Here is a 55444-nt window from a genome sequence, read left to right on the forward strand (position 1 = left end):
TCTTCGGGTTGGGGGGGGTGGTCACCCCCTCCCTACTGGCGCTGGGGGGGGGGGGGGGCCCCGCCCCCCCCGGCCCTCTCGACGCCACAGAACCGTGCGGCTCGGCAGAGTTACAGGTAGAGCCCGGTGGAGTCCTCGGAGCCCTGGAAGCGGTCGGCCGCCACCGCGTGCAGATCCCGCTCGCGCATCAGTACGTACGCCACACCCCGCACCTCGACCTCGGCACGGTCCTCGGGGTCGTACAGCACCCGGTCGCCCGGCTCCACGGTCCGTACGTTCTGCCCGACCGTCACCACCTCGGCCCACGCGAGGCGCCGGCCGACCGCCGCGGTCGCCGGGATGACGATGCCACCGCTGGAACGCCGCTCGCCCTCCGGGATGTCGGTCCGCACCAGTACGCGGTCGTGCAGCATCCGGATGGGCAGCTTGTCGTGCTGCTGGCTGGGCTCATGGCTGTTGGCGCTCACACCTCGAACCTACCTGTCCGGGGCCGATTCGTACGCCCGAGGGTCACCCGCGGCGCCTGCGCGCGGACAGGGTGAGCAGTCCCACCAGGCCCACGACCACCACGGCCACCGGAACGAGCCGCTCCAGGCGGGGTGCGCCGTCCTCGCGGACGAACTGCGCCCGCACGTCGAACACCGTACGGTTCACCGCCACGAAGGCGCGTCCGGCAGTCCGGTCCACCGTGGAGGCAACCTTCGCCTTCGCGTCGCCGATGACCGTCTTCGGGTGCACTCGCACACCGATCTCGTCCAGCGTCTCGGCAAGCTGGTCGCGCCGGCGGACGATGTCCGCCTCGATCTGCGCAGGGGTCCTCGCGTCCGACACCGCGCTGCCTCCGTCGTCGTGTCCGGTAGTCCTTCCTCGACAGTCTGTCAGCTCGGCGGCCCCCGCACCCCACGGCACCCCCATTACGCTCGACGGCGTACATCCGCACGCCTTCCGAGGAGAACCATGAGCGAGCGACTCCAGCCCGGCGACCCCGCACCCGACTTCACCCTGCCCGACGCCGACGGCAACGAGGTCTCGCTGGCGGCGCACAAGGGCCGGAAAGTGATCGTCTACTTCTACCCGGCGGCGCTCACCCCCGGCTGCACCAAGCAGGCCTGCGACTTCACCGACAACCTGGAGCTGCTGACGGGCGCGGGATACGACGTCATCGGCGTGTCGCCGGACAAGCCGGAGAAGCTCGCGAAGTTCCGCGAGAAGGAGAGCCTGAAGGTCACGCTGGTGGGCGATCCGTCGAAGGAGACTCTGGAGGCGTACGGCGCCTTCGGCGAGAAGAAGCTGTACGGCAAGACCGTGACCGGGGTCATCCGCTCGACGATCGTCGTCGACGAGGAGGGCAAGGTCGAGCGCGCGCTCTACAACGTCAAGGCCACCGGCCATGTCGCAAAGATCATCAAGGATCTCGGCATCTGAGATCCCCGCTCCGGCCGGCACCTGTGTGACCGAGGTCCCCGTCACAGGGGGCCTCGGTTTCAGGCCGCCCCGGTTTGCAGGCGCCACGATCGAGAAGGTGTTCTTCTGGACTTCAGCACCCAGGAGAGGAACCCGTTCATGGCGGCCACCGGCCCGGAGACACCGGTCGATCCCCAGGCGGTCAGACGCCACCGGATACTTTTCCGCACCATCGCCAAGCGGAAGAACCCCAAGCTCAGGCGTACGGACATCACCGTCACCGACGAGGCGGCGGTCAAGCGGGCCACGAAGGCGGCGTCGCTCGGCAACGCCATGGAGTGGTTCGACTTCGGGATCTACAGCTATCTGGCAGTGACCCTGGGGCATGTCTTCTTCCCCTCCGAGAACGACACCGCGCAGCTGCTGTCCTCCTTCGCGACCTTCGCCGTCGCCTTCCTCGTGCGACCGCTGGGCGGCATGTTCTTCGGCCCGATGGGCGACCGGATCGGGCGCAAGAAGGTCCTCGCACTGACGATGATCCTCATGGCGATCGGCACGCTCGCGATCGGCCTGATCCCCTCGTACGCCTCCATCGGCTTCTGGGCCCCGGTCCTGCTGATCTTCTTCCGGCTGGTGCAGGGCTTCTCCACCGGCGGTGAGTACGGCGGCGCCTCCACGTTCATCGCGGAGTACGCGCCCGACAAGCGCCGGGGGTACTTCGGCAGCTTCCTGGAGTTCGGCACGCTCGCGGGCTACGTGGGCGCGGCGGGCCTGGTGACGCTTCTGACGGCCTGGCTCGGCTCGGACACCATGGAGGCATGGGGCTGGCGCCTGCCGTTCCTGGTGGCGGGCCCGCTCGGCCTGGTCGGTCTGTATCTGCGGCTGAGGCTGGACGAGACACCGGCGTTCAAGAAGCTGGAGGACGAGAGCGCGCACGCGTCGGAGGCCGCGGACACGATCGAGACCTCGACGAAGGACGACCTCGCCAAGATCTTCAGGGACTACTGGCCGACGCTGATCCTGTGCATCGCGCTGGTCGGCGCGTACAACGTCACGGACTACATGCTGCTGTCGTACATGCCGACGTACCTGTCGGACGAACTCGGCTACAGCGAGACCCACGGACTGCTGATCCTGCTGGGCGTCATGGTCCTGCTGATGCTGATGATCAACCACGTGGGCAAGCTGAGCGACCGCTTCGGCCGCAAGCCGCTGCTGATGGCGGGCATGCTCGGCTTCCTCGTGCTCTCGCTCCCCGCGTTCCTGCTGATCGGCCAGGGCAGCATCCCGGCGATCATCGCGGGCATGCTGATGCTGGGCCTGTCGCTGCTCTGCCTGCTCGGCACGATGTCCGCGGCGCTCCCGGCGCTGTTCCCCACCCCGGTCCGCTACGGCTCCCTGTCGGTCGGCTACAACCTGTCGGCGTCCCTCTTCGGCGGGACGACCCCGCTGGTGATCACGGCGCTGATCAGTGTCACGGGCAGCAATCTGATGCCGGCGTACTACTCGATGGCCGCGGCGCTGGTGGGTGTGATCGCGGTGGCGTGCATGAAGGAGACGGCCCAGAAGCCCCTGGACGGCTCGCCTCCGGCGGTGGGCACGAAGGAGGAGGCGGCGGAACTGGTCCACGCGCAGGTGGCGGAGCCGAAGTTCTGACCTGCTGACGGGGACCACGTGGCTGAGGAAGGGCCCGCACCGGGACGACGGGGTGCGGGCCCTTCTGTGTGCGCGTCTGTCTTCCGCTCTGCGTGCCCGTGGCTCTTCCGCGACCGGGTGTGACTCTCCGACCGGCGGTTCGTTGATCAGTGCGAGGGGCGAACGGACAGCCGGATCGGGGAGGGGCGATGGCAGTGAGGTACACACGGGAACTACTCGCGGAGGCGGTCGCCGCGACATACGGTTGGGCGTCACTGATGCGGCACCTGGGGCTCAAGGAGAGCGGCGGTCAGCGGCGGGTCCTTCAGGAGAAGGTCGCTGAACTGGGCCTGGACACCAGCCACTTCAGCAGGCGCAGCGTCTGGCGCAAGTACCCGGACGAAGCCATAGCCGCGGCAGTGGCGTCGTCGGGCACGCTGCGTGAGGTGGTGTGCAAGCTCGGCATCACCCCCGCCCCCGGTGCGATGACGCACATCGGACGGCGCATCGACTCCGCCGGGATCGACATCAGCCACTTCAAGGGCGTGGGCCGCCGGCCGGTGGACCTGTCCTGCACGTTCGATGAACTGACCGACGCCGCCCGCAGCAGCGGGAGCATCCGCGACCTGACCCGGAAACTCGGCGTACCGGACGACCGCCGGACCCGCGCGGCCCTGGGCCGCCGGCTCAAGGAACAGGGCATCGACACCGATCACTTCCGCCATGCGCGCGTCGTCGTCCCGGACGAGGCGGTGCGGGCGGCTGTGCCGAAGGCGACCGGCTACGCCGAGGTGATGCGCCTTCTGGGCCTGACCGTGAACGCCACGAACCACCGGCGGCTACGGCGTACGGTCGCCCGGATCGGGCTCGACACATCCCACTTCGCACGGCGCCCCTGGGCCTCGGGGCGTCCGGCGGCGCCTCGCCGTGTCGCACCGGAGGTGCTGCGCGTCGGCGCTGCCGGTTCCGCGCGGGTGACCAGGGAGCGGCTGCACCGGGCGCTTCAGGAGATCGGCGTCCCCTACCGGTGTGTGTCGTGCGGCAACCCGGGCGAGTGGCTCGGGCGGCCGGTCACCCTCCAGATCGATCACATCAGCGGGGACTGGCTCGACAACCGCGCCGCGAACCTCCGTTACCTCTGCCCGAACTGCCACGCACTGACCGACACATGGTGCCGCGGCCGCGGGAGGAAACGCCCGGTTCGCGCCTGAATCTCGGTGTCCTGTGAAGCCGCGGGCCGGTTACCATGGCAGGCGGCTCGCGGCGGTGGCGCAGGTGGTTGACGCAGCAGACTTAGGATCTGTGGCCCGTGAAACGGCTTGAGGGTTCGAATCCCTTCCGCCGCACCCTGAACGGCCTGTGAATCACGCTGATTCACAGGCCGTTTCTCTGTCCGGCCTGTCCGGTCTGTCCGGGCGGCCGGGAGGTCAGCCCAGCAGCTCCCGCACCACCGGCACCAGTGCCCGGAACGCCTTGCCCCGGTGGCTGATCGCGTTCTTCTCGGCCGGGGTCAGTTCCGCGCACGTACGCGTCTCGCCCTCCGGCTGGAGGATCGGGTCGTAGCCGAAGCCGCCCGTGCCCTGCGGGGTGTCGCGCAGCGTGCCGCGCAGTTGGCCCTCGACCACCCGTTCCGTGCCGTCGGGCAGCGCGAGCGCCGCCGCGCAGGCGAAGTGGGCGCCCCGGTGTGCGGGGGCGATGTCGGAGAGCTGGGCCAGCAGCAGGCGGAGGTTGGCGGCGTCGTCGCCGTGGGTGCCCGCCCAGCGGGCGGAGAAGATGCCGGGGGCGCCGCCGAGGACGTCGACGCAGAGTCCCGAGTCGTCGGCGACGGCCGGCAGGCCGGTGGCCCGCGCCAGTGCGTGGGCCTTGAGCAGGGCGTTCTCGGCGAAGGTGACGCCGGTTTCCCTGACGTCCGGGATGTCGGGGTACGCATCCGCGCCGACGAGGTCGTGTGGCAGACCCGCGTCGGCGAGGATGGCCCTGAGTTCGGTGATCTTCCCGGCGTTGCGGGTGGCGAGGATGAGACGCGTCATGCCCCCGATTATCCGGGCGTGCAGACCTTGCCGATCTCGGCGGCCGCGTCGGTGACCGGTGTGATGTCCGGAGTGGCGTCGCCGCCCTCGATCGCCTTGCGGACGTTGCCGACCCCGGTGCCGAGGTCGTCGACGGCCTTGCTCAGGTCGGCGTTGTCCGTCTTGTCGCCGAGGCTGTCGAGTTCCCTGTCGATGTCGTCGAGTGCCTCGCGCGCCTGGGTGGGGTCGTTGGCGGCGGTGGAGACGGCCTTCTGGAGCTTGTCCACGCTGGTGGCGATGGCGTCGGCCGTCTCGACGCAGTCGAGAGCCTTGTCGAGTGCGCTGCAGCCGACGGTGATCGGTATGACCAGTGCGGCGGTGGCGAGTGTGAGTGCGATGCGGCGGCGCGCAAGCATGGAACGGTCCCTCCCCGGATACGGCCGGGCGCACGGTTCGGCCCGTGCGCCCGTGACTTCAACGACGCCCAGGAGGGCGTTCTTGGTTGCTTCTTTACTCTGCTTTACTCAGCGGTCCGATCGAGCGCCGTGCGCTGGAGCGCCGCGAGGTCGGCGCAGCCGCCGGTGGCGAGGTCGAGCAGGGCGTTGAGCTCCTTGCGGTCGAACGGCTCGGCCTCGGCGGTGCCCTGCACCTCGACGAAGCGGCCGTCGCCGGTGCAGACGACGTTCATGTCGGTCTCGGCGCGCACATCCTCCTCGTAGCAGAGGTCGAGGAGCGGGGTGCCGTCCACGATGCCGACGCTGACGGCGGCGACGGTGCCGGTGAGCGGCTGCCGGCCGGCTTTCACCAGCTTCTTGCCCTGGGCCCAGGTGACGGCGTCGGCGAGGGCGACGTATGCCCCGGTGATCGCCGCGGTGCGGGTACCGCCGTCGGCCTGGAGGACGTCGCAGTCGAGGACGATGGTGTTCTCGCCGAGGGCCTTGTAGTCGATGACGGCGCGCAGCGAGCGGCCGATGAGCCGGCTGATCTCGTGGGTGCGGCCGCCGATCTTGCCGCGTACGGATTCGCGGTCGCCACGGGTGTTGGTGGAGCGCGGGAGCATCGAGTACTCGGCGGTGACCCAGCCTTCGCCGCTGCCCTTGCGCCAGCGGGGCACGCCTTCGGTGACCGAGGCGGTGCAGAAGACCTTGGTGTCGCCGAAGGAGACGAGGACGGAGCCCTCGGCGTGCTTGCTCCATCCGCGCTCGATGGTGACCGGGCGGAGCTGTTCGGGGGTGCGGCCGTCGATTCGAGACATGCCGCTGAGCCTATCGGTCGCGCGGGAGGGCCCCGTTCCGGGCGGAACGGGGCCCTCTGCGTGCGGTGCCGACCGGGGTCAGCGGGTCACATCATGTCTTCGATGTCGGCGGCGATGGGGTCGGCGTCGGTGCCGATGACGACCTGGATCGCGGTGCCCATCTTGACGACACCGTGTGCGCCGGCGGCCTTGAGCGCGACCTCGTCGACCTTGGCCGGGTCGATGACCTCGGTGCGGAGACGGGTGATGCAGCCCTCGATCTCCTCGATGTTCTCGATCCCGCCGAGCCCGGCGACGATCTTCTCAGCCTTGCTGGCCATGTCTTCTCCCTGCGTTCGAAGAGCGCCCGCACAGGCACTCAGCGCTGCCCCGGCCCGCCATCGGTCCGTTTTGTCACGGTAACGCACGGTTGGCCCATCTTCACGGGCGAGTAACCGGGACGTACCGAAAGATGACGATCACCGGCGCCCTGTCCCGAGACCGGGCGCCGGGGTCGTACGCGACTGGTCTACACCAGTCTGCAACACCTGCCAAATACAGCATGTTCCAGGAGGACGCCGATGAGCACCGGGAGTGCGGCAGCACCTCAGCGCAACTGGTGGAACGGACTGTTCCAGGGCCTCCAGAAGGTCGGCCGGAGTCTTCAGCTCCCGGTGGCCGTCCTGCCCGCTGCCGGTCTGCTCGTCAGCCTCGGCAATCTCTTCGGCGCCTATCTGCACGGCGACTTCTGGGTGAAGACGGCCAAGGTCCTCACTCTCGGCGGCACCGCGATCCTGGACGGCGCCTTCGGTCTGCCGCTGCTGTTCTGCATCGGTGTGGCCATCGGTTTCGCGAAGAAGGCCGACGGCTCGACGGCACTGGCCGCGGTCGCCGGGTTTCTCGTCTACTTCGGCGTCCTGAAGGCGTTCCCCGTCGACGGCTCGGTCACCGAGCTGCTCCCGGACGGCAAGCCGCAGAATCCCGGCGTCCTCGGCGGCATCCTGATCGGCCTGCTGACCGCGGTCGTCTGGCAGCGCTACCACCGCAAGAAGCTCGTCGACTGGCTCGGCTTCTTCAACGGCCGCCGGCTCGTGCCGATCATCATGGCCTTCATCTGCTGCATCCTGGGCGTGGTGTTCGGTCTGCTGTGGGAGCCCGTCGGTGACGCGCTGACCGCGTTCGCGAAACAGCTGATCGACCTCGGCGCCTGGGGCGCCGGCATCTTCGGCGTCGCCAACCGGCTGCTCATCCCGATCGGCATGCACCAGTTCCTGAACACGTTCTTCTGGTTCCAGGCCGGTGAGTTCACCAAGCCGGACGGCACGGTGGTGCAGGGCGACCTGACGCGGTTCTTCGCCGAGGACCCGTCGGCGGGCCAGTTCATGTCGGGCTTCTTCCCGATCATGATGTTCGGCCTGCCGGCCGCGGCGCTCGCGATGACCCACTGCGCCAAGCCGGAGCACCGCAAGCGGGTGGCGGGCCTGATGTTCTCGGTCGGACTCACCTCGTTCGTCACGGGCGTGACCGAGCCGATCGAGTTCTCCTTCATGTTCGCGGCACCGCTGCTCTACGGCCTGCACGCGCTGCTGACCGGTGCGTCCATGGCGATCACCTGGGCGCTCGGGGTGCATGCGGGCTTCAGCTTCTCGGCGGGTCTGATCGACTACATCGTCAACTGGCATCTGGATACGAAGCCCTGGCTCATCCTGCCGATCGGCGCCTGCTTCGCGGTGGTCTACTACGTCGTCTTCCGGGTGGTGATCACGGTCTTCGACATCCCCACTCCGGGGCGTGAGCCGGAGGAGCTCCAGGAGGAGATGGATCAGGAGACGACCAAGTAGCTGCGCCGGGCGGCCCGGCACAGCTCCGCCGGGGCGGCCCGGCCCCTGGCAGGAATTGACACAGAAGACCCCTGGACCACCCGGTCCGGGGGTCTTCGGCATGACTTCTCACGGTATGAACCTGGCCACAGAATTCGCAGGTTCCTTATCTATCCTTCACGTGCTACAACAGGTCTACACCACTCAGTGGTGTAGACCACGCGGCGGTCGCCGCGGCCCCCTCGAGACGCCGTCCATCCCCGTTTTCCCTGCCCGGCGGCGCCTTGCTCTCCTGGAGGAAGTTGATGTCCACGGCTAGCGCCGCCCCCGAGGCGGACAAGAAGAAACTGGGCGCCGGCGCGATGGCTGTCATGCAGCGCATCGGCCGCAGCCTGATGCTGCCGGTCGCGGTGCTGCCCGCAGCGGCGCTCCTGGTCCGGTTCGGCCAGCCCGACATGCTGGGCAAGGAGTCCTTCCCGACCTTCATCACCAAGATCGCCGGTTATATGTCGGCCGGTGGCGGCGCCCTGCTCGACAACATGCCGCTGCTCTTCGCCGTCGGCATCGCGATCGGTTTCGCCAAGAAGTCGGACGGCTCCACTGCGCTCGCCGCTGTCGCCGGTTACCTCGTCTTCAAGAACGTGCTGGCCACGTTCACCGACCCGAACCTCGACAAGGTCGCCAAGGTCGTCGACGGCAAGATAGTCATGACCGAGGCCCCGGTGGACGCCAAGGTTCTCGGCGGCGTGGTCATGGGCATCGTTGTCGCGCTGCTCTACCAGCGCTTCTACCGCACCAAGCTGCCCGACTGGGCGGGCTTCTTCGGCGGCCGCCGCCTCGTACCGATCCTGTCCGCCTTCGCGGGTCTCGTCGTCGGCATCCTCTTCGGTCTCATCTGGCCGGTCCTCGGCACCGGTCTGCACAACTTCGGTGAGTGGCTGGTCGGTTCGGGCGCGGTCGGGGCGGGCATCTTCGGTGTCGCCAACCGTGCGCTGATCCCGATCGGCATGCACCACCTGCTCAACTCCTTCCCGTGGTTCCAGGCCGGTACGTACGAGGGCAAGAGCGGTGACATCGCGCGCTTCCTCGCCGGCGACCCGAGCGCCGGACAGTTCATGACCGGCTTCTTCCCGATCATGATGTTCGCCCTCCCGGCGGCCTGCCTCGCGATCGTGCACTGTGCCCGCCCGGAGCGGCGCAAGGTCGTCGGCGGCATGATGTTCTCGCTCGCGCTCACCTCGTTCGTCACCGGCGTCACCGAGCCGATCGAGTTCACCTTCATGTTCATCGCCCCGGTGCTGTACGCCCTGCACGCGGTGCTGACCGGTGTCTCCATGGCGCTGACCTGGGCGCTCGGCATGAAGGACGGCTTCGGCTTCTCGGCCGGCGCGGTCGACTTCTTCCTGAACCTCGGCATCGCGTCCAACCCGTGGGGTCTGGCCCTGGTGGGCCTCGCCTTCGCGGCGGTCTACTACGTGGTCTTCCGCTTCGCGATCACCAAGTTCAACCTGCCGACGCCGGGCCGTGAGTCCGACGAGGAGCTGGCGGAACTCCAGAAGGCCGAGGCGAAGTAGCCCTCACGCGCGAACGCCGCGTCCGAAACGGCGGAGCCCGTGCCCTCCAGGAGAGGGCACGGGCTCCGTCGCGTTCCGCTCAGCCCGCCGCCGGCGCCGGTACGCACAGCACCGGGATCGACGACAGGTGCAGCAGCTTGTGCGGCGTCGAGCCGAGCAGCGCGCCGCGCATGGGGCTCTCGGCGTAGGTGCCGACCACGATCACCCGCGCCTCGTGCTTCGCCGCCGCCTCCAGCAGGGCCTCGGAGGGTTTGGCGTCGATGATCTCGACGGTGGTGGGCACTCCGGCCTCGTCCGCCGCGTCCACCGCGTGCTCGAGCGCCGTGCGGCCCAGTTCCCGCAGCGCGTCCCGATGGGCCCGGTACTCGTCCCCCATGTGGCCCGGCACCGCGGCGCCGTAGACCAGGACGAGGGATTCGCCGAACGCCGCCGACACCTCGATCGCCACGTTCAGCGCGCGGACCGCGCCCGGCGACTCGTCGTATCCGAGGACGACAGACATGTCAGGACTCCTTGCCCGCGCGAACCACGGCCGGGTCGCACACACCGGGCCGCTCGCGCCAGAACTCGGCGGACGTCAGGCGCCGGGCGACCATGATGAGCACGCCGACGAGGAGGATGCCGATGCCGATGACGAGGGGCGGTCCGAGCCCGAACCAGGAGACTCCGCTGTAGGAGTTCGCCGGGTCGGCCATGTCACCGATCGACTCCACGAGCAGCCAGGCCAGCAGGGCGGCACCGACGAGCGGGCCCACGCCGATGAGGAAGAAGTTGCGGACGCTCTCGGTGAGGTGGCGGCGGTAGTAGACGGCGCAGGCCAGCCCGGTCAGCGCGTAGTAGAACGCGATGAGCAGCGACAGCGCGGTGAGCGAGTCGAAGAGCGCGTTCTCGCTGATCAGGTTGACGACGACGTACCAGAGTCCGGCCACGACTGCGACGGCCCAGGTGGCCACGTGCGGGGTGTGGAAGCGCGGGTGGATGCGCGCGAACACGGACGGCAGCGCGTGCCTGCGGGCCATCGACAGGGCCGTGCGCGACGAGGGGATGATCGTCGTCTGCGTACTGGCGAGGGCGGAGGTGGCGACCGCCAGGAGCACGATCCAGTCCCAGCCGCCCATGACCTCGCCGGCGAGCAGACCGAAGATGAACTCCTCCTCGCCGGCGTTCTCGGCCAGGAAGGCCGGGCCCGCGTAGGCCACGACCGCGATGCCGACGGACAGGTACGACACCAGCAGCACGATCGTCGACCAGATGCCCGCCCGGCCCGGGGCGCTGGCGGAGTCCTCGACCTCTTCGGTGAGGTTGACCGCCGACTCCCAGCCCCAGTACATGAAGACGCCCAGCAGCAGACCGCCGGTCAGCGCGGCGCCGCCCGCGCCGAAGGGGTCGAGCCAGGAGAGTTTCGGCTCGATGGAGGGCAGGGAGGCGGTGCCGGCGTAGACGCGGTAGAGCGCGACGATCGCGAAGGCGAGCAGACAGGCGATCTGGGCGAGGATCAGCACGTTCTGCACGCGGGCCGATGCCTCGGTGCCGATGACGCATACGGCCGTCATCACGACGATCAGCAGCACGGTGAGCAGTTGGCGTACGACTTCGTTGTCCGCCCAGCTGTCGAGTCCGACGGCGAGCAGCCCGAAGCCGATGGCGACGTCGGCGAGCGATCCGACGACCAGCACACCGGTCATCATGATCGCCCAGCCGCCGATCCAGCCGGCCCACGGGCCCATGGCACGGGTGACCCAGGAGAACGTGGTGCCGCAGTCCTGGTCGACCTTGTTGAGATAGAAGAAGGCCGATGCGATCAGCAGCATCGGCACGAAGGAGGCGAGGATCACGCCGGGGGCGTAGATGCCCACGAGGGCCACGACGGGGCCGATGACGGCCGCGAGCGAGTAGGCCGGTGAGGTGGAGTTGATTCCGATGACGAGCGCGTCGACGAAGCCGATCGCGTTGTGCTTCAGGTCAGCTTCCGGGCTGGGCTGCGGGCGTCTGTCCGCGACGTCATCGGCCATGTTTCCTCACAGATCAGGCGATGTGTCCGATCATATGTGATTTTAGAGCGTAGGCCCGGGATCGACCTGTCGGCCAGATGTCGTGCACGCCGGAACGTCCACGACACGGCCTCCCGCCGGCTCCTACAGGTGGTAGACGGCCCCGGGCACCGCGATCTCGCTCGGGCCGCTGAAGACCGCGCGGGCGTCGGCCAGATTCCGCTCGCCGTCCGTCCACGGGGGAATGTGCGTCAGCACCAGCCGGCCCGCGTTCGCCCGCTGCGCGTGCGCGCCCGCCTCACGCCCGTTGAGGTGGAGGTCGGGAACGTCCTCCTTGCCGTGCGTGAAGGAGGCCTCGCACAGGAACAGGTCGGCGCCGTCGGCGAGTTGGTGCAGCGGCTCGCAGACTCCGGTGTCGCCGGAGTACGTCAGCGTCTTGCCGTCGTGCTCCAGCCGGATGCCGTACGCCTCGACCGGGTGGGCCACACGTTCCGTACGGACCGAGAACGGTCCCAGCTCGAAGGTGCCCGCCTTGAGCGTGTGGAAGTCGAAGACCTCGCTCATGGAGGACTTCGACGGGGTGTCGGCGTAGGCGGTGGTCAGCCGCTGCTCGGTGCCTTCGGGTCCGTAGACGGGGATGGCCTCGCAGCGACCGCCCTCATGCCGGTAGTACCGGGCCACGAAGTACCCGCACATGTCGATGCAGTGGTCGGCGTGGAGATGGCTGAGGAAGATGGCGTCGAGGTCGTACAGACCGATGTGGCGCTGCAGCTCGCCGAGGGCGCCGTTGCCCATGTCGAGGAGCAGCCGGAAGCCGTCGGCCTCTACGAGGTAGCTCGAGCAGGCCGATTCCGCGGACGGGAACGACCCCGAGCAGCCGACGACGGTGAGCTTCATGGAGCTTGAACCTCCGTTGACGAGGAGGGCTGGGGGCGGGTCGTGCGGTCTGTCGAGCGTAAGGCGCGAAAGGGCGGGTCGCTCCTCCAGAGAGGGGGGTTGTGGGGGAACTCACCTGCGCTGTCACCGGTTCGGGGGTGCGGGCGGCTGTGGCGAGGTGGGCCGGGGGCGTTGGTGGTACCGCCCGGTGGTCACCGGGCATGGGCCGACAGCGGGTGCGGGCAGCTGTGGCCGAGCCGGGCCGGGGGCGTCGGTGGTACCGGCCGGTGGTCACCGGGCATGGGCCGACAGCGGGTGCGGGCGGCTGTGGCCGAGGTGAGCCGGGGGCGTCGGTGGTAACCGCCGGTGGTCACCGAGCATGGGCCGACAGCGGGTGCGGGCAGCTGCGGCCGGGTCGGGCCGGGGGCGTCGGTGGTAACCGCCGGTGGTCACCGGGCATGGGCCGACAGCGGGTGCGGGCGGCTGTGGCCGAGGCGGGCCGGGGGCGTCGGTGGTACCGGCCGGTGGTCACCGGGCATGGGCCGACAGCGGGTGCGGGCGGCTGTGGCGGGGCGGGGCCCGTGGTCGCAGCGCCTGCGCTGAAGGCGGGTGCGGGCCCGGGTGCGGGACCTCGGGGCAGCAGGCCGGTAGCCTTCCGGGGCATGGATACGTCTTGGTGGCTCGCAGTCGCCGCCGTCGTCGTGATCGCGCTGGTCGCCGCGGTGGCCGACGGGTACGGGCGCGGCCCGCGGCGGCCCGCCGGGCGCACCCGGCCGCCCGGGCGGCCCACCGGCCCCCGGCGCGGGACGAAGCACAAGCCGCAGCCCGGTGAGATCTGGTGGGCGGACGTTCCCTACGAGGACGGGCCCGGCTCCAAGGACCGGCCGTGCCTCGTGCTGTCGGTGCGCGGCGGCACCGCCCAGGTCGCCAAGATCACCAGCAAGTACCACGACGAGCGCCCGGGCGTGATCTCCCTGCCGCCCGGCACGGTGGGCGACGCGCAGGGCCGCCCCAGCTTCCTGGAGACGGACGAGCTGCGGGCGGTCGAGGTGTGGGAGTTCCGCCGGAGGGTCGGGGTGGTGGACCCGACCGTGTGGGACCAGGTCCGTCACCTGTCGGCATGACCCGCGGGCCCGCGGGTCCGTACCGGCGTCAGGCCCAGAGCTGGCCCTGGAGCGTCTCGATCGCTTCCTCCGTCGTGGCAGCCGTGTAGACACCCGTCGACAGGTACTTCCAGCCGCCGTCCGCGACGACGAAGACGATGTCCGCCTGCTCGCCCGCCTTCACCGCCTTCTTGCCGACGCCGATCGCCGCGTGCAGCGCCGCTCCGGTGGAGACTCCCGCGAAAATGCCTTCCTGCTGGAGGAGTTCACGGGTGCGGGTGACCGCGTCCGCCGAGCCGACCGAGAAACGGGTCGTCAGGACGGACGCGTCGTAGAGCTCGGGGACGAAGCCCTCGTCGAGGTTCCGCAGCCCGTAGACCAGGTCGTCGTAGCGCGGCTCCGCGGCGACGATGCGGATGCCCGGCACCTGCTCGCGCAGATAGCGGCCGACGCCCATCAGCGTGCCGGTCGTGCCGAGGCCGGCGACGAAGTGGGTGATGGACGGCAGGTCCGCGAGGATCTCGGGACCGGTCGTCGCGTAGTGGGCGCCGGCGTTGTCGGGGTTGCCGTACTGGTAGAGCATCACCCAGGTCGGGTTCTCCTCGGCGATCCCCTTGGCCACGCGGACCGCCGTGTTGGAGCCGCCCGCCGCGGGGGACGAGATGATCTCCGCACCCCACATGGCGAGCAGCTGCCGCCGCTCCTCGCTCGTGTTCTCGGGCATCACGCAGACGATGCGGTAGCCCTTGAGCCGCGCCGCCATCGCCAGGGAGATGCCCGTGTTCCCGGACGTCGGCTCCAGGATGGTGCACCCCGGGGTGAGCCGGCCGTCCTTCTCCGCCTGCTCGATCATGTGGAGCGCGGGGCGGTCCTTGATCGAGCCGGTCGGATTGCGGTCCTCCAGCTTGGCCCAGATCCGCACGTCGTCCGAGGGCGACAGTCGCGGGAGGCGGACCAGCGGGGTGTTGCCGACCGCGGCGAGCGGGGAGTCGTAACGCATCAGCGCATGCCCGCCTGGCGCGAGGCCATCACCTCGGCGGGACGCTGCTGCGCGGCGGCGGAGCCTCCGGCCACGGCGGGCAGGATCGTGACGCTGTCGCCGTCCGCGAGCTTGGTGGAGATGCCGTCGAGGAAGCGCACGTCCTCGTCGTTCAGGTACACGTTCACGAAGCGGCGGAGCTGGTCGCCGTCGACGATGCGCTCCCTGATGCCGTTGTGCCGGGACTCGAGGTCGGCGAAGAGATCGGCGAGCGTGTCTCCGCTGCCCTCGACGGCCTTGGCGCCGTCGGTGTAGGTGCGGAGGATGGTCGGGATGCGGACCTCGATGGCCATGGCGTGGGCTCCTGTCGGGAGTGAGGCTTGGGGGCGCGCGGCTCTGCCCCCGCGCGAGGGGTTCGGTGCTGGGGTGCGCTCGGGCCGTGGGGCCGGTGGGCCGTCGGTCAGGACGCGGCGCAGGCCGTACACATCGCGCTGGCGAGGCGGCACAGGTCGACGTGCAGCCGCGCCACGAGCAGCAGGGTGCTCGGCGTCTTGTCGCTCACGTCTGAGGGAACCATGCGGTCATCGTATCGATTCCCCCTCCGTGCCCCGGAGGGGGATCTCGTATCCTGGACGCATCCGGCTCACGATGTGGTCAGACGGAGGAACCGGTGGCCGCTGCCGCGCCGGTCGCGGGCTCAGTAGGCCTCGACGACCTTGACGTCCTCCTCGGTCACTTCGCCGTCCACGATGCGGAACGAGCGGAACTGGAAGGGCCCCGCGGCCTCCGCGTCGGCGGTGGAGACCAGGACATAGTGGGCGCCGGGCTCGTTCGCGTAGCTGATGTCCGTACGCGACGGATAGGCCTCGGTCGCGGTGTGCGAGTGGTAGATGATCACCGGCTCTTCGTCCCGGTCGTCCAGGTCGCGGTAGAGCTTCAGCAGGTCCGTGGAGTCGAACTCGTAGAAGGTGGGCGAGCGGGCCGCGTTCAGCATCGGGATGAAGCGCTCGGGGCGGCCGCTGCCCTCGGGCCCGGCGACGACCCCGCACGCCTCGTCGGGGTGGTCGGCGCGTGCGTGCTCGACGATCCGGTCGAACAGGGCCTGGGTGATGGTCAGCATGAGCGACAGGATAAGCAGACGGGCCGACCCGTACCGAGGAGTGGTACGGGTCGGCCCGGATGCTGGACCTACGAGGGGCGGACCGGCAGGAGGACCTGGCGCCGTTCCCTGCGGAGCCTCTAGCGCTCCACGTCCTTCTTCGTCGTGTCGCGCTTCGTGAACGCCGCCCCCTCGGGGTTGCGTCCCTTCAGCACCAGGTAGGAGACGCCCAGGATCAGCGCCCACAGCGGCGCGCAGTACAGCGAGATCCGCGCGTCCTTGTCGACACCCATCATCACGATGACCATGCCGATGAAGGCGAGGGCGAACCAGCTGGTCCAGGGGGCGCCGGGCGCCTTGAAGGTGGACTGCGGCAGCTCACCGCGGTCGGCCTTGGCGCGGTAGCGGATCTGGCTGACCAGGATCATGATCCAGGCCCACATGCCGGAGATGGTGGCGAAGGAGACGACGTAGTTGAACGCGTCGCCGGGCCACTGGTAGTTGATCCAGACGCCGACCAGCATCAGCGCGGCGGAGAAGGTGGTTCCGGCCAGCGGGATGCCGCTCTTGGTCAGCCGCGTGAAGAACGCCGGGCCCTGGCCGTTGAGCGCGAGGTCGCGCAGCATCCGGCCGGTGGAGTACATGCCCGAGTTGCAGGAGGACAGGGCCGCGGTCAGGACCACGAAGTTGACGATCGCGGCGCCGACGCCGAGGCCCATCCGCTCGAACGCGGCGACGAAGGGCGAGACGCCCGGCTCGAACGCGGTCCACGGCACGACCGAGAGGATCATGATCAGCGCGCCGACGTAGAAGACGCCGATACGCCACGGGACGGTGTTGATCGCCTTGGGGAGGGTCTTCTCCGGGTCCTTGGACTCGCCGGCGGTGACGCCGACCAGCTCGACCGCGAGGAAGGCGAACATCACGATCTGCAGCGTCATCAGCGTGCCGCCGATGCCCTTGGGGAAGAACCCGCCCTCGGACCACAGGTGCGTCATGGAGGCGGTGTCGCCGGCGTCGGAGAAGCCGATCGTCAGCACGCCGGCGCAGATCAGGATCATGCCGATGATGGCCGTCACCTTGACCATGGAGAACCAGAACTCCAGCTCACCGAAGAGCTTCACCGAGATCAGGTTCGCGCCGTACAGGATGATCGTGAAGACCAGTGCGGAGAGCCATTGCGGGATGTCCCACCAGTACGTCATGTACGTGGCTGCCGCGGTGACTTCCGTGATGCCGGTGACGACCCAGAAGAGCCAGTACGTCCAGCCGGTCACGAAGCCCGCGAAGGGACCCACGAATTCGCGGGCGTACTCGGCGAACGAGCCCGAGACGGGGCGGTACATGAGCAGTTCGCCCAGCGCCCGCATGATGAAGAAGATGACCAGGCCGGCGATCGCGTAGGCCAGGATGAGGCTCGGTCCGGCCTTGGAAATGGCCTTGCCGGCGCCCAGGAAGAGGCCGGTGCCGATGGCTCCGCCGATCGCGATCATCTGGATCTGCCGAGCACCCAGTCCTCGCTGGTAGCCCTGGTCGGCGGCGTCTTCGCCGCCGTGCTTCTTGTCGACCTGCACCGAGGTCATGGTGATGCGCCCTTTCTCCATGCTGACCGCGCCCGCTGCGTCGCGCGGCTGCGGATCAGGTCCTGATCCCCCCGGATGTGGATGGAGTGCTACCGGCGATCTGCCGGCCCCAGCGCCCCCGGGAACATGGGTGGCGCCCCCGGCGGTCCGGAAGATTTATCACGACCGCAACGTTGATCGACCGCAGCGAGTGTGGCGCAGAGCACAGGTAGAAGGGGACAAAACTCCCCCGAAATCGCAAAGCACGAAGGCTTGGTGACACGATCGTTATCCGGATTTGAGTGTCCGTTGAGCGAACGGAATCCGACGGGAGCATGACAGAAAGCAGGCCCGGAAACGCGGGCCGGGACGGGCCCGGTCCAGGCGCCGGAAACCTGGCTCCGGCGCGCGGACCTCAGCGCATCAGCGTCTCGACGAGCGTCTCCTGGAGCACCCCGAGCCAGAGGTACGCCATGACCATCGGCTTGCGCGGATCGTCGGCCGGCAGCCGGTAGAGCTCGTTGTTCTCGTCCTCGTCGCCGACCTCGAGCCGGGTGCCGATGGTCAGACGCAGGTCGTTCAGCGCCCCGAGCCAGCGCGCACAGTCGTCCGGGCCGAGCTTCAGCACGGCTCCGCCTTCGCCGCCGGCGCTGAGCGCGTCGAGGCAGCGGACGACACAGAGCGCGTCGTCCCGCTTGCGGGAGCGCAGGTCGTTCTCCGTGAAGCGCCTGAACTCGGCGGAGGCGGCGCGCAGTTCCTCGTCCTGCTCGTCCGCGTCCGGCCCGGTGTAGCCGTCGGGGAACAGTCGCGCCAGCGCGGGGTCGGCGGGCGGTTCGCTCGGCCCTTCGGCGAACATCGCGGCGAGCGGGTCCTCGCCCTCGACCGGTTCGTCGCCGGGGCCGATCAGCTCCAGCATCTGGACGGCGAGGGAGCGCAGGATGGAGATCTCGACCTCGTCGAGCGGGACGGCCGCGCCGCCGCCGGGGATCGACTCGAAGTGGCCCGCCATCAGTTGCGGTCCTGGGAGAGCGTCGCCCACAGCCCGTATCCGTGCATGGCCTGCACGTCGCGTTCCATCTCCTCGCGGCTGCCGCTGGAGACCACGGCCCGTCCCTTGTGGTGCACGTCGAGCATCAGCTTGTGCGCCTTGTCCTTGGAATAGCCGAAATAGGCCTGGAAGACATAGGTGACGTAGCTCATCAGATTGACCGGGTCGTTGTGGACCAGCGTCACCCAGGGCACATCCGGCTCGGGAACGGCGAAGGTCTCCTCCGCCGATTCGGGGCGTTCGATCTCTGTAGGAGCAACACTCACCCGGTCCATGCTGCCACCCGCAGGGGCCCATCGCACAAACGGGCCTCACATCTCGTCACTCTGACGAGATGTGCGCTACGCTCACGTCATGGCTGCGTCACCCGGGGGGCGACCCCCGGCACCCGGTCGGTCCGACCGGCAGCCCGGACAAGAAGTGTGAGGTTGACCGTCGTGAACACTGCGGACCTTGGCCTGCCGGTGGATGTGCCCTCGACAGCGCTCTTCACGGACCAGTACGAGCTCACGATGCTGCAGGCCGCGCTCCGGTCCGGCACGGCCGGGCGCCGCTCGGTCTTCGAGGCCTTCACCCGCAGACTGCCCGAGGGGCGGCGCTACGGCGTGGTCGCCGGTACCGGCCGGGTGCTCGACGCCGTGGAGAACTTCCGCTTCGACCCGGGTGTGCTCGGCTTTCTGCGGGAGCAGCGGATCGTCGACGAGCCGACGCTCGAATGGCTCGCCTCGTACCGCTTCACCGGCGACATCTGGGGCTACCCCGAGGGCGAGGTGTACTTCCCGGGCTCGCCGATCCTGCGGGTGGAGGGCTCCTTCGCCGAGTGCGTCGTGCTGGAGACCGTGATCCTGTCGATCCTCAACCACGACTCGGCGATCGCCGCCGCTGCCTCCCGGATGTCGTCGGCGGCGGGCGGGCGGGGGCTCATCGAGATGGGCGCGCGGCGTACGCACGAGCTGGCCGCGGTGGCCTCGGCGCGCGCCGCGTACGTGGGCGGCTTCGACTCCACGTCCGACCTGGCCGCCGGGTTCCGCTACGCGATCCCGACGGTGGGCACCAGCGCGCACGCCTTCACCCTGCTCCACGACAACGAGCGCGACGCCTTCCAGGCCCAGGTCGACTCACTCGGACGAGGGACGACGCTGCTCGTCGACACCTACGACGTGGCGGAGGCCGTGCGGACCGCCGTGGAGATCGCCGGGCCGGAACTGGGCGCCGTCCGTATCGACTCCGGCGATCTGCTGCTGGTCGCGCACCGGGTGCGGCAGCAGCTCGACGACCTGGGCGCACGCGAGACCAGAATCGTGGTCACCTCCGATCTCGACGAGTACGCGATCGCCTCGCTGGCGGCGGCGCCGGTGGACGCCTACGGGGTGGGCACGCAGCTGGTCACCGGCAGCGGGCACCCCACCTGCTCGATGGTCTACAAGATCGTCGCCCGCGCGCAGTCGTCCGATCCGCAGGCCCCGCTCCAGTCCGTGGCGAAGAAGTCGATGGGCGCGAAGTCCTCGCGGGGCGGGCGCAAATGGGCCGCGCGCCGGCTGGACGCCGAGGGTGTGGCGGAGGCGGAGGTCATCGGCGTCGGTCCGGTCCCGGCCGAACTCGCCGACCACCAGCTCCAGATCGAGCTGGTCAAGGGCGGCACGGTGGTGGCACGCGAGCCGCTCGACGCGGCACGGGACCGGCACCGGGCCGCGCGGTCCGGGCTGCCGATGTCGGCGATCCAGCTGTCCAAGGGAGAGCCCGTCCTGCCGACGGAGTACGTATGAACGCAGCGTGAAGCCCTCTCCCGCTGAGCGGCCCGAGTCTCTAGGCTCGATGTCGCCGCTCGCATGCCCCCGCCGCTCTCTCCCCGCACCCCTAAGGACCCCCGCCATGCACCGCGCCCTGATCGTCGTGGACGTCCAGAACGACTTCTGCGAAGGCGGCAGCCTCGCGGTGACGGGGGGCGCCGAGGTCGCCGCCGCCATCACGGACCTGATCGGCCAGGCCGCCCCCGCCGGCTATCGGCACGTGGTCGCCACCCGCGACCACCACATCGAGCCGGGTGATCACTTCTCCGAGCACCCCGACTTCTCGCACAGCTGGCCGCCCCACTGCGTGGCGGGCACCGAGGGCGTGGGCTTCCACCCGAACTTCGCTCCGGCCGTGGCGTCGGGCGCGGTCGACACCGTCTTCGACAAGGGCGCGTACGCGGCCGCGTACAGCGGCTTCGAGGGCACGGACGAGAACGGCACGACGCTGGCGCAGTGGCTGCGGGCGCGTGAGGTGACGGAGGTCGACGTGGTCGGCATCGCGACCGACCACTGCGTCCGGGCGACGGCGCTGGACGCGGCCCGTGAGGGCTTCACCACGCAGGTGCTGCTGGAACTGACGGCGGGCGTGGCGAAGGAGTCGACGGAGCGGGCGCTGGAGGAGCTGCGGGGCGCGGGCGTCGAGCTGTCCGGCAAGCCGGTCGTCTGACGGCCTCGCCGGTCCCCGGCCGGCCCTCCGCAGCCGCACACGGGCCCTGGGCGGGCCCGGGCGGCCCGGTGGGGCGCCGCTATCCCTCCCGCACCCGTGCGTCCTGGAGCAGCGCCCGTATCGGGTGCCAGAGCTCCTGGGTCGCCCCCGGCTGGCCGCGCCACAGCAGGCCGTCCGGATGGTGCAGTACGGCGGTGATCTCGTCCGGTGTCGGCGGCTCGACGTTGCCCCGCAGATAGACGGCCCGCAGCCCCAGGTTCCGCAGTCGCGTCAGCGCCCGCGCCCGGTTCCTCGCGAGCACCAGGAAGCGGGCCGTGCTCCCGTCGCCGAGCGGGCTCGGCAGGCTGAGCGCGACGACCACGCTGCCGTTGGGCAACTTGCTGAAACCTCCGCCAGGCATGCGGAACCACTCCCCCGTGAGATGGCGTGTCAATAAGGATCCGGTAGGACGCACCTAAACACGATCGGCCGCCGCCCGCTAGAGGGCGACGGCCGATCATGGTTTGACCTGCGGTTATACCTTTTACTTGGTCGACGGACCAACCTTCACGGTGATCGACTCACCGCTCTTGGGCTCACTCACGATGGAGATCTTGGTGTTGGTGTCAGTTACCTTGACACCCGCCGTCGGGTTCTCGGCGTACCAGTAGACGCCCTTGCGGTCGTCGAAGACCGAGGTGCCCTTCTGCGCCTTGATCCGCTGGGCGACGTCCGCGTTGTGCAGCGTGAACGCGTCGGTCGGCCGCAGGCTGAACGTCGAGTCGAACGTCTGGATCTTGTTCCGCATCAGCGTGCCGTTGGCCCACTTCAGCGGCTTGGCGTGCGCGTCGATCGGCAGGACGAGACCCTGGCCCGGGTGGGCGCTGGTGTTGTTGTCCTTCTGGGAGGTGTCCCAGAGCCAGATCAGCAGGCCGTTCTGGTACGGGTAGTGCTCGACCCATCCGTCCTTCGGAGCCTTGAAGCCGAAGTTGTACGGGCCGACCTTGAGGGTCTTGTCGTACGACACGTACTGGCGGTTCTCGGCCAGGTAGTACTGCTCGTACTGCTTGGTGAAGGACTCGGCGATGCGGGAGAAGCCCTTCGAGGTCCAGCCCGCGTCGTCGCCCTCGGCGTTGTCCGTGAACAGCGCCGTGCCGTCCGCCTTGACCGTGATGGCGTCGGCCGCGAAGCCCTTGCCGCCCGCGCCGCCGTCCGTCTGGTAGCGGAAGCGGACGTCGATCTTCTTGCCGGCGTACGCGTCCAGCGGGTAGACGAGCTTCTTGTACGCGCCCGACGTCCCGGTCAGCGCCGGCTTGTCGCCCGCGTCGCGCGGAACGGCCTTGCCGTCGGCGGTGCCGTCCACCGGCGTCCAGTTGGCGCCGCCGTCCGTCGACACCTCGGCGTAGAGGTAGTCGTAGCCGGTCTCGATGTCCCACCAGCCCGAAAGCTCCAGGGACGCCTTGGACTTGCCGGTCAGGTCCACCGGACGGGACAGGGTGTTCTTGAGGTCGTCACCCATGTCGCTCCACCACTGCTTGGAGCCCTCGGCGGGCTTCACGACGGTGGTGGTGACGGCCTTCTTCGGCAGCTCGACGACGAGCGCCTGCGGCCGCTTGGTGTTGTACTCCGAGACACCCAGCTTGTGGGTGGACGCCTTCGCGGCCTTGCCCTTGGTGTAGTTGAGCCAGCCGAGCTGGAGCTTGTCCCAGGCGGTCATGTCGCCGGGCAGGTCGCCGATGGAGTCCTTGCCGGTGCCGAGCCAGGAGCCCGCCGACATCAGGGTCCAGTAGCCGGTCGAGTTCTCGCCCTTGCCCGAGGTGTCGTAGTGGTCGGGCAGACCGAGGTCGTGACCGTACTCGTGGGCGAAGACACCGAGACCGCCGTTCTCGGGCTGCATGGTGTAGTCGCCGACCCAGATACCGGTGTTGCCCACCTGGGTGCCGCCGGACCGGTTGTTCGCCGGGCCGGTCTTGCCCGCGTCGGTGCCGTACGCGTACCAGCGGTGCGCCCACAGGGCGTCGGGGCCCTGGGCGCCGCCGCCCGCGGACTCGTCCTCACCGGCGTGGACGATCTGGAAGTGGTCGATGTAGCCGTCGGCCTCGTTGAAGTTGCCGTCGTTGTCGAAGTCGTACCGGTCCCACTGGTCGTAGCCGGACAGGTCCGCCTTGATCTGCGCGTCGGTACGGCCCTTGGCCTTCTGGTCGGCGACCCAGGCGGTGACGCCGTCGCGGACCGTGTCCCAGACGTTGGCGCAGTTGGAGTCGCCGCAGTAGTTGGAGCCGTAGCGGGCCTCGTTGTAGTCGACCTTGACCCAGTCGGAGACGCCGCCCTCGACCGAGTACCGGCCCGAGGAGGTCTTCTCGTAGTAGGTCTTCAGGGACTCCTTCTGCTGACCGGTCTTCTTGTCCTTGCCGGTGCCGAAGTAGAGGTCCTGGAAGTGCTTCTGGTTGTAGTCCGCCTGCCAGGCCGTGGAGTTGTCCAGCTTGGGGTCGGGCTTGGCTATCTTGTTGTGCAGGGGGCCGGGCTGGCCGCCGTACTTCTTCACCGGCGCCTCGGGTCCGTCCGGACCGTCGGGGTCGAACATCGTGGTGTCGTCGACCTTGTCGCCGAACTCCACCAGGATCGTGAAGATCTTGTCCGTCTTCTCCCGGCCGAGCTCGACGTACTTCTTGTCGCCGAGCTTCACGACCTGGGAGCCGCCGCGCTTCTGCACGGTCGCGTCGCCGGATATGACCTGCTCCAGAGCGGCTTCGCGCTGCTGCTCCTGCTGCTTGCTGAAGGGTCCGTCGAGGTCGTGCTCGACGTGGTCCTTCTGCGGCGCCGGGTCACGGCGCTCGATGCTCGCGGGCGCTGTGGAGCCCTGGTCCTCGGCCTGTGCGCTGGTGAACGCCGAGGCCGAGGCGGCCGTGGCCGCCAGAGCCACGAGCACCGCGGACGTTCTGATCGTCCGTCGCTTGATGGTCACTTGAATTGGTCCTCCCCCGCGCTACCGTTCGCAGCCGGACTCATGTGGGGTCGTCCGGGCGCGGTACACGCGTCACAAGTGACGACATTCGACCGGAGTTGCCGGAGAAAAGACAGACCTTGACTTGAACAGACCAACTGCACTATGCAGGAGCACAGTTCCGGTATCCGGACGAGCCTGAGATCGGCCAACGGGCGCACGCATCAAGCCACTTGATGCATCGAATGACTCCGTGCGCCCCCGATGCACCAGCACCGTGGGTTAGGTCACGCTTACCACCCGTTCCGGCCGGGCATCCATCGCCGTACAGTCACCTGTCAGTGCGACCGCGTTGAGAGCCAGCCCCCGACGTCCCGAGGACGGATACCGTCATGCCGCGTCCGACTGCCGCACAGCTCGCCTACGGTTCGGCCACCGTCGTCTTCTCGACCCTCGCGCTGCTGTTGCTGACGCGTACCGCCCACCCCGTCGGCGTCGCCGCCATCGGCGTCGCGTCCATGGCGCTCGGCCTGCTGGTCGCGGTGGCCCTGCCGATGGGCCGGGCGGCTCAGGCGGCGAGGGCCGCTCAGGCCGCGCGCACCGCCCGCGTGAAACATGCCGCCGCTTCCGCCGACGGTCTCACCAACCGGGTGCCCGGGCCCCGCGCCCGCGTGGGCGCCGAGGCCAGGGTCGGCCAGCACTCGCTACGCCGCTGACACCACCACGGTCTTGCCGGCCTTGTCGTGCAGGCCCTGTTTGTAGGGCTTGTCGGTCAGGATCGTGATGATGATGACGAGCCACCAGATACAGAAGCAGCAGACCAGCGCCGGCACCCACAGCACCACGGCCCGCAGCAGCGAGGAGCTGGTGTCCGGCACGCTCCCGTCGTTGAGCATCGCGACCCGCAGCTTCATCAGCCGCTTGCCGACGGTCTGGCCGTTCCTCTTGACCATGAGGGTGTCGTAGCCGACATAGGCGACCAGGGAGATCAGCGACCACAGCCACTGCCTGCCCGTGTTCAGGTCGCCCGCGATGTCGTCCCAGGTGTCGCCGTTCGCGTCGACGCCCCAGCCGCCGAAGATCAACGACAGCAGGAACAGCGGGATGAACACGATCAGCGCGTCGATGACCCGGGCGAGGAACCGCCGGCCGAACTCCGCGAGCGGCGGCATCCCGGCGAGGGGATCGACCCCGCCGTAGGGCCCGCCCGGACCACCGCCGTAGGGACCGCCCGGACCACCGCCGTAGGGCCCGCCGGGTCCGCCGCCATAGGGATCACCCGCGCCGGGGCGCCCGCTCCCGTACGGGTCGCCGCCCTGCCCGCCGTACGGCGAACCCGGCGGCGGCCCCTGTCCGGAGCCGGGCGGCGGCCCCGGAGGAGGCTCCTGCGAACCGCCCGACGGCGGCGGCGTGGGGTCCTGCGGCTTCTTGAGGAAAGGGTCGTCCTCGGGCGGCTGGCCCGGCGTCGGCGCGTCGTTGCTCATGGGGGCAGTGCACCGCGCCGGGCGGGTGCCCGCAACGGCTCGCATGCCGTTCGGGGGACCCCCCGCGCGCGCCGGTCCGGACGGGTCAGCCGGTCACGAAGGTGTGCGCCGCCTTGTCGTGCCAGCACTGCCGCCACGGCCGGTCGAACACACACCACAGGACGTTGAGGATGCCGACGGCGATCACACCGAGCACGCCGTAGACGAGCCAACGGCGCAGCGCGGCACCGAACGACGGCGGCTCGTGGGACTCGATGTCCATGACCGACAGACCACAGAGCTTCTTGCCCAGCGTGCGGCCCCACCTCGCTGTCGGCAGCGCCTCGTACAGCGTGCCGAACACCAGCAGGGCGGCCAGGATGATCGCGAGATGGACGGAAGTGGTGCCGTCGACGAGCCAGACGGTGACCGTCTCGCCGGACTGCTTCGCCGCGTCGATCTTGTCGTTGATGTGCGCGAGCGCCTGCGAGCCGACCGGTACGGCCACGGCTCCGACGACCGCGCCGAGCAGCACGGTGTCGATCAGCCGGGCGGCGAAGCGCTTGCCCAGCGAGGCCGGGCGGGCCGACGCCTGAGCCTGGGCGGCCGCGAGGAAGGGGTCGTTGACCGGCGGCTTCCAGGGAGTGACGGGCGGGTCGTTGTCGGTCTCCCGGGCGAGTCGGTGGACCTGCTGCGCCCAGGAGGCCGAGCCGCCGCCGGGGCCGTCGGTCATGGGCGCGTGGCCGGCCCGCTCGGGCCCCTGCTGCTGCGGCACGTCCGGCGTCTGCGGCGTCTGCGGCTGCGCCGGGGCCTGCGGCTGAGCGGGTGCGGACGCGCCGGGGGTCATGGACCGGACGCTGAGACCTTCGTCGGTCCGTCCCGCGGCCGCGGCGGCGGCCCGCAGGGCGCGGATCGTCACGGTGTGGTCGACCGGGGGCTGCGTCTGCGGGCCTTGCGACGCCGAGGGGTCGGCGGTGCCGGCGTCGGCGGCGGCTCCCTGACGGGACCGCATGGCACGGATGGCGGCGGTGTTGTCCGGCCGGGGCTCAGCTGCGTCGTCCCCGCCGAGGGACCGTACGCCGGGGAGCGCGCCGCCGGTCGGGTCGCCGGCCTGGGACGGAAGCCGCGGGTCGGCGGGGGCAGCCGCCGCCGGTCCGCCGTGGGCGCCCGGGGTGCGCGGGTCCTGGGGCTCGCCCCAGGAGACCCGGTTGTCCCGGTCGCCGCCGAATCCGGTCTGCCGGGAGGTGTCCGCGGCCCAGGCGGTCGCGGGTTCCGGGCGGGAGGGCTGGTCGGACGGCTCCTCGTCGAAGAAGTGCGGTCCGGTCTCCTCGACCCGGGCCGCCAGGGCCGCGTCGGGGGCTGCCTGGCCGGGCCCGGGGTCCATCGCCTCGCGGGCGTTCGGAGCGGGCCGGCTCGTGCCGGGCACCCAGGCAGCGCCGTTCCAGTACCGGACGTATCCGGGGATGGACGGATCCGGGTAGTAGCCGGGCGTCGGACTTCCGTCGCCGGTGGCCGGGGTGGGGGCGCTCATCACCGTGGTCCCGTATCTCCTCGAGAGCCTCACTACAAGGCTCCACATCTATCAGACCCTTGAGTGTCCCCGGGCCGGTCCCGGCGTAACGACCACTTTCCGGTCACCGTCCGATCACAGAAAGTTGTTCCCCGAACCCGCGTCATAGCCGGCGGGGACGGCGCTCTCTCCTTGCAGGGCCCGCCCACGGGCCTCGTACCCGAAGGGGAGAACACCGTCATGCACTCAGTGGTGGAACGCGAACTGGAGCTGAAACTCGTACTGTCGCCCGAGCGGAGCGTCCCCGTTCCGGCCCGGCTGACCTATCGCACGGACGATCCGTACGCCGTGCATGTCACCTTCCACGTCGGCTCCGACAGTCCGGTCAAGTGGACCTTCGGACGGGAGCTGCTGGTGGAGGGGGTGTTCCGGCCGTGCGGCCACGGCGATGTGCGGGTGTGGCCGACCAAGGTCGACGGCAGAAACGTCGTCCTGATGGCGCTCAGCTCGCCGGACGGCGACGCGCTGCTGGAGGCGGTGGCGACGGTGGTGTCGGCGTGGCTGGAGCGGACCCTGCGGGTGGTTCCGCCGGGCTCGGAGTCCGAGCGGCTGGGCATCGACGACGGTCTCGCCGACCTGCTGGCGCCCACCCCGGCCGACGATCTGTGGCTGGGCAGCCCCTGGCCGTCGGACGAGTCGCAGGAGGGCGACGCCCATGCGTGAGGGGGATCAGACGTAGGTATGGGTGATGAACTCGATGGAGTGGCCGTCGGGGTCGTCGATGTACACCCCGCGGCCACCGAACAGGTGGTTGATCCGCTGCGGCTCGGCATGCGCCGGGTCGGCCCAGTACGGCAGTTCCCGCTCCGTGATCCGCGCGAGGATCGCGTCGAACTCCTCCTCCGAGACCAGGAACGCCAGATGCTGGGAGACGATCTCGCCGTCCCCGCGGTGGTCGTGGTAGTCGAGCGTGACCCCGCCGCTCAGGGGGACGCTCGCGAAGGGGCCGAAGGCCGTCGGCTCGGGCTCGTCGATGAGTTCGGTGAGAAAGCGGGCGGCGGCGAAGCGGTCGCGGGCATGGACGATGGTGTGGTCGAGGCGTGCGGGCACGGCTGCCTCCTCCTGGGCGTTGTCCCGGCGGCCGGACCGCCGGGCCGATGTCTCCACGCTAGGAGGACGGGGACGGCCGGGCATCGGCCATCGGTCCGAGGCCCGGCAGACCTTGGTCCGAGGACCCGGGTCTCAGAAGAGCTTGCCGGGGTTGAGGATGCCGAGCGGGTCGAAGGTGGTCTTGATCCCGCGCTGCAACTCCACTCCGACCGGCCCGAGTTCGCGTGCGAGCCATTCCTTCTTCAGGACGCCGACGCCGTGCTCGCCGGTGATCGTGCCGCCGAGTTCGAGGCCGAGCGCCATGATCTCGTCGAACGACTCGCGGGCCCTTCGGGACTCGTCCGCGTCGGTGTGGTCGAAGCAGACGACGGGGTGCGTGTTGCCGTCTCCCGCGTGGGCGCAGACGCCGATGGTGAGGTCGTACTTCTCGGCGATGGCGGCCGTGCCCTCCAGCATCGCGCCGAGCTTGGAGCGCGGTACGCAGACGTCGTCGATCATGGTCGCCGTCTTCACGGTCTCCAGCGCGGTGAGCGACATCCTGCGGGCCTGGAGGAGCAGTTCCGACTCGGCGACCGTGTCGGCCGGGACGACCTCGGTCGCGCCCGCGGCCTCGCACAGCGCCCCGACGGCGGCGAGGTCGGCGGCCGGCTCCGGGGTGTCGAAGGCGGCCAGCAGCAGGGCCTCGGTCGCCTCGGGCAGCCCCATGTTCGCCATGGCGTTGACGGCTCGCAGCGTCGTGCGGTCCATGAGTTCCAGCAACGACGGGGTGTGGCCGCGCTCCATGATCGCGCAGACCGCGTCGCAGGCGGCCGCCGCCGAGTCGAACTCCGCCGCCAGCACCAGCTGGGCGGGCGGCTGCGGCCTGAGGGCCAGCACCGCTTTGACAACGATGCCGAGACTGCCCTCGGAGCCGACGAAGAGCCGCGTGAGGTCGTAGCCCGCGACGCCCTTGGCGGTGCGGCGGCCGGTGGTCAGCAGGCGGCCGTCGGCGAGGACGACGTCCAGGCCGAGCACGTACTCCGCGGTCACGCCGTACTTGACGCAGCACAGTCCGCCGGACGCGGTGCCGATGTTCCCGCCGATCGTGCACATCTCCCAGCTGGAGGGGTCCGGCGGGTAGTAGAGCCCGTGTTCGTTGACCGCGCGGGAGAGCACGGCGTTGACGACTCCGGGTTCGACGACGGCGATCCGGTCGACCGGACTGATCTCCAGGATCTTGTCCATTTTCGTGAGCGAGAGCACGATGCACCCGTCCGAGGCATTCGCGGCGCCGGACAGGCCGGTGCGGGCGCCCTGCGGAACGACCGGGACGCGCAGTTCGGTCGCGGTGCGCATGACGTGCTGCACGTGTTCCACCGTGCGCGGGAGGACCACGACCGCGGGGGTGCCCGCCTCGCAGAAGCTCGCCATGTCGTGTCCGTACGAGGCCGTCACATCCGGATCGGTGATGAGGGCGTCGGAGGGCAGGCCGGAACGCAGCCGTTCGAGAAGATCGTCCATGGACCCAGCGTCGCACCAGGGGCCATCGGTGTGAACCCGTCTGCGTTCCGGTTCACAGGGCCGAGTGTGTTCTTCGTATTTACTGCTCGCTGACGCACAGTGAGCGCCATGAGGAGCGAACATCTGAAGACCGCCGCGATCAGCACCCTGGTCGCCGCCACGCTGGTCACCGGGGTGGTCGTGCTGGTTCCCGGCCGCGACGAGCTGAGCCCCCGTCCGGCGCCCGGCAGCCCCGGCAGCCGGGCGCCGGCCGCCACGGCGACGGGCATTCCGGCCGCCCTCGACGACCTGACCGCTCTGATCGCCGAGCGGGAGCGCCGGCTCGAGGAGCACCCCCGGGACAGTGAGTCGTGGGCGCTGCTCGGATCGGCGTATGTGCAGCGGGGCACGCGCCTCGCCGACTGGGGCGCTTTTCCGAAGGCCGAGAGCGCCCTGCGCAGGTCGCTGGAGGTGATGCCGGCGGAGGAGGGCAACACCGAGGCCCTCGTCGGCCTCGCCACACTGGCCAACGCGCGGCAGGACTTCGTCACCGCCCGCGCCGTGGCCGAGCGCGCGGTCAAGCAGCGGCCGAAGCTGTGGACGGCGTACCCGGCGCTGATCGAGGCCTGCAACGGGCTCGGCGACTACAAGGCCGTCATCAAGGCGATGGACACCCTGACCTCACTGCACACGGGGTCGCAGGCGCTGGGGCTGGCCGCGCGGGTCTACCGCGACCGCGGCTGGCGCGAGGACGCGGCGGCCACCGCGTACGACGCCGTGGGCAGCGCCTCGAACCGCACGGAGAAGGCGATCGCCCTCCAGCAGCTGGGCGATCTGGCCTGGGAGCGCGGGGAGCCGGAGGAGGCCGTCGATGCCTACGACCGCGCCCTGAAACTCGCGCCGGACCACCACCCGGCCCTGGCGTCACGGGCCCGCGCGCTGGCGGCGCTCGGCCGTACCGACGAGGCGTTCCGCGACTACCAGGCGGCTCTCGAGGAACTTCCGCTGCCGCAGTACGCGCTGGAGGCGGGCGAGTTGTACGAGTCCCTCGGGCTGAACGGGGATGCCCAGTCCCAGTACGAGCTGGTGCGCACCTCGGCCGCGAAGGCCGGCCAGAACGGGGTGAACGAGGAACTGGTGCTCGGGCTGTACGAGGCGGACCACGGCGACCCCGAGGCCGCCGTGCGCCGGCTCCAGGGCGAGTGGAACCGCAAGCACCGCAGCATCCAGGTCGCCGACGCGCTGGGCTGGGCGCTGTTCAAGGCGGGCCGGGCGAAGGAGGCACTGCCGTACGCGAGGCGAGCGACGGACGAGGGCCTGCGCAGCCCGCAGTTCTCCTATCACCGCGGGGAGATCGAGCGGGAGCTCGGTCTGTGGGGTCCGGCCCGCCGGCACCTCGCGGAGGCGCTGCGGATCAATCCGCACTTCTCGCCGCTGCTGGCGCCGCTGGCCACGGACGCCCTCGCGGCCCTCGGGGAACTGCCGGACGGCGGCCCCAGGAAGGTGACCGGGGAAGAGGGGGACGCGGAACCGGTGCAGGGCGACGGTGTCGCGGGCGGCGGCCCGGTGAGGCCGAAGCAGGAGCCGTCCGAGCAGCCCCGGCCGGGCACCGCGGGCCCGACCGCCGACGGAGCGGGGACCGGGAACGGACCGGGCACGGGGTCGTCCTCCGCGGATGGCTCCGGTGCCGGTTCCTCCACGACCGGCTCCTCGGGTACGTCCTCCGGCGGCACGGGCCGGGGGACGAACGCGGGCGACGCCGGTACCGGGCAGCAGGCGGCGCCGTCGCGGCAGTCCACCGGGCAGTCCACCGGCACTGCGCCACGGCAGAACTCCGGTGAGCCGCCCGCGTCCGGCGGTTCCGGCAGCGCGCGGCCGGGGCGCGACTGAACGTCCCAGAAGCCCCCGGCGGAGAACCGGGGTCAGCGGAGGGTGGCGTAGACGATGAGGTTGTCGACCGGGTGGCCCTGCGCGTCGAAGGCCCCGTCGCAGGTGATCAGCCGCAGCTCGCGGCCGGCCGTGCGGCCGTAGACCCGTTGGGTGGGAAAGGCCCGCTTGCCGACCGTCTCCGTGGCGGTGACGGTGAAGTGGGCGGTCTTCCCCTCGGCGTCGCGCACCGCGATGTCCGCGCCCCGGGCGATCTTCCGCAGATCGTGGAAGACGGCGCGGCCGTGGCGGGTGTCGTTGTGGCCGATGATCACGGCGGCCCCGCTGTCGCCCGGGACGGCCGCGCCGGTGTACCAGCCCGCGGTCATGCCCCGGTCCGCGGGCGGGACTTCGACGGTGCCGTCCCGGTTGAGGCCGAGTCGCATCAGCGGGCCGGTCACGCCGATCGAGGGGATGCTCACCTCCACGGGATCGGCTTTCCGCTTCGGTGCGGGGTCGGCCGTCCGCCGGCCGGCGGAGTCGGCGGAGTCGGCGGAGTCGGCGGAGTCGGCGGAGTCGGCGGAGTCGGCGGAGTCGGCGGATGCTGTGGCGGAGACGCGCGGCGCGCCCGTCGCCGGGGCCTCGTCGGCCGCCGCCGAGCACCCGGTGACGGCGGCGAGGAGTGCGAGGGCGGCAAGGAGGGGACGGGAGCGCGCGGCGGACACGCCGGTCCGCTCGTGTCCGTAGGCGTGCTGACCGGGACGGTGCGGCGGGGTCATCGGAACTCCTGAGGCGGCAGAGGTCCGCGGGGGCGGTGCCGTGACCGGCGGCCGCCCCCGCGGCGGGGCGGGTCAGCCGTGGTGACGGCCCGCCGTGCGACGGCGGATCACGACGGCACCGGCGCCCGCGAGCAGCGCCACTGAGGCCGCCGATCCGGCGAGAGCGGTGCTGCTCCCGCTTCCGGCGCCGGCGGGCTGCTCCCCGGCGTCGACACCACCGCGCGGCAGACGGCCGGACCGCTCCTGCGCCGGGGCGGGCTTGTCACCCGCGTCGACACCACCGCGCGGCAGACGGCCGGTCCCCTCCTGCGCAGGGACGGGGGTGGGGGCGGCTTCGCGCGCCGGCTGGGAGGCGCGGTCCGCGGTCGGCCGGGCGGGGGCGGGGGTCGAGTCGGCGAAGGCGCTGCCGGCCGGGACGATCACTGCCGCGGTCGCGGCGGTGGCGACGGCGAGGGCGCGCAGGGACAGACGGTGGGACATGAAAGTGGCTCCATTCCAGCTCGGACCAGGGATGCCGGGACGGCGTCGCAACGCGTCGTCCGGGCATGGGCGTCAGGCTGTCCTGAAGTTGTGAGGAAGCTGTCAGACCGCTGTGAGGGGCGTATCAGGGCTGCCGGAGCCCTCCCGCCGGCCCGGAACGCGCGGGCTCACGGGGAGCCGGAGCGTGAACACCGATCCCTGCCCCTCGGTGCTGGTCACCTCCGCCGAACCGCCGTGCCCTTCCGCCAGCTTGCGCACGATCGCCAGTCCGAGGCCGCTGCCGCCGGTGCGCCGGCTGCGCGACTTCTCCGCGCGCCAGAAGCGGTCGAAGACATGGGGCAGGTCGTCCGCCGGGATACCGCTGCCGGTGTCGGCGACCTCCACGGCCACCTCGTCCCCGCCGTCCGTGCCCCGGGCGCGCAGGGTGACGGTGCCGCCGGGCTCGGTGTGGCGCAGGGCGTTGGAGACGAGGTTGCCGACGGCCTGCCGCAGCCGCACGGGGTCCGCGGTCAGCGCCGGTGTGGGGCCGGGCACCGAGACCGTCAGCGTGACACCGGCCGTCTCCGCACGTGCCTGGTGCGCGGCCGCGACCTGGCCGAGCAGTTCGTCGATCCGTACCGGCTCGGGGTGCAGGCGCAAGGCGCCCGCGTCGGCCTCGGCCAGGTCCTGGAGGTCGTCGATGATGTGCTGGAGCTGCACCGCCTCCTCCAGCAGCGAGGACACGAACGCCGGGTCGGGGTCGGCGAGTCCGTCCTCGGCCGCTTCCAGCCAGCCGCGGATGTTGCTGAGCGGGGTGCGCAGCTCGTGCGCGACGTCGCTGACCATGGCCCGGCGCTGGGCCTCCAGCCGGGCGCGGTGGGCGGACATGTCGTTGAACGCCGCGGCCAGCCGCCCGATCTCGTTGTCCGCGGTGACCGCCACCGGCGCCGTCGTCTCGCCGTCCTTCATCCGCTGCGCGGCGCCGGTCAGCGCGTGCAGCGGCCGCACGAGGCGGGTGGCGGCGAGCAGGGAGGCGCCGACGGTGAGGGCGAGGACGAGGGCGGCGGCCCCCGCGATGCGTGCGGTGTTCGCCGGGGAGAGGTCGAAGCCGGGGACGGTGGTGCTGTCGGGGTCGCCGATGAACAGCAGCGCGGGCGAGGAGACGTAGGAGCTGAGCTGTTCGCGTCGGGCGGTGCCCACGCAGGAGGCGATGGCCCGGTCCTCCAGGCTGCCCGCCGGGCCGCGTACCACCGGCGCGGGCTCGGCCGGCGCGGGCTCGCCCGGGGTGGGCAGTACGCCGGATTCCGCGGCCGGGCGCGGGACCGGGCGGGCCTCGGTGTCGCGCTTCCAGGACAGGTCCAGGCCGAGCCGGACGCCCGCGCGGCCCTGCCGGTCCAGGCAGGCGTCGGCCAGTTCGTTGAGGGTGGCGAGCGCGGCGCGTTCGCTGCGGGTGGGCTCGTCCAGGACGTCGAGCGGGCAGCGGGTGCCCTCGATCCGGTCGACGTCGTTGCCGACGACCTGGATACGGGGGCGGCCGCTGGGAGTTCGCAGGATGTCCGAGGCCAGTCCGTACTCGCGCAGACAGCTCACGACCCGGTCGGCGGTCTTCTGCAGCTGTGCCCCTTCGGCGGCGGGCAGCCGGAACGGTCCCACGGCACGCGGGTCGATTCGGTCCGCCGGGTCGCCGCCGCTCTGCTCGGTCGCGGGGGTGAGCGCGCTGTCGGCGGAGAGCGGGTCGACGACGGCCGAGGGCTGGGGCGGCAGCGCGGGCGGTGTCTTCTCGGTCGCGGAGTCGGCGATGGGGGCGCGGTTCTGCGTGGTCAGCGCGATGCGGCGGCCGTACTTCCGGGCCAGCGCCCGCACGGCCGGCTCGACACCGTCCCACTGGGGGTGCGTCGCCGCGCGGCCGAGGAGCGCGTGGTAGATCCGGGCGTCGTCGGTGAGGTTCTGGCCCTGCTCCTGCTTGATGGCACCGGAGGTGGTCTGCACGGCCAGCCAGGCGGTCGCCGCCACCGAACAGGCGGCCACCAGCGCGGAGACGGCGAGCAGACGGCCCAGCAGACTCTTGCGCAGCGGCAGCCGCCGCCCACTGCGGCCGGGCTGCCGCTCCCGGTTACGAAACCGCACGGCCGGCGCCCTTCGCCGGGTCCGCGAGCTTGTAGCCGACACCGAAGACGGTCAGGAGGCGGGCTGGCCGCCGCGGGGCGGGCTCGATCTTCTTGCGCAGATTCATGATGTGCACGTCGACGGTCCGGTCGCCGATGTAGCGGGCGTAGCCGTGCAGTTCCTCCAGGAGCCGCTGCCGGGTGAAGACGCGTCCGGGCTCGGCGGCCATCGCGGCGAGGATGCGGAACTCCCCGGGGGTGCACTCGACGCGTGCGCCGTCGACGCTCACCTCGTGGCGGTGCGGGTCGACGACGAGGGTGCCCACCGCGAGGACGGGCTCGGCCGCCGGCCGGGGGCCGGGCGGACGGGTCCGGCGCAGCAGCGTACGGACCCGGGCCATCAGTTCGCGCGGGCTGTAGGGCTTGGTCATGTAGTCGTCGGCCCCGAGGTCGAGGCCGAGCAGCAGATCGTCCTCGGTGGAGCGGGCGGTGAGCATCAGCACGGGCAGTTCGTACGTCTCCGCCCGCAGGATGCGCAGCACGTCCAGGCCGTCGGTCTTCGGCATCATCACGTCGAGGATGAGCAGGTCGGGCGCTCTGTGGCGGATCTCCTCGACGGCGGCGCGGCCGTCGCGTACGAGCGTGACCGTGTGGCCCTCGCGTTCCAGATAGCGGCGGACCAGTTCGGCCTGCTTCTCGTCGTCCTCGGCGACCATGACATGTGCGCTCACGCCGCGATCGTAAGCAGTCGGAAGCGGTCGGCAGGCACGAAGTGCCGGACTGGCCTGCTGTGCAGGCCAGTCCGGCACCGGGACCGTGGTCCGGGATCCCTACCGGGACCGCCGTCGGCTCAGAGGTTGCCGCGCTTCTCCTGCTCGCGCTCGATCGCCTCGAAGAGCGCCTTGAAGTTGCCCTTGCCGAAGCCCATCGAGCCGTGCCGCTCGATCATTTCGAAGAAGACGGTCGGCCGGTCCTGGACCGGCTTGGTGAAGATCTGCAGCAGGTAGCCGTCCTCGTCGCGGTCGACGAGGATCTTCAGCTCGCGCAGGGTCTCGACCGGCACCCGGGTCTCGCCGGCCCACTCGCCGAGGGTGTCGTAGTACGAGTCGGGGGTGTCGAGGAACTGGACTCCGGCCGCCCGCATGGCCCGTACCGAGGAGACGATGTCGTTGGTGGCGAGCGCGATGTGCTGGACGCCGGCGCCGCCGTAGAACTCGAGGTACTCGTCGATCTGCGACTTCTTCTTCGCGATCGCGGGCTCGTTGATCGGGAACTTCACCTTCAGGGTGCCGTCGGCGACGACCTTCGACATGAGCGCGGAGTACTCGGTGGCGATGTCGTCGCCCACGAACTCCTTCATGTTGGTGAAGCCCATGACCTTGTTGTAGAAGGCCACCCACTCGTTCATCCTGCCGAGTTCGACGTTGCCGACGCAGTGGTCGATCGCCTGGAAGGTGCGCTTGGCCGGCGGCTCGACCATGGGAGCGGTGGCCACGTAGCCCGGCAGGTAGGGGCCGTCGTAGCCGGAGCGGTCGACCAGGGTGTGCCGGGTCTTGCCGTACGTCGCGATCGCGGCGAGGACCACCGTGCCGTGCTCGTCCTTGAGCTCGTAGGGCTCGGTGATGCCGCGGGCACCGTGCTCGGTGGCGTACGCGTACGCGGCCCGGGCGTCCGGCACCTCGATGGCCAGGTCGATGACGCCGTCTCCGTGCTCGGAGACATGACCGGACAGGAACGCGCCCCACTCGGTGGAGGCCTTGATGACGGAGGTGAGGACGAAGCGCGCCCCGCCGTTCTCCAGCACATAGCTCGCCGTCTCGCGGTTGCCGTTCTCCGGCCCGGAGTAGGCGACGACCTTCATGCCGAAGGCGGTCGAGTAGTAGTGGGCGGCCTGCTTGGCGTTGCCGACGGCGAAGACGACCGCGTCCATTCCCTTGACCGGGAAGGGGTCGGCCTCGCGCGCGGTGGTCGGGTGCTTGATGGTCTCAGTCATGAGCGCAGGCTCTCTCCGTTCCACAAGGTGCGCAATAGTTCGTGATTCCCCTGGTCAATCTGTACAGCCCGAGAGCAGTATGGAGGGGCTTTCTGTACAGGATGCCCATCCCGGGGGTGCGCCATGGCGATCGATCATCTGGACGGCCGGCTCATCGTGCTGCTGGCCCGCGAGCCGCGCATCGGCGTGCTGGAGGCGTCCCGCCGGCTGGGGGTCGCCCGCGGCACCGTGCAGGCCCGGCTGGACCGGCTTCAGTCGAATGGAGTCATCCGCGGACTGGGGCCCGACGTCGACCCCGCGGCCCTCGGCTACCCCGTCACCGCCTTCGCGACGCTGGAGATCAAGCAGGGCCAAGGCGCCGACGTCAGAGCGCATTTGACGGGTGTTCCCGAGGTGCTGGAGCTGCACACGACCACCGGGCACGGCGACATGCTCTGCCGTCTGGTGGCGCGCTCCAACGCCGATCTTCAGCGAGTGATCGACCGGGTTGTCGGTTTTGATGGCATCGTGCGGGCCTCCACGGCGATCGTCATGGAGAACCCCGTGCCCCTGCGGATCATCCCGCTGGTGGAGCAGGCCGCGGAGGACGAACCAGGCTGAGTGGAGCGCGCGTGAGCTTCTGGGAGTATGTGGCCACCCGGCACCAGCAGCTGCTCACGGACGCCTTCCAGCAGGCCAGCCTGGTCTTCCAGTGCATGGTCATCGCCACCCTGCTCGGCATCCTCATCGGCGCGTTCACCTATCGCAGCACCTGGGCGGGAAATCTGGCGATCCTGTCCACGGCCACCATCCTCACCGTCCCCTCACTGGCCCTGATCGGCCTGCTGATTCCGGTGGTGGGCCTCGGGGTCGCACCCGCGGTGATCTCCCTGACCCTGTACGGACTGCTGCCGATCGTGCGCAACTCCGTCGTGGGTCTGCGCGGCGTGGATCCGTCACTGGTGGACGCCGCGAAGGGCATCGGGATGTCGCGGACCGCGCGCATGTTCCGGGTCGAGCTGCCTCTCGCCTGGCCCCCGATCCTCACCGGCATCCGTGTCTCCACACAGATGCTGATGGGCATCGCCGCGGTCGCCGCGTACGCCTCCGGGCCCGGTCTCGGAAACGAGATCTTCCGCGGCATCGCCTCGCTGGGCAGCGCCAACGCCATCAACCAGGTGCTCGCGGGCACCATCGGCATCGTCATCCTCGCGCTGCTCTTCGACGCGGCGTACGTCCTGATCGGACGCCTGACCATCTCCAGGGGGATCCGTGACTGAGACATCCGGCGCGGGGATCCAGCTGGAGAACCTGAGCAAGCGCTACCCCGGCAACCCGAACCCGGCCGTCGACAACGTCTCGATGGAGATCAAGCCGGGCGAGACGGTGATCCTCGTGGGCCCCTCCGGCTGCGGGAAGTCGACCACCCTGAAGATGATCAACCGGCTGATCGAGCCGTCGTCGGGGCGCATCAGGATCGGTGACGAGGACGTCACCGACATGGACCCGGTGAAGCTGCGGCGCAAGGTCGGCTACGCGATCCAGTCCTCCGGCCTCTTCCCGCACATGACCGTCGCGGAGAACATCGCGCTCGTACCGAAGATGCTCGGCTGGGCGAAGCCCAGGGTGAGAGCCCGGGTCGAGGAGATGCTCGATCTGGTCGGACTCGATCCGCGTGAGTTCCACGGCCGCTATCCGCGCCAGCTGTCCGGCGGACAGCAACAGCGGGTGGGTGTCGCGCGGGCGCTCGCCGCCGACCCGCCGGTGCTGCTGATGGACGAGCCGTTCGGCGCGGTCGACCCGATCACCCGCGACCATCTCCAGGACGAACTGATCCGGCTCCAGCACGAGTTGCACAAGACCATCGTGTTCGTCACCCACGACTTCGACGAGGCGATCAAGCTCGGCGACCGGATCGCCGTGCTGCGGGAACAGTCGCACATCGCCCAGTTCGACACCCCCGAGGCGATCCTCACCAACCCGGCCGACGACTTCGTCTCCGGATTCGTGGGCGCCGGCGCGGCGCTCAAGAGGCTCAATCTGACCCGCGTACGGGATGTCGAGATCGCGGACTTCCCGACCGTGACCGTGGACGACCCGCTCCAGTCCATCTTCAACAGGCTCCGCACGGAACTGCACAACGAGCTGCTGATGCTGGACCGGCGGGGGCGGCCCTACAAGTGGCTGAGGCGCGGTGACCTGATGCGCGCCAAGGGCTCGCTGGCCCGTGCGGGGCAGTTGGTGCACGACACGGTGACCCGGGACGCGACCCTGCACGACGCGCTGGAGGCCGTGCTGACCGACTCCGGCGGGCGGGTGGCGGTGACCGGACGGCGCGGCGAGTTCATCGGCGTGGTCGACATGGAGACCCTGATGAACTCCGTGCAGGAGCTGCTGGAGGCCGACCGGCTGGCGGCCATCGAGCACCAGCACAATCTGGAGGAACTGCGCCACCACCGCACGGAACAGGAGCTGGAGGGAGGCGCATGAGTACCGCTCCCGAACGCTCGCCGGGCGAACACGACGTCAGGGGCCACGCCTTCCGTGACGAGGAGGAGGAGCCCACTCCCCCGCCGGCCCCGCCCCGGCGGCGTATCACCTGGCAGAAGCTGGTGTTCCTGCCGTCCGTCGTCGCCCTGGTCCTGCTGGCCACCTGGCTGTGGTACTCCAACATCCACCTCGACGCGATCGCCGAGAACTCACTGTCCGGCGGCAACGTCCAGCTGCGGCTGTGGCAGCACATCCAACTGACCGCGATCTCCACCTTCTGGGTGCTGATCATCGCCATCCCGCTCGGCATCGCGCTCACCCGGCGGGGCCTGACCAGGGCGGCTCCTCCGTTCGTCGTGTTCGCCAACATCGGACAGGCGACCCCGGCCATCGGCCTGCTGGCCCTGCTGGTCATCTGGCTGGGCATCGGCGCGTCGACCGCGATCGTCGGCATGGTGATCTACGCCATCCTCCCGGTGCTCTCCAACACGGTCGCCGGTCTGCGGGCGATCGACCCCCAGCTGGTGGAGGCGTCCCGCGGTATCGGCATGTCGGCGACGGGGACCCTGCGGAAGGTCGAACTCCCGCTGGCCGTACCGCTGATCCTGGCCGGGGTGCGCACCGCGCTCGTCCTCAACGTCGGCACGGCGACGCTGGCCACCTTCGTGGGCGGCGGCGGCCTGGGCGACCTGATCACCTCCGGCATCCAGACGCAGCGGATGCCGGTCCTGATCATCGGTTCGGTGCTCACGGTGGCGCTCGCCCTCATGGTGGACTGGCTGGCCTCGCTGGTCGAGCTGCTGCTGACGCCGCGCGGACTGGAGAACTGATGCGGTATCCGCGAAGGTCTCCGAAGACGCGGGCGTCCGGCAGGACGCGACCGTCTCTGCGGACCGCGCTCACGGGCGCCGTCGCCCTCGCCCTGGTGCTGGCCGGCTGCGGCCTCAAGAGCGGCTCCCCGCTGGTCGACGACGTGGTGCCGGGCTCCGTCGGGCGCGGTGAACCGCTCAAGGGCGCGTCCCTGACGGTCACGTCGAAGAACTTCAGCGAGAACATCATCCTGGGGCAGATGATCGGCCTGATCTTCAAGGCGGCCGGCGCCGAGGTGCTGGACCGCACGAATCTGCCCGGCTCGATCAGCGCCCGCGAAGCGATCATCAACGGGGACGCGGACGCGATGTACGAGTACACGGGCACGGCCTGGATCACCTATCTCGGCAACGAGAAGCCCATCGTCGATCCGCAGCAGCAGTGGCAGGCGGTGCGCGACGCCGACCGGCGCAACGGGGTCACCTGGCTGCCGCAGTCCCGGCTCAACAACACCTACACCCTGGCGATCAGCAAGAAGAACAACGCCAAGTACCGGCTCAGGACGCTGTCGGACGTCGCCGCGCTGTCGCAGAAGGACCCCTCGGCGGTGACGGTCTGCGTGGAGAACGAGTTCGCGGCCCGCGAGGACGGGCTGCTGGGCATGGAGAAGGCGTACGGGATGAAGATCCCGGCGGGGAACATCCAGAAGATGGACGCCGGGATCATCTACACCCAGGTCTCCAAATCCGACTCCTGTCTGCTGGGTGAGGCGTTCACGACGGACGGACGGATCACGTCGCTGAACCTCGACACGCTCCAGGACAACAAGCACTTCTTCCCCAACTACAACGCGGCCCCGGTGATCCACACGGCCACGATCGAGGCGTGGCCGGCGATCGCCGGTCTGCTGAACCCGCTGAGCGCGCGGCTGACGACGGCGATCGCCCAGGAGTTGAACGCCAAGGTCGACGTGGAGGGCGAGGACCCGCACGAGGTGGCGAAGGACTGGCTGATCGAGGAGGGATTCATCAAGGAGGGATAGGGCGTGCCGGACGGGGCCGCGGGCTGCCGGCTAAACCCACAAAGCACTCTTTGCAAAGAAGTGCTTGCAAGCATCATGTTGCAAAGCTACCTTTGCAACCATGACCGAGCCCGATCCCCGCACGATCCGTCACCTCGATCCGCGATCCCTGCGCGGTCTCGCCCACCCCCTGCGGATGCGCCTGCTCAAGACTCTGCGCCACGACGGACCCGCCACCGCCTCCCAACTGGCGGAGCGGCTCGGCGAGTCGAGCGGCGCGACCAGCTACCACCTGCGCCAGCTGGCCGCCCACGGCTTCGTCGAGGACGACCCCGAACGCGGCAAGGGCCGCGAGCGATGGTGGCGGGCCGTGGCCGAGGGCACGATGTTCGACGACTCCCTCTACAGCGACCCCGATCCCGCGGTGCGCGGGGCGGCCGACCTCTTTCTGCACGAGGTCGCCACCCACCACACCGAGGAGGTCAGTACCTGGCTCGGCACGTCGCGGGAGTGGCCGGAGGACTGGCGCCGCAGCTCCGACCTCAGCGACTTCACCCTCCGCCTCACACCCGCGCAGGCGCGAGAGCTCAACGACAAGCTGCATGCGGTCATCGAGAGCTACCGCGATCTGACGCCCGCCCCGGAGGCGGAGGACGTCGCGCAGGTCCGTCTGCACCTGCACTCCTTCCCGCGGTCGATGACCTGACCGACGTGACCCGCACTCCTTTCCGCGCACCACCGCCCGAGGGGACATCCGGCATGAATCCCGAGATACACCGGCTCCTGCACGAGGACCGTGCACGTCAACTGCACGCCGAAGCAGCGTCGTTCACTGCCCGCCCGGCGCCGGCGGCCCTGCGCAGCCGGCTGGGCTGGACGCTGGTCGAATGGGGCCTGCGGCTCGTACAGGGGGCTCCGCAACGATCCGCGCGCATCGCGTGACGGGGCGGGGGGACAGGCGTATGACCGGGAGGAACGAGGATTCTCCGCCGGGAGCGGGGGGAGGCGAGGGACACGGGCGCGGCGCGGGACACGGGCGCGGCGCGGGCCGTCGGCCGCTCGCCGCCGTGCTGGCCGCCAACGCCGTTTCCATCACCGGCAATTCACTCACCCTCATCGGCGTCCCGTGGTTCGCGCTGGAGACGACGGGCAGCCCGGCCAGGGCCGGTCTGGTCGCCTTCTGCGCCACCGTGCCGGTCGTCGTGTCCGCCCTCACCGGCGGACCGGTCATCGACCGCATCGGCCGCCGACGGGTGAGCATCGCCTCCGACCTGATCTGCGCCCTCGCCGTCGCCGCGATCCCGCTGCTGCACTACGCCGGTGTGCTCGCCTTCTGGATGCTGTGCGCGCTGATGGCCGTCACCGGCCTCTTCCACGCACCCGGCGAGACCTCGCGCTACGTCCTCGTACCCGATCTCGCGCAGGCGGCGGGGACCCCGCTGTCCCGGGCCGCGAGTCTCTTCGACGCCGTGTCGCGCGGCGCACGCATGGCAGGTGCGGCACTCGCGGGCGTACTGATCGCGCTCACCGGCGCCGAGGCCGTCCTGCTGCTGGACGCCGCGACCTTCGGCGTATCGGCCCTGCTCATCGCCGTAGGGGTCCGCGGACTCGGCGCGGCCGAACCGCGTAAGGCATCCGCCCCCGTCTCGCTCAGGGCCTACCGCCGCGAACTGCGCGAGGGCTGCGCCTTCCTCGTCCGCCACCGGCTGCTGCTGGCCGTCATGCTGATGGTGATGCTCACCAACGGGCTGGACCAGGGCTGGAGTTCGGTGCTCCTGCCGGTCCACGCCAAGGACAACCTCGGCGGCCCGGGCCATCTCGGGCTGCTGGTCGCCGTCTTCGCGGGCTGCGCCCTGCTGGGCGCGCTGCTGTACGGCGCGATCGGCCACCGCTTCCCGCGGCGGGCCCTGTTCACCGCGGCGTTCCTCCTCTGCGGGCTGCCGCGATTCGCGGTGGCGGCCCTGGTGGACGGTACGGCGCCGCTGGCCGTGACCATGGCGATCGGCGGACTCGGGGCGGGCATGCTCAACCCGATCCTGACGACGGTCATGTACGAGCGGGTGCCGGACGAACTGCGCAGCCGGGTCGCGGGCGTGAGCACGGCCGGGGTGCTGCTGACGACACCGCTCGGCGGACTGGCGGCGGGATTCGTCGTCGAGCAGTCGGGCCTGCCCATCGCGCTGCTGACGTTCGGCGCGCTCTACTTCCTCGCCACGCTGGCTCCGGCCTTCTTCCCGGCGTGGCGGGAGATGGACGCGCCGCCGCCCGAGGCACCCCGGTCCGCCGACCTGCGAGGACCGACGGATCGGGACAGCCCGGCCGACCGGCAAGAACCCGCGGACCGGCGAGGACCCGCCGACCTGCGAGGACCGGCGGACCGGGGAAGCCCGGCGGATCAGCCCGGCCCGGCGGATCGGCGAGGACCGGCGGACCGGGGAAGCCCGGCGGATCGGCCCGGCCCGGCGGATCGGCCCCGCCCGGGGGATCGGCCCGGCCCGGCGGATCGGCCCCGCTCGGCGGATCGGCCCGGCCCGGCGGGACAGGTCAGCAGGAAGGGACCTTCGCGCCCTTGTTCAGAGCCCGAAGCGATTCCACGGTGCCCTTCAGAGTCGTGACGGGGATCAGCCGCAGCCCCTTGGGCAGTTCGGCCTGAGCGTCCGAGCACTCCCCCTTCGGCACCAGGAAGACGGTCGCACCGTCGCGCCGCGCGGCCTGCGTCTTCAGCGAGACCCCGCCGACGGCGCCGACCTTGCCGTCCGCGGTGATCGTGCCCGTACCGGCGATGGTGCGCCCGCCGGTGAGGTCGCCGCCGGCACCGTCACCGTCGAGCTTGTCCACGACACCGAGCGAGAACAGCAGCCCGGCACTGGGCCCGCCGATGTCGGCGAGCTCGAGTGCGACCTTCACCTTGGCGGGGTCCTCGTCGAGATAGTCGAGCGCGGCCTGCGAGGCGGCGTCCTGCGACTTCACCATGTCCTGGAGGTTGCGGCGCTCGACCTCCCGGTCCGACTTGCCCGCGGGGTACACGGAGTCCCGGGGCATGACGGCCCGGTCGGTCCGGAACCAGCTGTCGAAGACGTCCCCGAGGAAGACGTCGGCGGACGGCCCGGTCGCGAGGATCGTCGTCATCCGCAGCTCACCGGACGTCTTGCGGACGGGCGCCCCGCTGATCGTGATGACCGGCTTGCCCTTGTCGCTCCCCAGCACGTTCGCGGTGGAGCCGGGCTGCGCGACGGCGTACGGCAGCGGCGCGAAGCCCGCGACGGCGAGGAGCGCGACGACGGGCAGGGCGCAGACGAGGACAGCGCGGTGACGCGTGAGACTGGAGAGCACGGCGCCAATGTATCTGGGCGGGCTTCCCCGGTCCGGGTCGCACCCGGACCGCCGCGCCCGAACCCGACGGTTCCGTGCGCACCCGCGCGGGGGTACGACCTCGCCGCGTCGGCGCCCGTGCGGTTCCGGTGCCGCCGTGAGCGCACCCGTTACGCCCGTTTCCCTCACCGCGCCGGCGCCGGAACCGTATGGCCCCCGCGCGCAGCGCACCTTCCGCTTCCCTCGCCGCGCCGGCATCGGGGCCGGGCGGCCGTACGGCATCCCGGCACCCGCGTCAGCGCAGCGCGTCCGCCACTTCCTTCGCCGCGTCGACCACCCGCGGCCCCACTCTCTCCGGGACGGAGTCCGCGAGCATCACCACACCCACGCTCCCCTCTATCCCCGTCACCCCCACCAGCGCGGCCGCTGCCCCGCTCGCCCCGGCCTCCAGCTCGCCGTGGGTGAGTGTGTACCCGGCCTCCTTGGCGTTCCCCTGGCGGGCCGCCAGGATCGCCTTGCCCGCGGCGCCCCGGTCCAGCGGGTGGCGGAACCCCGCCCGGTAGGCCACGTGGTAGTCCGTCCACGTCGGTTCGACGACCGCGACCGCCAGCGCCTCCGCGCCGTCGACCAGGGTGAGATGCGCGGTGGCCCCTATGTCCTCCGCCAGCGAGCGCAGCGCCGGCATCGCCGCCTCCCGTACCAGCGGGTGCACCTGGCGGCCCAGACGCAGCACGCCGAGGCCCACCCGGGCCCGGCCGCCGAGGTCACGGCGGACGAGTGCGTGCTGTTCCAGGGTGGCAAGCAGCCGGTACACGACCGTGCGGTTGACGCCGAGCTTGTTGGACAGCTCGGTGACGGTGAGGCCGTGGTCGGTGTCGGCGAGCAGCTTGAGGACTCGTAGTCCCCGGTCGAGCGTCTGGGAGGTCTCCGCGGTCACAACGCCCTCTCCTTCGGAGTGAAGTGACGGCGGCCCTCTCACGGCAACGACTGACACCGGTCCCGTCGGCGTCGCACCCAGAGGCCGCCGGCAGGCCATGGCACGCCGGCTGCGCTCCGCGGCGGCGCTGCCACGGGGCGTATGCGTTGCCGGGACAGTAGCGAGATGGTCCGCTCAGCGGAAGACCTCGTCCAGAATCCGGGCGCGCGACGGAACCCGGGCCCGCGCAGGAACGGCGGGCCGGGGACTGACGAGGGAGTTGGGCGAGGGCGGCCCGAGGGAGTGCTCAGCGGGTACGGACAGGTGCCGGAGTAGGCACGGGTGCCGGAGAACCGACAGGTGCCGGAGTACCGACAGGTGCCGGGTCCGGACAGGTGCCGGACTGCCGACAGGTGCCGGAGTACGCACGGGTGCCGGAGTACCGACAGGCACCGGCCTCAGCGCATGCGCGTCGCCCACTCCTGGACCTTCTTGATCCGTTCCCGGATCTGCCCGGCCGTCGCCTCCGCGCTCGGCGGCCCGCCGCACACCCGCCGCAGCTCGGTGTGGATGACCCCGTGGGGCTTGCCGCTCTGGTGGACGTAGGCGCCGACCATGGTGTTCAACTGCTTGCGCAGCTCCAGCAGTTCCTTGTGCGAGACGACCGGCCGCCGTTCCGCGGGCAGCTCCAGGAGGTCGGCCTCCTCGTCCGGCTTCTTGCGGCTGTGCGCGATCTGCCGTGCCTGCCGCTTCTGGAGCAGCATCTGCACCTGGTCGGGTTCGAGCAGGCCCGGGATGCCGAGGTAGTCCTGCTCCTCCTCGCTCCCCGGGTGCGCCTGCATCCCGAACTCGGCGCCGTTGTACATCACCCGGTCGAAGACGGCGTCGGACTCCAGCGCCTCGAACGGCAGCATGTCCTGCTCGCCCGTGTCCTCGTCCTGCTGCTTGTTCGCGTCGTCCATCTCCTGCTCGGACTCGGCGTACGGATCCTCCTCGCCGTCCTTCTTCGGCTTGTCGAGGACGTGGTCGCGCTCGACCTCCATCTCGTTGGCGAAGCCGAGCAGCATCGGAATCGTCGGCAGGAACACCGACGCGGTCTCGCCCCGGCGCCGCGACCGCACGAAACGGCCGACGGCCTGGGCGAAGAAGAGGGGCGTCGAGATGGTGGTGGCGTACACACCGACGGCCAGGCGCGGCACGTCGACGCCTTCGGACACCATGCGGACCGCGACCATCCAGCGGTCGGTGCCCTCGCTGAAGTCGTCGATGCGTTTGGAGGATCCGGTGTCGTCGGAGAGGACGACGGTCGCCTTGGTCCCGGTGATCTCGCGGATGAGCTTGGCGTACGCGCGCGCCGAGTCCTGGTCGGAGGCGATGACGAGGCCGCCGGCGTCGGGGATGGACTTCCGTACCTCACCCAGGCGCTGGTCGGCCGCGCGCAGCACGTTAGGCATCCACTCGCCGCGCGCGTCGAGCGCGGTGCGCCAGGCCTGTGAGATGGCGTCCTTCGTCATCGGCTCGCCGAGCCGCGCCGCGATCTCGTCGCCCGCCTTGGTGCGCCAGCGCATGTTGCCGCTGTAGCTGAGGAATATGACGGGCCTGACGACTCCGTCGGCGAGGGCGTTGCCGTAGCCGTACGTGTAGTCGGCGGAGGACCGCCGGATGCCGTCGTTGCCCTCTTCGTAGGTGACGAAGGGGATCGGGTTGGTGTCGGACCGGAAGGGCGTACCGGTGAGGGCGAGCCGCCGGGTCGCCGGGTCGAATGCCTCCAGGCAGGCCTCGCCCCAGGACTTGGAGTCACCGGCGTGGTGGATCTCGTCCAGGATGACGAGGGTCTTGCGCTGCTCGCAGCGGTTGCGGTGCAGCATCGGGCGTACGCCGACACCGGCGTACGTCACGGCGACGCCGTGGTACTCCTTGCTGAGCGGTCCGGCGCTGTAGTCGGGGTCGAGCTTGATCCCTATCCGCGCGGCCGCGGCCGCCCACTGCTTCTTCAGATGCTCGGTCGGCGCGACCACGGTCACCTGCTGGACGACATGGTGGTGCAGCAGCCAGGACGCGAGGGTGAGCGCGAAGGTCGTCTTGCCGGCGCCGGGGGTGGCGACCGCGAGGAAGTCACGCGGCTGCTCCTGGAGATATCTCTCCATGGCCCCTTGCTGCCAGGCACGCAGCTTGTTGGCGGTACCCCACGGAGCACGCCCGGGAAAGGCGGGTGAGAGGTGATGGGAGTGGGAGGCGGTAGTAGTCACGATCTCCGGTTCGCCGCTCGTCCAGATATGACAACCGGGCCACCCTACCGGTGTGACGGGTGCGGGCTGAGGGGGACGGGGCCGGTGACGTGGGTGTTGAGATGTGACTCACAGCGGGCGCGAGCCGTGCGGGTCGCGGGCGCGGGGGTGCGCGAAAGAGCCTCTCCCCTGTTCCCGCACCGTCCTCACCGTTCCCCGAGCCGGGTCCCCACCCAGGCCCCGACCAGCGCGACGGCGGCCATGGGAAGGAACACCGCAGCGAACGCTGCCGGGTGCGAGCCCGCCGCCGAGACGCCGTGGCCGGCGACCGAGCCGCCGCCCAGTGCCGCGAACGCCGCACCGCCGATCGCCAGCAGCAGGACGTTCGACAGACCGTCCGAGATCTGGAGGGCGGCCGAGTTCGAGCCGGCCTCCTCGGGCGCCGACAGCTTCAGCAGCAGCACGCTCGTGGAGGCGATCACCATGCCCATGCCGAAGCAGCCGAACGCCCAGGCGACGCCGACGATCCAGACGGGGACCTGCGGGATCAGCACGCTCGGCGCCGCGGCGATCGAGGCCGCGACCAGCGCCATGCCGGTCAGCATCAGCCGCTCCCGGTGCGGTTCGAGCCGCGGCCGGGACTGTACGTACGAACCGAGCGCCCAGGTCGCGCCGCCCACCGCGAGCGAGAGGCCGGCCATCGTCGGCGACAGCCCGCGCTGGGTCACCAGCATCAAGGGGACAAAGGACTCGGCGGCGATGAAGGAGCCCGCGGCGATGCCCCGCAGCAGGACGACGGAGGGCAGCCCGCGCGCCGCCCGGTACGTCCCCGGCGGCAGCAGACCGAGCACCGCCGGAACCAGCAGGGCGGCGCCGGCCGCGGCCGGCAGGAGCGAGAGCCAGCGCAGGTCCTGACCCGCGTACTGGAGCAGCCCGGCACCCGCCGAGATGCCCAGCGCCAGCCGGATGCGACGGCCGTCGAAGACGGGCCGCGCCCCGGCGGGATCCGCGGGGCCGGAGGCCATCCGCCGGATCGCGGGCAGCGCGAGCGCCAGCGGGAAGACGACCAGCGCGGGGATGCCGACGAACACCCAGCGCCAGCCGAGGTGTTCGGTGACAGTGCCGGACGCGAGAGGCCCCACGACCGAAGGGATCACCCAGCTCGCGGCGAACGCGGCCATGATGGCGGGCCGCAGCCGCTCGGAGTAGGCGCGCCCGACGACGACGTACAGCGCGACGATCACGAGCCCGCCCCCGAGCCCCTGAACCGCGCGCCCCACGATGAACAGCCACATGGCACCGGCGGTCCCCGACAACAGCAGCCCGGCCCCGAAGGCGGCCATCCCGGTCGCGAGCGGCCTGAGCGGCCCGTCCCGGTCGGCCCACTGCCCGGAGAGCACCATGGCGAACAGGCTGGTGGTGAAGTAGGCGGAGAAGGCGAAGGCGTAGAGCTCGACGCCGTGCAGCTCGTGCGCGGCGACGGGCATCGCGGTACCGACGGCGGTCGCCTCGAAGGCGATCAGCAGGACGACGGAGACGATGCCGACACTGAGCGCACGATGGGTCCGGCCGAGGACCCCGCCCTGCTCACCGTCGTCGGACGGCGCGACGCCGGCGGGCAGGGGCGGTGTGACCTCGGCGTCACGGGGTTCGAGGACGGTCATGCCCCCCACAGTAAGGGGCAAAGCGCATCGTGAACCCTGTCGCTGGACGGGTCCGGACTGGTCCCTTGGTCGTACGACCATGAACGCCGTGTGGCAGTCGTATTGCAGGGCGCGCCGCGGCCTTGAGCGGCGGGTGTGCCACGCCTACGGTCGGTGGAGAAGAGACACACGGCCGTGTGCCCGAGTGGTTGAGGGACTCGCCTGCAAAGCGGGTTACGCGGGTTCGATTCCCGCCACGGCCTCCGCGCAGCCTCCGGCGCTGAGCTGCACGAGGAGAAGGGGCGGCCCCAATGCGGGGCCGCCCCTTCGTCGTCTGCCGGCTCGGTTCGCGCGTTCGCGTCCCGCTCTCTGCCGGGCCGGCTGCTCGACCTGCCGCCGAACCCGCCGGGGCCGGTCACGAGTTGCCGGTGCTTGCAGTCGCAAGGTGCGCCTTCGGGGTTCTCCCACGTGATCGCTAAACTCTTCCTGTCGATGGACACGTCAAGGGGGATACACATGGGACGACCGCGCACATCGCCACCGCCGCGCAGGCGTGCCCGCGCTGTCCCCGGCGCCGTCTGACCGATGCCGCAGCCCCTCGCCCACGAGCCCTGGGGGCCTCCCGCCGTGCGCGGTGACGCGTAACCCGAGGACGGTCCGTGCCAGTTCGGCGACGCGCACCGAGGCGCCGCCGGGGGACGCCGTTCGCGTTCTCGCCGCTGTCCGCGCCTGAGCGCCGCACCCCCGCTCTGCCCGCCCCTGCCCCATCGACACGAGAGCCCGCACATGGAACGCGCAAACGGCCGGCGCCTGATCGGGCCGTACCACCTCATCACCCGGCTCGATCCGTCCGGTCAGGGCTTTCCCCCCGCGCCCCAGCGGCGCTTCATCGCGCGCAGCCCCGACGGCGACCGTACGGTGCTTCTCAGCACGCCCCTGGACGGAGTCGACCCCGCCCGTTTCCTCATCGAGGCGGACGCCGCACGCCAACTGTCCGGTCCCTGGGTCGCTCCCGTCACCGAGGTCTCGTCCCCGTCCGACGCCCCCTGGTACTCCTCCCCTTATCTGCCCGCGCTTCCGCTGCCCGTGGCCCTCGCCGTTCACGGGGGTCCTCTGCCCGAACGCACCGTGCGGGTCATCGGCGCGGCGGTCGCCGAGACCCTGGCGGGCGCGCATGCCGCCGGTGTCACGCACGCCGGGCTCTCCCCGGCTGCCGTCCTGCTCGGCGGGGAAGGCCCCCGTCTGACCTCCTTCGGCGCCGTACGTGCCGCGGCACCGGACGGCGAGCAGCGTTCCGGGCTGCCCGGTCTGGAGCCCGGCAGCCTCGCGCCCGAGCAGGCGTCGGGTGGGCGGCCGCGGCCTCCGGGCGACGTCTACGCCCTGGGCGCGGTCCTCGCCTACGCCGCGACCGGTCACACCGTTCCCGACAGCGATGAACTCCCGCCCTCCCTGCGTACGTTGATCTCCCGATGTCTCACCCGGGACCCGGCGGGCCGCCCGAGCGCCGTCGAGGTGCTGACGGCCCTTCCTGCCGTGTCGGGGGCACCCGCTGCCACGGTCCTCGACTCCGCCGCCGCCCTGCTGACGCCCGGCTGGCTCCCCGGCCGGGTGGTGGCCGCGGTGGCCCGGCAGTCCGCCGAAGTGCTCGCCGCCGAAATCCGTGTCCCGCAGACCCGGGAGCGGTGACCGGTGCTCTCCCCCCTCGCTCACGACGACCCCGCCGCTCTCGGCGCGTACCGGCTGACGGCCCGTCTCGGCACCGGTGGCATGGGCACGGTCTATCTCGCGCGCTCGGCGGGCGGCCGTACGGTCGCGCTCAAGACGATGCACGCGGACATCGCGTCCGACGCGGGGTTCCGCAGCCGCTTCCGGCTGGAGACGGACGCGGCACGGATCATCGGCGGCCATCACGGCGCGACCGTCGTCGACGCCGACCCGCTCGCCGCGACGCCGTGGCTGGCCACGGAGTACGTGCTCGGCCCCCCGCTGGACGACGCCGTCGCGCTGGCGGGCCCGCTGCCCGAACTGTCGGTCCGCGCGCTGGGAGCGGCGCTGGCCGGGGCCCTCGGGCAGCTGCATCTGTCCGACGTCGTCCACCGCGACCTCAAGCCGTCGAACGTGATGGTCACAGGGTACGGGCCCAAGATCATCGACTTCGGTATCGCGCGGGCGGCGGGCGACGACCACCTCACCCGCACGGGTTCGGCGGCGGGCACGCCCGCCTTCATGTCCCCCGAGCAGGCGACCGGTCTGGAACACACCCCTGCCGGCGACGTGTTCGCCCTCGCCGGTGTGCTGGTCTTCGCGGCCTCCGGCCACGGCCCCTTCGGCACCGGGCAGGCCGCGGACCTGATCTACCGCGTCCGCTACGCCGAGCCCGACCTGACGGGCGTGCCCGAGCCCCTGGCGCGCATCCTGTCCGACTGTCTGGCCAAGGACCCGGCCCCGCGCCCCACCACGTCGGAGCTGGCGGCCCGTCTGCACGACGGGCAGGGCCAGTTCGCCGACCACCTCCCCGACACGGTCCTCGCCGAGATCGCCCGCCGCGCCTCGGAGGTGTGGCGGCATCAGCCGTACCGCCTGCCCGCGCCGGCGGATCGCGGTGAACCCGACACGACGGCTGACGCGTTGCCGGCCGGCATGAGCCGGCGCCGCTTGTTCGCGGTCACCGGCGGCTCGGCGCTCGCGCTGGCGGCGGCCGGGGCGGGAGCATGGTCGTGGTTCGGCGGACCCGACGGCAACGGCGGCAACGGCGGCACCACGCCGGGTGCCGCGCCCGGCACCGCGGCCGGGCCGTCCGGCGCGTCCGACGAGCCGGCACCACCCGCGGGACCCGCCGACAAGCGCCAGACCTGGCGCAAGAACGTGCGGAGCAGCCCTCTGCTGTTCACCCCCGTGGCGGTCGGCAGCATCGTCGCGATGATGACGGACGGCGGGCTGCTCGCCCTCACCGCCGTCAGCGGCGAGCGCCGCTGGCTGGTGGACACGGTGCGGCATCCCCGTCATGTCCACTCCGACGGGACCAGGCTGTACGCGCTGCTGCCCGGGAGCACCAACGGACACCGCCTGTCGCTGCACACCGTCGACCCGGTCAGCGGCCGAACCACCCTCGCCGTCGCGTTCGCGCCGTTCGACAAGCCCGTCCAGGAAGCCGCGCTGCTCCAGGTCTCGGGCGGCACGGCCCATCTGATCGCCCGCAAGGGAGCACCGGACGACTCGGCGGCGGCGCGGGCCGCCGGCTGGAGTGTCCTGGCAGTCAGCCTCGGCACCGGGCGACAGCTGTGGAGTTCACCGGTGCCCGCGTACGACATCGACAGCCCGGGCGACACGGTGACGTCGGCCGTCGCCGGCGGCCGGCTGGTCCTGTGCCGGACGGCGAAGGACGGCAGCGCCCTGGAGCTGAGCGCGAGGGACGCGGCCACCGGGCGGCTCGCCTGGACGGCGGACGTGCCGCGAGCCGCCGGCGCCGCGCCCGCCCTCACGCCCGGCACGCTCGCGGCCGACGCACGGCATGTGTACGTCGGAGCGGGCCGGGTGCATGCGCTGCGGCTCACCGACGGCAAGGCCGCGTGGACGTTCGGCGCGGGCAGATCGGCCGACGCGTACGGCGTACCGGTGCTGCGCGGCGATGTGGTGTACGCGGCGGAGCAGGGCCGGGGCGCGGTGGCGCTCTCGGCCGCCGACGGCAGCCTGCGCTGGGACGCACGGGCGGCGGACGCACCCGACCTTCGGGTCCCTCCTGCCGTGGACAAGGAGCACCTGTTCCTGATGGGGGCCACGAGCCTCCGCGCGATCGGGCTGGCCGACCGCCGTGAGGACTGGTCGTTCCGGCCACGGTCATCGAGCCTCTGCCTGCACGAGCGCTCCAAGCGCCTGGTCATGACGGACGGACGACAGGTCGTCGCCGTACGCCTCGACATCACGTTCTGAGACCTGACGTTCCGAGACCTGGCCTGCCGGAGCCCTGCGTACCGAGACCTCGCGTACCGAAGTCTCGTTCTGCCGAAGGCTCGCGTTCCGACCTCCTGTCCGAGAGGTCCGGCGTCCGCGTCCTCGTGTTCCGACCCGCATGTTCCGACCGCATGTTTTGATCCGCACCGACAGAGAGACACATCGATGATTCCCCTCGGTCCCGGCGACCCGCTCCGGCTCGGCCCCTACCGTCTGGTCGGCGTCCTGGGCGCCGGCGGCATGGGCAAGGTGTACTTCGGCCACGACAACCAGGGCCGGCCCGCGGCGGTGAAGGTCCTGCTGCCCCATCTCGCCCACGACCAGCACCTGGTACAACGCTTCCTGCGGGAGGCGGAAGCCGCCCGGGCCGTCACCGGCAAGGGCGTGGCACGGGTGCTTGCCGCCATGACCGAGGGCGGCCGGCCGTGGATAGCCTCGGAGTTCCTGGCAGGACCGACGCTGGACCAGGCCGTCGCCTCGTACGGCCCGCTCCCCGACGAGGCGCTGCGCGCACTCGCCGCCGCTCTCGCCGAGGCGCTGGGCACCATCCACGCCGCCGGCCTCGTCCACCGCGACCTCAAGCCGGCGAACATCGTGCTGACGTCCACCGGACCCCGCATCATCGACTTCGGCATCGCGCGGCCCGAGCACGGGCTGACCCTGACCACCACGGGACAGGTGCCGGTGACCCCCGGCTACGGAGCGCCGGAACAGGTACTGGGGCAGCGCGTCGGGCCGGCTGCCGACGTCTTCTCCCTCGGGGCGGTCCTGGCGTTCGCGGCCAGTGGCCGCCGGGCGTACGACGGCACCCATGTGGCCGCCGTGCAGTACGCCGTGGTGCACGAGGAGCCGGACCTCCATCAGGTTCCGGCCGCACTGCGGCCGCTGATCGGGCCCTGCCTGGCGAAGGACCCCTCCTTCCGCCCCACCCCCGACCAGATCCGCACCGAGTTCGCGCCGCCCCACCGCGCGGGACGTATCTGGCAGCAGGGACCCCTGGCCACGGACATCCACCAACGGGAGACATCCGCGCGGCAGTTGTCCACGCTCCCGGGCACGGTGGTCTCGCCGCTGCCCGGCCGGCGCCGGTTCCTCGGACTGGCGGCGGGCGCGGCGGTGGTGCTGGCCGGTGGAGGCACGGCGGCCTGGCTGATGACGAGCGACTCGGAGACGGGCGACTCGTCCGCCAAGGGCTCCGACAAGGGGTCCGGTACGCCGAAGACCACCACCGGTACGCCGGGAGGACGCCTCTGGGGGCCCCTGGCCGTCGCAGACCCGTGGAGCCCGCCCGCCCTGGCGATCGGGGACGTCATGGTCTTCGGGGCGAAGGAGGGCGGCCTCGTCGCCCACGGCGTGGTGGACGGCAGGAAGAAGTGGGAGGCACTGGACATCACACCGTCGTCCGAGTTCGCCGTCCTCCCCGACGGCCCGCTGCTCACCGGGGACGCGGGCGGGACGGTGCACGCGCTCGACCCGGCCACGGGCAAGGAGCAGTGGACGGCGGACTGCGGCGCGGCCGTGATCCTCGGGGTGAGCGAGAAGGCCTTCTACGTCGTCACGCGGGACGAGAAGATCCGCGCGGTGGACGCCGGCACCCGCAAGGTCCTGTGGACCGTCCCGTCGTCCTTCGGGTCCGGTTACGGGGCGGTCGGCGGGGACCGGTTGATCCTCTCCTCCGACAAGGGTGAGGTGACAGCCCTGGACGCCGGCTCGGGCAAGAAGGTCTGGAGCCGCAAGGCGGGCTCCTTCTCGACCGTGCCCGTGGTCCACGAGGACACCGTCGTGCTCGGCGGGGCCGCGCTGGCACGGGTTCGGCTCGACACGGGCAAGGACGTCTGGTCGGTCCCGAGCGGACCCGCCGGCGCGATACTGGGCTGGGGCTCGCCCGCGGTCGACGACGAGCATGTGTACGCGATCGACGGTGAGTCACTGAACTGCCGCCGGCTCGACGACGGCGCCAAGGTCTGGACGCACCCGCTGAAGGCCCCCAACATCCCGTACTACGCACCCCAGATCCTGGGCGACCACGTCTGCGAGGTGACGGGGAAGAACCCCAAGTCCTTCGACGCGGTGGCGCTGGACAAGGCGACGGGCAAGCAGGCGTGGACACGCGCCCAGGGAAGTCTGAAGTCCTTGAAGCTGACGTCCGACGGGGAGCGGCTGTTCCTGCTCCAGGCGGAGAACGTCACGGCGCTGTCGAGGGCGTGACGCCGCCCGGGGTGGCTCCGGTCTGAGAGCCGGCCCCAGGGGCGGGCGTCCTCACGTGAAGTCGGGCCAGTTCGCGTCGTCGACCTTCGGGGCGGACTGCGGAAGCCTCGTGTCATTGGTGCAACCCGCCTGGTCGGCGACCTTGTGGGCGACCTCCAGGACCATGCCGAGGCCGACTTCACGAGCCTGCTTCGCGCTCAGCTGCGCGGAAGGCATGGGGCGGGCCAGGACGTCCACCGACACGTACCGGCTCTGCTTCACATGGGCCGGCGCGTCGGCCGGATGGTCCGGCCGGCATTCGAAGTAGACGCGCTGCGTGGCCCGCAGATAGTAGGCGCGTGCTCCGGCGTCGAAGGGCGTGGGCTTGTCTCCGGGGCGGGCGTCGGCGCTCAGGGGGTCGTCCGC

At 70.9% G+C, this 55444-nt stretch carries 54 protein-coding genes and 2 tRNA genes (1 of these 56 cut by a window edge); 24 read left to right on the plus strand and 32 right to left on the minus strand.

Translation table 11 applies throughout. The features are described 5' to 3' along the window. Window positions 1-110: 110 nt before the first annotated feature. Together ACFWU3_RS25900 and ACFWU3_RS25905 are read right to left on the minus strand one after the other, a co-directional pair. Window positions 111-467, minus strand: coding sequence for a co-chaperone GroES (locus ACFWU3_RS25900; protein ID WP_313946124.1), 357 nt, complete (start codon window positions 465-467; stop codon window positions 111-113). A 43-nt stretch (window positions 468-510) separates the two neighbouring features. Then, window positions 511-831, minus strand: coding sequence for a DUF3618 domain-containing protein (locus ACFWU3_RS25905; protein ID WP_313946123.1), 321 nt, complete (start codon window positions 829-831; stop codon window positions 511-513). Window positions 832-957: 126 nt separating this feature from the next. Between ACFWU3_RS25905 and bcp the strand changes: the two genes are divergently transcribed. The 4 genes from bcp (at window position 958) to ACFWU3_RS25925 (ending at window position 4385) form a co-directional block, all read left to right on the plus strand. Then, window positions 958-1425 carry a thioredoxin-dependent thiol peroxidase gene (bcp, locus tag ACFWU3_RS25910; RefSeq protein WP_384442175.1) on the plus strand — a complete coding sequence of 156 codons (468 nt, stop codon included), beginning with the start codon at window positions 958-960 and terminating at the stop codon, window positions 1423-1425. A 138-nt stretch (window positions 1426-1563) separates the two neighbouring features. Further along, entirely contained in the window at window positions 1564-3060 is a 1497-nt protein-coding gene (gene proP / locus ACFWU3_RS25915) for a glycine betaine/L-proline transporter ProP (RefSeq protein ID WP_384442178.1), read from the plus strand. Window positions 3061-3248: 188 nt separating this feature from the next. Beyond that, the gene (locus ACFWU3_RS25920) at window positions 3249-4250 is read left to right on the plus strand and encodes an HNH endonuclease signature motif containing protein (RefSeq protein ID WP_384442181.1); all 1002 of its coding nucleotides are present in this window, start codon (window positions 3249-3251) and stop codon (window positions 4248-4250) included. 49 nt (window positions 4251-4299) lie between these two features. Continuing rightward, a tRNA-Leu gene (locus ACFWU3_RS25925) sits at window positions 4300-4385 on the plus strand. A gap of 81 nt (window positions 4386-4466) precedes the next feature. Here the strand turns inward: ACFWU3_RS25925 and rdgB are convergent. The 4 genes from rdgB to ACFWU3_RS25945 form a co-directional block, all read right to left on the minus strand. Continuing rightward, entirely contained in the window at window positions 4467-5069 is a 603-nt protein-coding gene (gene rdgB / locus ACFWU3_RS25930) for an RdgB/HAM1 family non-canonical purine NTP pyrophosphatase (RefSeq protein WP_313946119.1), read from the minus strand. Window positions 5070-5077: 8 nt separating this feature from the next. After that, window positions 5078-5464 carry a hypothetical protein gene (locus ACFWU3_RS25935; RefSeq protein ID WP_384442184.1) on the minus strand — a complete coding sequence of 129 codons (387 nt, stop codon included), beginning with the start codon at window positions 5462-5464 and terminating at the stop codon, window positions 5078-5080. 104 nt (window positions 5465-5568) lie between these two features. Next, entirely contained in the window at window positions 5569-6303 is a 735-nt protein-coding gene (gene rph, locus ACFWU3_RS25940) for a ribonuclease PH (RefSeq protein ID WP_384442187.1), read from the minus strand. An 86-nt stretch (window positions 6304-6389) separates the two neighbouring features. Beyond that, window positions 6390-6623, minus strand: coding sequence for a PTS glucose/sucrose transporter subunit IIB (locus ACFWU3_RS25945; RefSeq protein ID WP_313946116.1), 234 nt, complete (start codon window positions 6621-6623; stop codon window positions 6390-6392). Between the two features lie 240 nt (window positions 6624-6863). Here ACFWU3_RS25945 and ACFWU3_RS25950 point away from each other — a divergent pair, with 240 nt between their 5' ends. Together ACFWU3_RS25950 and ACFWU3_RS25955 are read left to right on the plus strand one after the other, a co-directional pair. Beyond that, window positions 6864-8123 carry a PTS transporter subunit EIIC gene (locus ACFWU3_RS25950; RefSeq protein WP_384442190.1) on the plus strand — a complete coding sequence of 420 codons (1260 nt, stop codon included), beginning with the start codon at window positions 6864-6866 and terminating at the stop codon, window positions 8121-8123. Window positions 8124-8407: 284 nt separating this feature from the next. Next, window positions 8408-9676 carry a PTS transporter subunit EIIC gene (locus ACFWU3_RS25955; protein ID WP_327683847.1) on the plus strand — a complete coding sequence of 423 codons (1269 nt, stop codon included), beginning with the start codon at window positions 8408-8410 and terminating at the stop codon, window positions 9674-9676. Window positions 9677-9755: 79 nt separating this feature from the next. On the opposite strand, the gene ACFWU3_RS25960 is transcribed toward ACFWU3_RS25955, so the two are convergent. The 3 genes from ACFWU3_RS25960 to ACFWU3_RS25970 all read right to left on the minus strand — a co-directional run bounded on the left by ACFWU3_RS25960 (window position 9756) and on the right by ACFWU3_RS25970 (window position 12564). Continuing rightward, window positions 9756-10178 (minus strand): universal stress protein, encoded by a 423-nt coding sequence (locus ACFWU3_RS25960; RefSeq protein WP_384442193.1) that lies wholly within the window; start codon window positions 10176-10178, stop codon window positions 9756-9758. 1 nt (window position 10179) lies between these two features. Next, a complete protein-coding gene (locus tag ACFWU3_RS25965; RefSeq protein WP_384442196.1) occupies window positions 10180-11688 on the minus strand; it encodes an APC family permease in 1509 nt (502 codons plus the stop codon). 123 nt (window positions 11689-11811) lie between these two features. Further along, complete coding sequence (locus ACFWU3_RS25970; RefSeq protein ID WP_384442198.1) at window positions 11812-12564, minus strand: MBL fold metallo-hydrolase; 753 nt, start codon at window positions 12562-12564, stop codon at window positions 11812-11814. A 641-nt stretch (window positions 12565-13205) separates the two neighbouring features. Between ACFWU3_RS25970 and ACFWU3_RS25975 the strand changes: the two genes are divergently transcribed. Continuing rightward, window positions 13206-13667, plus strand: a complete 462-nt coding sequence (locus ACFWU3_RS25975; protein ID WP_384442201.1) for a type II toxin-antitoxin system PemK/MazF family toxin — start codon at window positions 13206-13208, stop codon at window positions 13665-13667. A 28-nt stretch (window positions 13668-13695) separates the two neighbouring features. On the opposite strand, the gene ACFWU3_RS25980 is transcribed toward ACFWU3_RS25975, so the two are convergent. The 7 genes from ACFWU3_RS25980 to clpS all read right to left on the minus strand — a co-directional run bounded on the left by ACFWU3_RS25980 (window position 13696) and on the right by clpS (window position 18609). After that, the gene (locus ACFWU3_RS25980; protein ID WP_313946109.1) at window positions 13696-14646 is read right to left on the minus strand and encodes a cysteine synthase; all 951 of its coding nucleotides are present in this window, start codon (window positions 14644-14646) and stop codon (window positions 13696-13698) included. Then, entirely contained in the window at window positions 14646-14978 is a 333-nt protein-coding gene (locus ACFWU3_RS25985) for a MoaD/ThiS family protein (protein WP_384442205.1), read from the minus strand. The genes ACFWU3_RS25980 and ACFWU3_RS25985 overlap by 1 nt, the downstream gene beginning before the upstream one ends. A 107-nt stretch (window positions 14979-15085) precedes the next feature. After that, window positions 15086-15202 (minus strand): putative leader peptide, encoded by a 117-nt coding sequence (locus ACFWU3_RS25990; protein ID WP_384442208.1) that lies wholly within the window; start codon window positions 15200-15202, stop codon window positions 15086-15088. Window positions 15203-15322: 120 nt separating this feature from the next. Continuing rightward, on the minus strand, window positions 15323-15745 hold the full coding sequence (locus tag ACFWU3_RS25995; protein WP_313946106.1) for a M67 family metallopeptidase: 423 nt from the start codon (window positions 15743-15745) through the stop codon (window positions 15323-15325). A gap of 119 nt (window positions 15746-15864) precedes the next feature. After that, on the minus strand, window positions 15865-17307 hold the full coding sequence (locus ACFWU3_RS26000) for an amino acid permease (protein WP_384442211.1): 1443 nt from the start codon (window positions 17305-17307) through the stop codon (window positions 15865-15867). A 394-nt stretch (window positions 17308-17701) separates the two neighbouring features. Beyond that, entirely contained in the window at window positions 17702-18295 is a 594-nt protein-coding gene (locus ACFWU3_RS26005; RefSeq protein ID WP_384442214.1) for a DUF2017 domain-containing protein, read from the minus strand. Next, a complete protein-coding gene (gene clpS, locus ACFWU3_RS26010) occupies window positions 18295-18609 on the minus strand; it encodes an ATP-dependent Clp protease adapter ClpS (RefSeq protein WP_313946103.1) in 315 nt (104 codons plus the stop codon). Before clpS ends, ACFWU3_RS26005 begins: the two co-directional genes overlap by 1 nt. A 162-nt stretch (window positions 18610-18771) precedes the next feature. Here clpS and ACFWU3_RS26015 point away from each other — a divergent pair, with 162 nt between their 5' ends. Then, window positions 18772-20100 (plus strand): nicotinate phosphoribosyltransferase, encoded by a 1329-nt coding sequence (locus tag ACFWU3_RS26015; RefSeq protein WP_384442217.1) that lies wholly within the window; start codon window positions 18772-18774, stop codon window positions 20098-20100. A 106-nt stretch (window positions 20101-20206) separates the two neighbouring features. Then, on the plus strand, window positions 20207-20794 hold the full coding sequence (locus ACFWU3_RS26020) for a nicotinamidase (protein ID WP_384442220.1): 588 nt from the start codon (window positions 20207-20209) through the stop codon (window positions 20792-20794). A 79-nt stretch (window positions 20795-20873) separates the two neighbouring features. On the opposite strand, the gene ACFWU3_RS26025 is transcribed toward ACFWU3_RS26020, so the two are convergent. Together ACFWU3_RS26025 and ACFWU3_RS26030 are read right to left on the minus strand one after the other, a co-directional pair. Next, window positions 20874-21194, minus strand: coding sequence for a hypothetical protein (locus ACFWU3_RS26025; RefSeq protein ID WP_313946100.1), 321 nt, complete (start codon window positions 21192-21194; stop codon window positions 20874-20876). Window positions 21195-21317: 123 nt separating this feature from the next. Continuing rightward, the gene (locus tag ACFWU3_RS26030) at window positions 21318-23738 is read right to left on the minus strand and encodes an immune inhibitor A domain-containing protein (protein WP_384442223.1); all 2421 of its coding nucleotides are present in this window, start codon (window positions 23736-23738) and stop codon (window positions 21318-21320) included. Window positions 23739-24109: 371 nt separating this feature from the next. On the opposite strand from ACFWU3_RS26030, the gene ACFWU3_RS26035 reads away from it, so the two are divergent. Continuing rightward, window positions 24110-24433: a hypothetical protein gene (locus ACFWU3_RS26035; RefSeq protein WP_384442226.1), complete on the plus strand. Its 324-nt coding sequence runs from the start codon at window positions 24110-24112 to the stop codon at window positions 24431-24433. Here the strand turns inward: ACFWU3_RS26035 and ACFWU3_RS26040 are convergent. Together ACFWU3_RS26040 and ACFWU3_RS26045 are read right to left on the minus strand one after the other, a co-directional pair. Then, on the minus strand, window positions 24422-25201 hold the full coding sequence (locus ACFWU3_RS26040) for an RDD family protein (protein ID WP_384442228.1): 780 nt from the start codon (window positions 25199-25201) through the stop codon (window positions 24422-24424). The genes ACFWU3_RS26035 and ACFWU3_RS26040 overlap by 12 nt on opposite strands. A gap of 85 nt (window positions 25202-25286) precedes the next feature. After that, window positions 25287-26711, minus strand: coding sequence for an RDD family protein (locus ACFWU3_RS26045; protein WP_384442231.1), 1425 nt, complete (start codon window positions 26709-26711; stop codon window positions 25287-25289). A gap of 219 nt (window positions 26712-26930) precedes the next feature. On the opposite strand from ACFWU3_RS26045, the gene ACFWU3_RS26050 reads away from it, so the two are divergent. After that, entirely contained in the window at window positions 26931-27413 is a 483-nt protein-coding gene (locus ACFWU3_RS26050) for an SsgA family sporulation/cell division regulator (RefSeq protein WP_384442234.1), read from the plus strand. Window positions 27414-27419: 6 nt separating this feature from the next. Here ACFWU3_RS26050 and ACFWU3_RS26055 read toward each other — a convergent pair whose 3' ends face one another. Beyond that, a complete protein-coding gene (locus tag ACFWU3_RS26055) occupies window positions 27420-27800 on the minus strand; it encodes a VOC family protein (protein WP_384442237.1) in 381 nt (126 codons plus the stop codon). A gap of 132 nt (window positions 27801-27932) precedes the next feature. Then, entirely contained in the window at window positions 27933-29300 is a 1368-nt protein-coding gene (locus tag ACFWU3_RS26060; RefSeq protein WP_384442240.1) for an FAD-binding oxidoreductase, read from the minus strand. Between the two features lie 108 nt (window positions 29301-29408). Between ACFWU3_RS26060 and ACFWU3_RS26065 the strand changes: the two genes are divergently transcribed. Beyond that, on the plus strand, window positions 29409-31169 hold the full coding sequence (locus tag ACFWU3_RS26065) for a tetratricopeptide repeat protein (RefSeq protein WP_384442243.1): 1761 nt from the start codon (window positions 29409-29411) through the stop codon (window positions 31167-31169). Window positions 31170-31201: 32 nt separating this feature from the next. Here ACFWU3_RS26065 and ACFWU3_RS26070 read toward each other — a convergent pair whose 3' ends face one another. The 5 genes from ACFWU3_RS26070 to hppD all read right to left on the minus strand — a co-directional run bounded on the left by ACFWU3_RS26070 (window position 31202) and on the right by hppD (window position 36481). Further along, on the minus strand, window positions 31202-31924 hold the full coding sequence (locus ACFWU3_RS26070; RefSeq protein WP_384442246.1) for a class F sortase: 723 nt from the start codon (window positions 31922-31924) through the stop codon (window positions 31202-31204). 72 nt (window positions 31925-31996) lie between these two features. Further along, window positions 31997-32404, minus strand: coding sequence for a hypothetical protein (locus ACFWU3_RS26075; protein ID WP_384442249.1), 408 nt, complete (start codon window positions 32402-32404; stop codon window positions 31997-31999). 102 nt (window positions 32405-32506) lie between these two features. Next, window positions 32507-34510: an ATP-binding protein gene (locus ACFWU3_RS26080; protein WP_384442252.1), complete on the minus strand. Its 2004-nt coding sequence runs from the start codon at window positions 34508-34510 to the stop codon at window positions 32507-32509. Beyond that, on the minus strand, window positions 34497-35204 hold the full coding sequence (locus ACFWU3_RS26085) for a response regulator transcription factor (protein ID WP_384442327.1): 708 nt from the start codon (window positions 35202-35204) through the stop codon (window positions 34497-34499). The genes ACFWU3_RS26080 and ACFWU3_RS26085 overlap by 14 nt, the downstream gene beginning before the upstream one ends. A gap of 134 nt (window positions 35205-35338) precedes the next feature. Then, entirely contained in the window at window positions 35339-36481 is a 1143-nt protein-coding gene (gene hppD / locus ACFWU3_RS26090) for a 4-hydroxyphenylpyruvate dioxygenase (protein ID WP_384442255.1), read from the minus strand. Window positions 36482-36604: 123 nt separating this feature from the next. Here hppD and ACFWU3_RS26095 point away from each other — a divergent pair, with 123 nt between their 5' ends. The 8 genes from ACFWU3_RS26095 (at window position 36605) to ACFWU3_RS26130 (ending at window position 43396) form a co-directional block, all read left to right on the plus strand. After that, window positions 36605-37081, plus strand: a complete 477-nt coding sequence (locus ACFWU3_RS26095) for an Lrp/AsnC family transcriptional regulator (protein WP_352207381.1) — start codon at window positions 36605-36607, stop codon at window positions 37079-37081. 11 nt (window positions 37082-37092) lie between these two features. Continuing rightward, window positions 37093-37740, plus strand: a complete 648-nt coding sequence (locus ACFWU3_RS26100; protein WP_384442258.1) for an ABC transporter permease — start codon at window positions 37093-37095, stop codon at window positions 37738-37740. Continuing rightward, window positions 37733-38950 carry a betaine/proline/choline family ABC transporter ATP-binding protein gene (locus tag ACFWU3_RS26105; RefSeq protein WP_384442261.1) on the plus strand — a complete coding sequence of 406 codons (1218 nt, stop codon included), beginning with the start codon at window positions 37733-37735 and terminating at the stop codon, window positions 38948-38950. The genes ACFWU3_RS26100 and ACFWU3_RS26105 overlap by 8 nt, the downstream gene beginning before the upstream one ends. Then, window positions 38947-39780: an ABC transporter permease gene (locus ACFWU3_RS26110; RefSeq protein WP_384442264.1), complete on the plus strand. Its 834-nt coding sequence runs from the start codon at window positions 38947-38949 to the stop codon at window positions 39778-39780. The genes ACFWU3_RS26105 and ACFWU3_RS26110 overlap by 4 nt, the downstream gene beginning before the upstream one ends. Further along, window positions 39780-40802, plus strand: a complete 1023-nt coding sequence (locus ACFWU3_RS26115) for a glycine betaine ABC transporter substrate-binding protein (protein ID WP_384442267.1) — start codon at window positions 39780-39782, stop codon at window positions 40800-40802. Before ACFWU3_RS26110 ends, ACFWU3_RS26115 begins: the two co-directional genes overlap by 1 nt. 100 nt (window positions 40803-40902) lie before the next feature. Then, a complete protein-coding gene (locus tag ACFWU3_RS26120; RefSeq protein WP_384442270.1) occupies window positions 40903-41487 on the plus strand; it encodes an ArsR/SmtB family transcription factor in 585 nt (194 codons plus the stop codon). 53 nt (window positions 41488-41540) lie between these two features. Beyond that, window positions 41541-41723, plus strand: coding sequence for a hypothetical protein (locus ACFWU3_RS26125; protein ID WP_384442273.1), 183 nt, complete (start codon window positions 41541-41543; stop codon window positions 41721-41723). Between the two features lie 20 nt (window positions 41724-41743). Next, a complete protein-coding gene (locus tag ACFWU3_RS26130; RefSeq protein WP_384442276.1) occupies window positions 41744-43396 on the plus strand; it encodes an MFS transporter in 1653 nt (550 codons plus the stop codon). Here the strand turns inward: ACFWU3_RS26130 and ACFWU3_RS26135 are convergent. From ACFWU3_RS26135 to ACFWU3_RS26150, 4 genes are all read right to left on the minus strand, one after another. Next, window positions 43326-44114 (minus strand): S16 family serine protease, encoded by a 789-nt coding sequence (locus ACFWU3_RS26135; RefSeq protein ID WP_384442279.1) that lies wholly within the window; start codon window positions 44112-44114, stop codon window positions 43326-43328. The two genes, ACFWU3_RS26130 and ACFWU3_RS26135, sit on opposite strands and share 71 nt — an antisense overlap. A 274-nt stretch (window positions 44115-44388) precedes the next feature. Then, window positions 44389-45030: a helix-turn-helix domain-containing protein gene (locus tag ACFWU3_RS26140; protein ID WP_327683786.1), complete on the minus strand. Its 642-nt coding sequence runs from the start codon at window positions 45028-45030 to the stop codon at window positions 44389-44391. 437 nt (window positions 45031-45467) lie between these two features. Beyond that, complete coding sequence (locus ACFWU3_RS26145) at window positions 45468-47261, minus strand: DEAD/DEAH box helicase (RefSeq protein ID WP_313948990.1); 1794 nt, start codon at window positions 47259-47261, stop codon at window positions 45468-45470. Between the two features lie 182 nt (window positions 47262-47443). Beyond that, window positions 47444-48901 (minus strand): MFS transporter, encoded by a 1458-nt coding sequence (locus ACFWU3_RS26150; RefSeq protein ID WP_384442282.1) that lies wholly within the window; start codon window positions 48899-48901, stop codon window positions 47444-47446. Window positions 48902-49071: 170 nt separating this feature from the next. Here ACFWU3_RS26150 and ACFWU3_RS26155 point away from each other — a divergent pair. The 4 genes from ACFWU3_RS26155 (at window position 49072) to ACFWU3_RS26170 (ending at window position 55039) form a co-directional block, all read left to right on the plus strand. Beyond that, a tRNA-Cys gene (locus ACFWU3_RS26155) sits at window positions 49072-49143 on the plus strand. A gap of 523 nt (window positions 49144-49666) precedes the next feature. After that, window positions 49667-50566, plus strand: coding sequence for a serine/threonine protein kinase (locus tag ACFWU3_RS26160; RefSeq protein ID WP_384442285.1), 900 nt, complete (start codon window positions 49667-49669; stop codon window positions 50564-50566). A 3-nt stretch (window positions 50567-50569) separates the two neighbouring features. After that, the gene (locus ACFWU3_RS26165; RefSeq protein ID WP_384442288.1) at window positions 50570-52810 is read left to right on the plus strand and encodes a PQQ-binding-like beta-propeller repeat protein; all 2241 of its coding nucleotides are present in this window, start codon (window positions 50570-50572) and stop codon (window positions 52808-52810) included. Between the two features lie 186 nt (window positions 52811-52996). Next, window positions 52997-55039, plus strand: coding sequence for a serine/threonine-protein kinase (locus ACFWU3_RS26170; protein ID WP_384442291.1), 2043 nt, complete (start codon window positions 52997-52999; stop codon window positions 55037-55039). Between the two features lie 51 nt (window positions 55040-55090). Here the strand turns inward: ACFWU3_RS26170 and ACFWU3_RS26175 are convergent, their stop codons facing one another. Further along, window positions 55091-55444, minus strand: the 3' portion of a protein-coding gene (locus ACFWU3_RS26175) for a hypothetical protein (RefSeq protein ID WP_384442294.1). The gene runs 339 nt beyond the window's last position; only the last 354 of its 693 coding nucleotides appear in the window; the start codon falls outside the window, past its right edge — the gene reads right to left on this strand; the stop codon is at window positions 55091-55093.

The sequence above is a fragment of the Streptomyces sp. NPDC058685 genome (genome assembly GCF_042714725.1).
GTDB lineage: Bacteria > Actinomycetota > Actinomycetes > Streptomycetales > Streptomycetaceae > Streptomyces.

Bases quoted from the DNA above. Each gene is read 5' to 3' on its own strand.
- ACFWU3_RS26095 (WP_352207381.1), top strand. From the start codon at position 36,605: ATGGCGATCGATCATCTGGACGGCCGGCTCATCGTGCTGCTGGCCCGC.
- ACFWU3_RS26025 (WP_313946100.1), bottom strand. From the start codon at position 21,194: ATGCCTGGCGGAGGTTTCAGCAAGTTGCCCAACGGCAGCGTGGTCGTC.
- ACFWU3_RS25975 (WP_384442201.1), top strand. From the start codon at position 13,206: ATGGATACGTCTTGGTGGCTCGCAGTCGCCGCCGTCGTCGTGATCGCG.
- ACFWU3_RS26170 (WP_384442291.1), top strand. From the start codon at position 52,997: ATGATTCCCCTCGGTCCCGGCGACCCGCTCCGGCTCGGCCCCTACCGT.
- ACFWU3_RS26075 (WP_384442249.1), bottom strand. From the start codon at position 32,404: ATGTCCCACCGTCTGTCCCTGCGCGCCCTCGCCGTCGCCACCGCCGCG.
- ACFWU3_RS26070 (WP_384442246.1), bottom strand. From the start codon at position 31,924: ATGACCCCGCCGCACCGTCCCGGTCAGCACGCCTACGGACACGAGCGG.
- ACFWU3_RS26130 (WP_384442276.1), top strand. From the start codon at position 41,744: ATGACCGGGAGGAACGAGGATTCTCCGCCGGGAGCGGGGGGAGGCGAG.
- ACFWU3_RS26060 (WP_384442240.1), bottom strand. From the start codon at position 29,300: ATGGACGATCTTCTCGAACGGCTGCGTTCCGGCCTGCCCTCCGACGCC.
- ACFWU3_RS26040 (WP_384442228.1), bottom strand. From the start codon at position 25,201: ATGAGCAACGACGCGCCGACGCCGGGCCAGCCGCCCGAGGACGACCCT.
- ACFWU3_RS26160 (WP_384442285.1), top strand. From the start codon at position 49,667: ATGGAACGCGCAAACGGCCGGCGCCTGATCGGGCCGTACCACCTCATC.
- ACFWU3_RS25995 (WP_313946106.1), bottom strand. From the start codon at position 15,745: ATGCTGACCATCACCCAGGCCCTGTTCGACCGGATCGTCGAGCACGCA.
- ACFWU3_RS25945 (WP_313946116.1), bottom strand. From the start codon at position 6,623: ATGGCCAGCAAGGCTGAGAAGATCGTCGCCGGGCTCGGCGGGATCGAG.
- ACFWU3_RS26005 (WP_384442214.1), bottom strand. From the start codon at position 18,295: ATGGCGGGCCACTTCGAGTCGATCCCCGGCGGCGGCGCGGCCGTCCCG.
- bcp (WP_384442175.1), top strand. From the start codon at position 958: ATGAGCGAGCGACTCCAGCCCGGCGACCCCGCACCCGACTTCACCCTG.
- clpS (WP_313946103.1), bottom strand. From the start codon at position 18,609: ATGGACCGGGTGAGTGTTGCTCCTACAGAGATCGAACGCCCCGAATCG.
- rph (WP_384442187.1), bottom strand. From the start codon at position 6,303: ATGTCTCGAATCGACGGCCGCACCCCCGAACAGCTCCGCCCGGTCACC.
- ACFWU3_RS25970 (WP_384442198.1), bottom strand. From the start codon at position 12,564: ATGAAGCTCACCGTCGTCGGCTGCTCGGGGTCGTTCCCGTCCGCGGAA.
- ACFWU3_RS25960 (WP_384442193.1), bottom strand. From the start codon at position 10,178: ATGTCTGTCGTCCTCGGATACGACGAGTCGCCGGGCGCGGTCCGCGCG.
- ACFWU3_RS26000 (WP_384442211.1), bottom strand. From the start codon at position 17,307: ATGACCTCGGTGCAGGTCGACAAGAAGCACGGCGGCGAAGACGCCGCC.
- hppD (WP_384442255.1), bottom strand. From the start codon at position 36,481: ATGACTGAGACCATCAAGCACCCGACCACCGCGCGCGAGGCCGACCCC.
- rdgB (WP_313946119.1), bottom strand. From the start codon at position 5,069: ATGACGCGTCTCATCCTCGCCACCCGCAACGCCGGGAAGATCACCGAA.
- ACFWU3_RS25965 (WP_384442196.1), bottom strand. From the start codon at position 11,688: ATGGCCGATGACGTCGCGGACAGACGCCCGCAGCCCAGCCCGGAAGCT.
- ACFWU3_RS26035 (WP_384442226.1), top strand. From the start codon at position 24,110: ATGCCGCGTCCGACTGCCGCACAGCTCGCCTACGGTTCGGCCACCGTC.
- ACFWU3_RS26115 (WP_384442267.1), top strand. From the start codon at position 39,780: ATGCGGTATCCGCGAAGGTCTCCGAAGACGCGGGCGTCCGGCAGGACG.
- ACFWU3_RS25980 (WP_313946109.1), bottom strand. From the start codon at position 14,646: ATGCGTTACGACTCCCCGCTCGCCGCGGTCGGCAACACCCCGCTGGTC.
- ACFWU3_RS26110 (WP_384442264.1), top strand. From the start codon at position 38,947: ATGAGTACCGCTCCCGAACGCTCGCCGGGCGAACACGACGTCAGGGGC.
- ACFWU3_RS26065 (WP_384442243.1), top strand. From the start codon at position 29,409: ATGAGGAGCGAACATCTGAAGACCGCCGCGATCAGCACCCTGGTCGCC.
- ACFWU3_RS26120 (WP_384442270.1), top strand. From the start codon at position 40,903: ATGACCGAGCCCGATCCCCGCACGATCCGTCACCTCGATCCGCGATCC.
- ACFWU3_RS25920 (WP_384442181.1), top strand. From the start codon at position 3,249: ATGGCAGTGAGGTACACACGGGAACTACTCGCGGAGGCGGTCGCCGCG.
- ACFWU3_RS26150 (WP_384442282.1), bottom strand. From the start codon at position 48,901: ATGACCGTCCTCGAACCCCGTGACGCCGAGGTCACACCGCCCCTGCCC.
- ACFWU3_RS25950 (WP_384442190.1), top strand. From the start codon at position 6,864: ATGAGCACCGGGAGTGCGGCAGCACCTCAGCGCAACTGGTGGAACGGA.
- ACFWU3_RS25955 (WP_327683847.1), top strand. From the start codon at position 8,408: ATGTCCACGGCTAGCGCCGCCCCCGAGGCGGACAAGAAGAAACTGGGC.
- ACFWU3_RS25985 (WP_384442205.1), bottom strand. From the start codon at position 14,978: ATGGCCATCGAGGTCCGCATCCCGACCATCCTCCGCACCTACACCGAC.
- ACFWU3_RS26045 (WP_384442231.1), bottom strand. From the start codon at position 26,711: ATGAGCGCCCCCACCCCGGCCACCGGCGACGGAAGTCCGACGCCCGGC.
- ACFWU3_RS26020 (WP_384442220.1), top strand. From the start codon at position 20,207: ATGCACCGCGCCCTGATCGTCGTGGACGTCCAGAACGACTTCTGCGAA.
- ACFWU3_RS26125 (WP_384442273.1), top strand. From the start codon at position 41,541: ATGAATCCCGAGATACACCGGCTCCTGCACGAGGACCGTGCACGTCAA.
- ACFWU3_RS26085 (WP_384442327.1), bottom strand. From the start codon at position 35,204: ATGGTCGCCGAGGACGACGAGAAGCAGGCCGAACTGGTCCGCCGCTAT.
- ACFWU3_RS26050 (WP_384442234.1), top strand. From the start codon at position 26,931: ATGCACTCAGTGGTGGAACGCGAACTGGAGCTGAAACTCGTACTGTCG.
- ACFWU3_RS25935 (WP_384442184.1), bottom strand. From the start codon at position 5,464: ATGCTTGCGCGCCGCCGCATCGCACTCACACTCGCCACCGCCGCACTG.
- proP (WP_384442178.1), top strand. From the start codon at position 1,564: ATGGCGGCCACCGGCCCGGAGACACCGGTCGATCCCCAGGCGGTCAGA.
- ACFWU3_RS25990 (WP_384442208.1), bottom strand. From the start codon at position 15,202: ATGGTTCCCTCAGACGTGAGCGACAAGACGCCGAGCACCCTGCTGCTC.